We start from the raw sequence: 57,671 nt of genomic DNA, 5'->3' as shown, positions 1-57,671 counted from the left end.
CGAGGGTCAGCCGCGTCCCGGCCGCCGACACGACCGGGAGCGCCGGGGTCTCGGCGGGCATCGGCGCGTACGGGTGCCAGATGTGCTCGCGGTCGAAGGCGACCAGGTCGTCGGCCGCCTGCGGGCTCATCCGCCCGAGCTGAAGGTCGATCATCCCTCGTCCTTCGTGTCCGGGTCCTCGGCCGCACCGGCCGGGACGACGCCCTGTTCGGCGCCCCACGCGCGCAGCGCCTCGGCGGCCGTGTCCTTCCCGACCGGCCCCTGGTCGAGGCGCAGCTCGAGCAGGAACTTGTAGGCCTTCCCGACGATCGGGCCGGGCCGGATGCCGAGGATCTCCTGGATCTCGTTGCCGTCCAGCTCGGGCCGGATCGAGGCGAGCTCCTCCTCCTCGGCGAGCCGGGAGATCCGCACCTCGAGCTCGTCGTAGGTGCGGCGGAGCCGGTCGGCCTTGCGCTTGTTGCGGGTGGTGCAGTCGGCCCGGGTCAGCTTGTGCAGGCGCGACAGCAGCGGCCCGCCGTCCCGGACGTACCGGCGGACGGCCGAGTCGGTCCACTCGCCCGTCCCGTAGCCGTGGAACCGCAGGTGCAGCTCGACCAGCCGGGACACCTCGCCGATGACGTCCTTCGGGTAGCGCAGCTCGGTCAGCCGCTTGCGCGCCATCTTCGCGCCGACCACCTCGTGGTGGTGGAACGAGACGCGCCCGCCCGACTCGAACCGGCGGGTCTTCGGCTTGCCGATGTCGTGCAGCAGGGCGGCCAGGCGGAGCACGAGGTCCGGGCCGCCTTCCTCCTGCGCGATGGCCTGCTCCAGGACGATCAGCGAGTGCTCGTAGACGTCCTTGTGCCGGTGGTGCTCGTCGATCTCCAGCCGCAGCTTCGGCAGCTCGGGCAGGACGTGCGCGGCGAGGCCGGTGTCGACCAGCAGCGCCAGGCCCTCGCGCGGGTACGCGCCGCACAGCAGCTTCGACAGCTCGTCGCGGACGCGCTCGGCCGACACGATCTCGATCCGGGACGACATCCCGGTCATCGCGGCGACCACGTCCGGCGCGACCGTGAAGCCCAGCTGGGACGCGAACCGGGCGGCGCGCATCATCCGCAGCGGGTCGTCGCTGAAGGAGTCCTCGGGCAGGCCGGGCGTGCGGAGCAGGCCGCGGCCGAGGTCGGCGAGGCCGCCGAACGGGTCGACGAACTCGTACTCGGGCAGCTTCACCGCCATCGCGTTCACCGCGAAGTCGCGGCGGCGCAGGTCCTCCACCAGGGAGGTCCCGTAGGACACCTCGGGCTTGCGGGACCTCGGGTCGTAGGTCTCGGACCGGTAGGTGGTGATCTCCAGCTCGTGGCCGTCCTTGCGCAGGCCGACCGTGCCGAACTCGATGCCGATCGTCCAGACCGCGTCCGCCCAGCCGTCGATCAGCTCCAGGATGCGCTGCGGCGGGGCGTCGGTGGTGAGGTCGACATCCTTGGTGGGGCGGCGCAGCAGGGCGTCACGGACGGGCCCGCCGACGAGCGCCAGCTCGTGGCCGGCGGCGGCGAACCGTCCGGCGAGGTCCTCGGCGACCGGGGCGACCCGGGACAGCAGCTCGGTGATCGCGGCCCGGCCGGCGTCGGGGGCGTTCGGGATCGCGTTGGGATCAGGCACGGCCATCGAGCGTATGTCCTTGGTCGACTGCTGACAAAGCACTATTCACCGCCGCGAACCCCTCGTCGCCTCTATACACGGCGCGATAGCCGGGTTACGTTCTGATCACCTCGCGAGCGCCCGCGCGGCCGACGGTGAACCTCCGTGACAACGGTATCGGGGAACCTCGGGCGCGCGGTCCACCGCGGGTGCCGCACCGACCGTGGCGGATCCGGTGCGGGCGGACCCGGCCGGGCCAGGGACGCGCCGAGCGGAGTGGATCCCGCGGACGCGCGAGGCGGCCGGACGACGCCGGAGGGCCGCGGCGGAACGGGGTTTTGGGACGTCCGGGGCGCGACGGCGCGCATCGGGGCCGGACGCACGGGTATGTGGGGAGGCCCCTCACAGAGTGGCTCACGGGGATACGGATCACCCACCGGGATGCGGGGTGTGGGCCCCGCGGGACGGAGCCGGAGATGAAGGACGCCCTCACCATTCACCGCGCGTTGCTCGGCGGGGAGACACGGCACGAGATCGTGCGGCTGCCCTTCGGGATCGCGACCGCCGACGAGCTCCCCGAGGCGCTCGGACTCCCGGCGGAGCGGTGTCTGGTGACCCGCGTCTACGCCTGCGAGGCCGGCTACCACGGTGAACGCTTCCTGGCCGGGGCCCTGGTCTTCGCGGGCCGCCAGCCCCTCCAGGACGCCGTCCGCCGCGAGGTGGGCGCCCGCCAGGCCCGTCCGGCCCGCGCCGACACCGTCAACGCCGTCACCGAATACGCCGCCGGGCTGGTCTCCCCTCTCCTCCTGCCTCCCTCGATGCCCCTCCTGATCGACCGGCGCGTCCTGGAGGCCCGCTCCCCGGACGACGTCGTCTACACCCCGACCGGTGAACCGTCCACCGCCCTCGGCATCCGCCTCGCCGATCTCCGCCTCCTCACCTCCGCCAAGCCCTGCCTCCTCGTCCCACCGCCCCCGTCCCTGGTCATCGAGTCCCCCACCCGCCGTCCGGCGAGCAGACTCCCCCACCGCGCCCGCTGAGCCGGGCGCGAGTGCCGATCAGCACGCCGACGAATCGGGATGATCTGGTCGAGTTCGTTGATCTTTCGTGAAGGTCGTCCGGCCCGCCCCGCCCATCCCGCGGGCCGGGCCGGACGTCCGGCGCGCTGATCATCCGCATGCCGGTCGGCCTGCGCGTGTTGATCGGGCCGGGCCGGTGTCCGGAGCGCCGGAACAGGGCATGGGCCCCGGTGGATCGGGGGCCGCGAAGACATCGATCTTGGGACGAGTCTCGCGGGCCGGAGGCTCAGACGGTCGGACGGGAGCTTGGGCGCGGATACCATCGAGCGCGTGGTGCGGAGACTGGACGCCCGGCCGCTTCGAGGCGGTTCCCGGGCTGGCGCGGCGTGAGAGCGGCGGGACGCGTGGCGGCCCTGGCCGCACTGGTGCCCTGCCTTCTCGGGAGCGCCGCGCCGGGGGCGTTCGCCGTGCCGTCCGGCGGGACGGCCGCGACCGACGCGAAGATCATGACCGGCGCGCTCGCCGCCCAGCCCGCGCTCCCTGACGCGGCCGCCGACGCGGCCGCCGAGCCGGGCCGGGCGCAGCAGGGGAAGGTGTCGCTCGCCCTGACGACCGTCAGCCCCAAGGCCGCCGAGGCGTCGGGCAAGCGCGCCAAGGTCCAGATCACCGGCACCGTCGAGAACCACACCGGGCGCCAGCAGACCGGGCTGACCGTCCGGATGCGGTACAACGGCACCGCGCTGACCACCCGCTCCCAGCTGGAGCGGTACGCGGCCGGACAGCCGTCCGCGCTGCTCAGGGGGCTGGGCACCAAGATCGTCCAGCTCCCCAAGGCGGCCGTTCCGAACGGCGCCCAGGCCTTCTCCCTCAGCGCGAAGACCGGCGACATCGGGATGCGGACCTTCGGCGTGTACCCGGTCGGCGTCGAGGTCGTGAACGCCGCGCAGGAGGTCGTCGCCGGGGTCATCACGTTCGTGACGTTCGCCCCCAAGGCGGGCGACGTGAAGCCGGTCAAGGTCGGCTGGGTCTGGCCGCTGATCGACCGGCAGCACCGCACCGCCGCGGACGCGTTCACCGACGACGACCTGAACACCCAGATGGGCAAGGACGGCCGGCTGTCCGGCCTGGTCTCCGCCGCCGCGTCCACCAAGACCCCGGTGACCTGGGCCGTCGACCCCGCCCTGCTGGACGACGCGAACCAGATGGCGACCGGTTCGTACCAGGTCCAGGGCCTGCGCGAGGACACCTCGGTCAAGAAGCCGAAGAGCGCCAACGCGGCGGCCTGGCTGAAGCAGCTCAAGGCCGCGATGAAGACCGACCAGTACTTCGCGCTGCCGTACGCCGACCCGGACGTGGTCGCGCTCGTCCGCAACGAGCAGAACAACCAGGTCGCGCTGGCCTACAAGAACGCGCAGGTCGCCCAGAACCTGCTGGGCGCGCTGCCGAGCACCCCGATGGCGTGGCCGCCGGCCGGCGTCGCCGGCCCCAACACGCTGAAGCAGCTCGTCCAGCGTGGCCGGGTGGGCAACGGGCCGATCCTGATGAGCAGCGACAACGCGTTCACCCCGGCCCCGAGCGGCTACACGGCGAACGCGGTGACGCAGACGGAGATCAACAACCGGTCGCACACCGTCCTCACCTACGACGACAAGCTCTCCGACATCCTCGACCAGAACTCCCGGGCGCCCGGCGGGAAGGTGCTGACCGAGCAGCGGTTCCTGGCCGAGACCGCGATGATCACGGCTGAGCGCCCGCAGGCCGCGGGCCGGACGCTCGTCGTCGCGCCCGGACGGCACTGGAACCCGCCCGCCGACCTGGCCAGGCAGCTGCTCGCCGACACCGCGAACGTGCCGTGGCTGAGCGCCGACACGCTCGACAAGATCGCCCGGACGCATCCGGAGCAGCGCCAGTCGAAGGGCTACCCGGACGAGTACCGGGGCTACGAGCTCGGCCCCGGCTACCTCGACCAGGTGCACCGGATCCAGCAGGAGGCCAACTCCTTCGCCTCGATCGTGGTGAACTCGACCAGCCCCGTGTACGAGCGGGCCGTGCTGCGGCTCGAGTCGGTGTCCTGGCGGGGCAAGCCGACCACCGCGTACGCCGCGCGCCGCCGCGTCAGCTCCCAGCTGGGCGACGACACCGGCCGGGTCCGGGTGATCAGCAGACAGACCGGGCTGGCCGGGAACTCCGGCATGGTGCACATCACGGTCGCCAACGACCTGCCGGACCAGACCGTCCGCGTGATCGTGAACGTCTCGTCGGAGAACACCGCCAAGCTCCAGATCGGCAAGCTGGAGGGGCGCTCCCCGATCGACCTCAAACCGGGTGACAAGGTCACCCGGAACCTGCCGGTCACCGCCAACGGCAACGGGCGCTTCCGGCTGCTGGTGCAGCTGGGGTCCGCCGACGGCAACGACTACGGCGATCCGTACGTCATCACCGTCCGGACGACCGGCTATGGACGGACATCGCTCGTCATCACGGGCGGCGCACTTGCCGTACTCTTCGTGGGCGTCGGAGTGCGGGCCATGCGAGCGAGGCGCCGCCGGAAAGCGGAGGCAGCCGGTGACGGACGGACCGGAACGGAACCAGCGACCGGAGCGCCGGGGCCCTACTACCCCGGAGCGGAACCCCTGGTCGCAGGAGACCCCGGGCTACCCGAACCCGGAACAGGAGCACCCGCGGGCACCGGGAGCGCCGGGGCGGCCGCAGGCTCCCCAGCAGCACCCGGGGTATCCGCAGGGGCAGACGCCCCCGCCGGGCTACGGGCAGAACCCGCCGAATACCCAATGGGACCAGCAGAGGACCCCGCCCCCGCCGAATACGGGACAGCCGAACACCGGCCGTCCGGGACCGGGGCAGGCGCCGGGGCATCCGGGGCAGCAGTATCCGGCGCAGCCGCAGGACGGCACGCGTCCGGAAACGGCACCGGGCCGACACCACTACCAGGGAACGACTCCCGCGCCACCGTACGGGACGGCCGGGCCCCAGCCGGGGCGGAACCGTCAGCCGACGGTGCAGATGCCGGCGCCGGGACGCCGGACGCCGACAAGTGGGCCGGGACCGGAGGCTGGTTCGGGAGCGGGTCAGGGTCCAGGCCAGGGCCAGGGCCAGGGGCCGGGCATGCCGCCGGGAACGGGGCAGAGCCCGCACCCGGGTCAGCCCCACGGACCGGGGACGCCGGGGCAGGGTCGTCCGCCGATGGGGATGAGCGCGGCCGCTGAGACCGCGCTCGACCTGCCGATCCCGCCCGGGACCGAGGCCCCGACCGCGCCTCCCGCCGAGACCGGCGAGGGTGAGGGGGACGGCGGAGGCGGTTCGAGCCTGCTGAAGTCGGGCGCCATGATGGCGCTCGGCACGGTCGCGTCCCGCGTGACCGGCTTCCTCCGGACGGCGGCGATCGTCGCCGCGCTGGGCAACGGCGCCCTGCTCGGCATCTACAACACCGCCAACACCTTCCCGAACCAGATCTACGACCTGCTGCTCGGCGGCATCCTGACCAGCGTCATCGTGCCGCTGCTGGTCCGCGCCAAGGAACGTGACAAGGCCTACGGCGAGCAGTACGAGCAGCGCGTGTTCACCCTGTCGGTGCTGGGCCTGGGCGGGCTGTCGGTGCTGGCGATGCTCGCCGCGCCGCTGCTGATCACGATGGCCGCGCCGTCCTACCACGGGGACGCCCGGAAGGTCGCGATCCTCTTCGCGCTGTTCTTCCTGCCGCAGATCTTCTTCTACGGGATCGGCGCGTTCGCGGGCGCGATCCTGAACACCCGCGGCTCGTTCGGCGCGCCGATGTGGGCGCCGGTGCTCAACAACGTCGTCATGATCGCCGTCGGCGGCGCGTTCCTGTGGGTGTCCGGCGGCGCGTCCATCGGCGCGTCCACGATCAGCGACACCGAGTTCTACCTGCTCGCGGTCGGCACCACCGGCGGCATCGTGCTGCAGACGATCGCGCTGTGGCCGTCGCTGCGCCGGGTCGGGTTCCGGTGGCGGCCGAAGCTGAACTTCCAGAAGGGGGAGATCGGCGGCGTCGGGAAGCTCGCCGGCTGGACGCTCCTCTACGTGATGCTGACGCAGGCCGCGTTCACCGCGATCACGGCCCTGTGCAACACCGCGGGCGACAAGGCGCACAAGGCGGGCGTGGGCGACGTGTACGGCTACGGCTCGTACTCCACCGCGTACATGATCTTCCAGCTGCCGTACGCGATCGTCGCGGTGTCGGTGATCACCGCGCTGCTGCCGCGGATGTCCCGGCACGCCAGCGAGGGCGCGTCCCACCTGGTCCGGGAGGACTTCTCGTCCGGGCTGCGGCTGTCCTCGGTGATCATCCTGCCGGCGGCGGCGCTGATGGCGGTGCTCGGCCCAGAGATCGCGGTGGTGCTCTTCGCGCACGGCTCCACGTCGGTGTCGGACGCCGAGGTCATCGGACGCGTCATGCAGGCGTTCGCGGTCGGGCTCGTCCCGTTCTCCATCTACCAGCTGATGCTGCGGGTGTTCTACGCGCACAACGACACCCGCACCCCGGCGTTCATCGCGTTCGCCACGGTCGCCACGAACATCCTCTGCGCGGTCGGGGCCTTCTACCTACTGCCGCTCCGGTGGATCATCATCGGGATCGCGTGCGGGTTCGCGCTCGCCAACACCGTCGGCACCGTGGTGTGCTGGGTGGTGCTGCGCCGCAAGCTCGGCGGGATGGACGGCCGCCGCGTGGTCGGCACCCACCTGAAGCTGCTGGTCGCGCTCTGGCCGCTGATCGGGTTCGCCTACGCCGTGCACGCCGTGACCGCCGCCGCGCTCGGCCGCGGCCTGATCCCCGGCCTGGTGGCCCTGATCGTGGGCAGCGCGGGCGGCGGCGTCCTGTACCTCCTCTTCGCCCGCCTCATGCGCGTGGGCGAGGTCCAGGGCATGCTGTCGATGATCTCCTCGCGGCTCCCCGGACGCGGCTGACGCCCTCCGGCCAGAAAGCGTGCGGGACCGGATGCCCATCCGGTCCCGCACGCTTTTGGGGGCCCTGAGCCCGTCCGGCCGCACCTGGCCTTTCCCGGAGCCGGACGCATGGGAGACGAGACGCACACTCGGAGATGCACGGAGTGTGCGGGCGCATACACGCCGGGCGGGACGCGCGCAGACGAGACACAGATCACGCGGTCCGGGAGCGGACGTCGTGAACGCGCGAGTCCCGGATCAGGTGGCCTGGTGGCGGCCGCATCACGCGGTTTCGAGGCGGGGACCAGGCACTTCCGGACGAGCCCCGGGGGTGCCCCGGCACCAGGTAGCATCCCCCGGGTCGTGCATGACCGTCCGCTTCGCGGGTATCGTCCGCGGCTCGCGGGAAGGCGTGGCAAACTCCACGGCACCCGCGCGGATAAGGCGACCAGCGAGCGGGCTAGCCACTACCATGTTGGGGACTACGGCTTGCGGGGCGACACCCTGGGGACTGCAAAGAGGAGGGTCGAGGCGTAAGCTGCCACGCCACGAACATGGGATCTGACCACCTGCGCTGGACACTGCCGTGAGCACGTCCGTCATCGAGCCCGGCGCCCGCTTCGCGGGCCGTTACCGGCTGGAAGAACGCATCAAGGACTCGGGTGGCTCGTCCCTGTGGAAGGCCATCGACGAGATTCTCGCGCGCGCCGTCGCCGTCCGCACGTTCGAGCCCGGCTTCCCGCGTGTCCATGAGGTCGTCACCGCGGCGCGCGCCGCGTCCCGGCTGACCGACCCCCGCCTCACCCAGGTCTTCGACGCCGACGACTCGGGCGAGCGCGCCTACGTGGTCAGCGAGTGGGTCGTCGGCGAGACGCTGGAGCAGATGCTCGCCAAGGCCCCGCTGGAGCCGGGCCGCGCCACCACGCTGCTGTACGAGGCCGCCGAGGCGCTGGCCGCCGCGCACGCGGCCGGGCTGGCGCACCTGTGCCTCTCCCCGCGCGACCTGGTCTGGACGACCGGCGGCACGGTCAAGGTGCTCGGCGTCGCGACCGACGCCGTCCTGGCCGACCACTACTCCGACTCGCCCGCCGGTGTGGACACCCGCGGCCTCGGGTCCATGCTCTACGCGGCGCTGACGGCGCACTGGCCGGGCGAACCGTCCCGGTCGTCCCTCCCCGCCGCGCCCACGTCGGGATCGTCCGGCGCAGGCGGCGTCAGGGCCTCGGGCCCGCACGACCTCACCGTGACCACCCCGGACCGGGGCGGCGCGGCGAACGCCACCGTGCCCGACGAGCCCCCGCTCCTGGTGGCGCCGCGCCTGGTGCAGGCCGGCGTGCCGTCCGCCGTGGACGACATCGTCTGCCGCAGCCTCGGCCTGCCCGCGCCCGCGAGCGGCCCGGACGCCGAGGCGATCACGACCCCGGCCGACTTCGCCGCCGCGCTGCGCCGCGTGCCGCGCACCCCGCTGCCGCTGTTCGCCGGGCTCGGCACCGCGCCGACGCCCCGTCCGCCCGCGCCCACGCAGGCGACCACGGCCTACCGGCAGCCGCCCGCCGCGGCCCAGCCCGCGCGTTCGGCCGCTCCGCCGCGCCGGGCCTCCGAGCCGTCCAGCGCGCCGCCGGCCCAGCAGACCACCGCGATCGGACGGTCCAACCACCACGGCGCACCGCGCAAGCCCGTCAACCGCGGCCTGATCGGCATCGCCGCGGCCGCCCTGACCGTCGTCGTCGGGCTCAGCGCGTGGGCGCTGTCCAGCGGCGACGACTCGAACAAGGGCACCGGCCAGCAGAGCAAGGGGGCCGGCCAGGGGCAGAAGTCCTCACCGGCCGAGCCGGCCTCGGCCACGCTGAAGCCTGTGAACGCCTACTCGATCCAGGACGGCTCGAGCCGCGACAGCCAGTTCGAGAAGAACCTCGAGGTCCTGACGAACGGCACCGGCAGCCACAGCCGCTTCTGGCAGACCGCCAGGTACAACGGTGAGGACTACGGCAAGCTGCTCAAGGGCATCGGCGTCGTCTTCGACATGGGCCGCAAGGTCAAGGTCAGCAGCGTCCGCCTGAACACGCTGGGCGTCGCGGGCGCGCCGATCGAGATCCGCGTCGGCGACACCAGGGACCTCAGCGCCCTCCACATCGCGGGCAGGACGTCCAGCTCACAGGGGAGTCCGTTCTCGATCAAGGCCGACAAGCCCTTGTCCGGACAGTACGTGTGCGTCTGGTTCACCACGCCCGTTCCGGACGGATTCAAGGCGAAGCTGAGCGAGGTCACGATCCTCGGTTCTGCGCCGTAGTCGGGTTCGGGCGGCTCTGTACCGGTAACGATGGGGTGGCGATCGGGTCGTCGTGTTTCCGGATTGTGACGTCTGACGGAGTCTCTCGGTATCGTTCCTGGGAGCAGAATGTCCCCTCTCCCCAGGAATCCGTGGTGTCTTCCTCAGCAGGTGCGGCCGCTCCCGGACGTCCAATGACCAGCAAAGGCGTGCGGTCATGGCGTCGGTGAGCACTCCGCGGGTGGGCGAGGTCCCCGACAAGGAGCTCCTGGCCCGGCACGCGCAGGGGGATCCGCACGCCTTCGCCGAGCTCGTCCACCGCCACCGCGACCGCATGTGGGCCGTCGCCCTGCGCACCCTGGGCGACCCGGACGAGGCCGCCGACGCGCTCCAGGACGCCTGTCTTTCGGCGTTCCGCGCCGCGGGCCGTTTCCGTGGGGACGCGGCAGTCACGACCTGGCTGCACCGCATCGTCGTGAACGCCTGCCTGGACCGGATCCGCCGCCGCTCGGTGCGTCCGGCCACGCCCATGGGGGACGACGCGACCTTCGACGCCGTCGCGCCCAAGATGCCCGACCCCACCGACGCGCACGGGGTCTCCCTGGACGTCCGGGAGGCGCTCACGCAGCTGCCGTACGAGCAGCGCGCGGCGCTCGTCCTGGTCGACATGATGGGATATTCGGTGGACGACGCGGCGTCCGTCCTCGAGGTCCCACCTGGGACGATCAAGTCGCGGTGCGCCCGCGGGCGGGCGAGGCTCGCGCCACTTCTCCGCCAGCATCGGAACCGACGGGACCCGCGGAACGTCGGAGGGGTGGAAGGAGGTGGCGCACCCTGATGAAATCCCCGCACCTCGACTACGACACCTTGGCCGACCTCGCCGAGGGGTTGCTCGAAGACGACCTGGCCGCCTCCGCCAACGCGCACCTCGACACCTGCGCCGAATGCCGGGACCGATCCGCCGATCTTGCGGACGTCTCCCGGATCCTGGCGGAGGCGCCACTCCCGTCCATGCCCGCCGAGCTGGCCGAGCGGATCGACTCCGCCCTGGCCGCCGAGTCCCTGCACACCGCCACCGTGGTGAGCCTGGAGCAGCGGCGCAAGCAGCGGCACTGGCGGGTCCTGTCCGCCGCGGCGGCCGCGATGGTCGTGCTCGGCGGCGGAACGGCGGTCGGAACGACTCTCCTGCGCGGCGGCGGTTCGCATGACACCAACGCCAACGTCTCGTCCCCCGTGACCGATCCGTCGGGTCAGGGCCGTCCGCCCGCCGGCGCGCCCCGGGCGGTGGCCGACGCCTACGCGATCGTGACGACCGGCACCGACTATCACGCGGCGTCGCTCGGTTCCCAGGTCGCGCACGCGGTCGGCGAGCCCTCCCGGCAGATCGCCGTCCAGGGCGCGCCGGCGACCGCCGTCCAGCGGTGCGCGGCGGCCGTGGCCAAGAGCGTCAAGCCCCTGCTGATCGACCAGGCGCGGTACGACGGAGCGCCGGCGACGATCATCGCGCTGCCCGGCCCGTCGGCGGGACGGTACGACGTGTGGATCGTCCGGCCGAACTGCACGCCGCAGGACCTGCAACTGATCAGTCACATCCAGGTGTCCGGCTGACCCTGGCGCGAGAATCAGACGACGGCCGTCCGGCGATCGGACGGCCGTCGTTTTTCATTATCAGAGGGCGCTGCCTGGCAACTTTGGGCCTTCGTCAGGAGCGATCCTAAGCGCCGTCCCTCAGCGCCCACTCGGACCGTTCTCCTCCAGAACGCTCTGAGAACACCGCCCTTGGAAGCCTTCAGGGCCCGCTCTCAGAGCTTTCTTTCAGAAACCATTCAGAGAGTCTTGAGGAAATCCTCGGCGATCGCCCAGGCGCGCTCAGCGGACTGCTCGTCGTAGTCCGGCAGATCGGGATCGGTGAACAGGTGCCCCGCGCCCGGATAGCGGAAGACCTCGACGTCGGTGCCCGCCCGCCGCATGCGCAGGTACCACGCGTTCTGCCAGTCGACCGGCTCGTAGGTGTCGGGGTCGGCCACGTGCAGTTGCACAGGCAGGTCCGGAGCGGACGCGTCGTCGGCCATGTCGGACGTGCCGTGCATCAGCAGCAGGCCCCGCGCGTTCTCGTCCCCGAGGGCGAGGTTCTGCGCGAGCGCGCCGCCCAGGGAGAAGCCCGCGTAGACGACCCCGTCCGCCGACAGGGGCGCGGCGGCGGCGATGGCCCGCTTGAGGAGCTCGTCCATGCCGATCTCCTCCTTGATCTCGATCGCCTCGTCCGGGTCGTCCACGACACGCCCGTCGTACAGGTCCGGGACATGCACCTCGTGCCCGTGCCCGCGCAGCCGCTCGGCGGCCTGGTGGACGGCGGGCCGGAGCCCGTACATCGAGTGCAGGAGAAGAATCCGCGCCATGTGGGCAAGCTTATGTCCAGCCCACCCCCGTCCCGGGACGGGCGGGAATCTCCTGGCCCTAGGATCGGTTGACGCGACTGGCGGTCCGGTAACGGCTCCGGGGATCTCTGAGACGGCCCGGCGTCCACCGCCCCTCCGGTACCGAAAGCCATCGAGAAAGGCACTGAGACAGTGAGCGACGACGTCCGCAACGTCATCATCATCGGGTCCGGCCCCGCCGGCTACACGGCCGCCACGTACGCGGCCCGTGGCGACCTGAAGCCGCTGGTCTTCGAGGGCTCGGTCACCGCCGGCGGCGCGCTGATGAACACCACCGACGTGGAGAACTACCCCGGCTTCCCCGACGGGATCATGGGCCCCGACCTGATGGACGGCATGCGCAAGCAGGCCGAGCGGTTCGGCGCCGAGCTGATCACCGACGACGTCACCGAGGTCGACCTCACGTCCGACCCGAAGATCGTCAAGGTCGGCGACGACGTGTACCGCGCGCACGCGGTGATCATCGCGACCGGCTCGCAGCACCGGAAGCTGGGCCTGCCGCGTGAGGACGAACTCTCCGGACGCGGCGTCTCCTGGTGCGCCACCTGCGACGGCTTCTTCTTCCGCGACCAGGACATCGCGGTGGTCGGCGGCGGCGACACCGCGATGGAGGAGGCCATCTTCCTGACCAAGTTCGCCCGCACGGTCACCATCGTGCACCGCCGGGACGAGCTGCGCGCCAGCCGCATCATGCAGGACCGCGCGTTCAACAACGACAAGATCCGGTTCGCCTGGGACAGCGAGGTCTCCGAGCTGCAGGGCGAGAACAAGCTGAGCGGCGTCCGGCTGCGCAACCTCAAGACCGGCGCCGAGGAGGACCTCGCGGTCACCGGCCTGTTCATCGCGATCGGCCACGACCCGCGCAGCGACCTGTTCGCCGGTCAGCTCGACACCGACGATGAGGGCTACCTGGTCGTCGAGGCGCCGACGACCAAGACCAACCTGCCCGGCGTGTTCGCCTCCGGCGACGTCGTCGACCACACCTACCGGCAGGCGATCACCGCCGCCGGCACGGGCTGCTCCGCCGCGATCGACGCCGAGCACTGGCTGCAGGACCAGGGCGAGGCCGAAACCGTCCCCCAGACCGACCCGGCCGTCCTCGCCGGCGAGGGCTGACCGGCGCCCGCGACGCCCTCCGGTGCGGCGGCCCGGGCCGCCGCACCGTCCGCAGTAAGAGAACCAAGGGAGACTCCATGAAAGCCGTGACCGACAAGGACTTCGGCACCGCCGTCCTCCAGAACGACAAGCCCGTCCTGGTCGACTTCTGGGCCGAGTGGTGCGGCCCGTGCCGCATGGTCGCGCCGATCCTGGAGGAGATCGCCAAGGAGCACGGCGACAAGATCGAGATCGTCAAGATGAACATCGACGAGAACCCGACGATCCCCGCCCAGTACGGCGTCATGCAGATCCCGACCATGAACGTCTACAAGGGCGGCGAGGTCGTGAAGCAGATCATGGGCGCCAAGCCCAAGGCCGCCCTGCTGCGCGACCTCGCCGAGTTCATCTGACCGGCGCACTCCCCCCGTGAGGGCCCCGTCTCCACCGGAGGCGGGGCCCTCACGCATCTCACCCCGGCCCCCGGGCGTTTCCCCTGGGACCCTTGGGACGGACGCGTCTCTCAGAAGCCCTCAGACCGGACGGAGCATGCCCTCGGGGGCCATGGAGCCGAGGAGCCGCTCCAGCGCCACCTCGACGTCCTCACGCCACGACAGGGCTGACTTCAACTCGAGCCTGAGTCGCGGATACCGATGGTGCGGCCGGACGGTCTTGAACCCGACCGAGAGCAGGTAGTCGGCGGGCACCACGCAGCCCCCGTCCTCCCCCTTCAGGTCCCCGAACGCCTCGACCGCCTTCACGCCGCGCCGGGTGAGCTCCTTCGCGACCCCCTGGACGAGCATGCGGCCGAGCCCGCCGCCCGCGAAGTCCGGCACGATGTGCGCCGTCATCAGCAGCACGGCGTCCGCGCTCACCGGACTCGTCGGGAACGAGACCGCCCGCGGCACGTACAGCGGCGGCGCGAACAGAACGAACCCGGCGGGTGCGTCGTCCACGTAGGCGATCTTCCCGCAGGAGCCCCACTCGAGCAGGGTGGACGAGACCCAGGCCTCCTTCTCCAGCCCGGGATCGCCCGCCTTCACCGCCCGGCCGTGCGCCACCGGACCCAGCTCCCAGAACACGCACCCCCGGCACCGCCGCGGCAGGTCGTCCAGGTTGTCCAGCGTGATGTTGACGAGACGACGCGACACCGGCACCCCCGTCCAAAAGCCGCCACTCCCGGCGACCACCGAACTCCCGGCATCGTAACCGCCGCTCCCTTCCCACACCCCCTCTCCAACCACTTCCACCACTCCGGCCCCGCCCCCTCCCACACCCCCTCTCCAACAACTCTCACCACACCAGCCCCACCCACCTCAACGCTCACGGCGTGGCCGTGGGCGTGGGCGCAGGTGTCGGGGGGTGGGGGTTGAGTGGGCTGGCACGGCCCGGCCGGCATGACTCGGTTGGGGGGTGCGGGCTGATCCGGTGGTGGGAGATGCGGGGGGTTCTCCAGGCCGGTGCGGGATCGATGCCGTAGTTTGCTGGGACATCCGATCCCCTGGAGGTGCCTCGTGGAGCACTCGCGTTCAGATGCCTACACCGATCGTTATGCCGACCGCGCCGCCGGCATGGTGCCTTCGGAGATCCGGGCCCTGTTCGCGGTGGCCTCGCGTCCCGAGGTGGTCTCGCTGGCCGGGGGGATGCCGTACGTGTCGGCGCTGCCCCTGGACGAGTTCGGCGGGATGGTCGGGGAGCTGATCGCGCGCAACGGGGCCGAGGCGCTCCAGTACGCCTCCGCGCAGGGGGATCCGCGACTGCGGGAGCAGATCTGCGACGTGATGGCGTTGGAGGGCGTCCAGGCGTGCGCGGACGACGTGATCGTCACGGTCGGCGCGCAGCAGGCACTCGACCTCGTCACCCGGATCTTCGTGAACCCCGGCGACGTCATCCTCGCGGAGGGGCCGTCGTACGTGGGCGCGCTGGGCACCTTCGCCTCGTACCAGGCGGACGTCGTGCACGTCGCGATGGACGAGGGCGGGCTCGTCCCCGAGGCACTGGAGGAGACCCTCGTGCGCCTCCGGCGGGAGGGACGCACGGTCAAGTTCCTCTACACCGTCCCCACGTTCCAGAACCCGGCGGGCGTGACGCTGACCGCCGAGCGCCGCACGCGCCTCCTGGAGCTCGCGGCCGAACACGACATCCTCATCATCGAGGACAACCCCTACGGGCTTCTCGGCTTCGACGGCGAGCCCATGCGGGCCCTGCGCGCCGACGATTCCGAGCGCGTGATCTACCTCGGCACGTTCTCCAAGACGATCGCGTCCGGCCTGCGGGTCGGCTGGGCGCTCGCTCCGCACGCGGTGCGCGCCAAGCTCGTCCTGGCGGCCGAGTCGGCGGTGCTCTGCCACTCCAGCTTCTCCCAGCTGGCCGTCCGGGAGTACCTGTCGACCCAGCCGTGGCGCGAGCAGATCAAGGAGTTCTGCCAGCTCTATCGCGAGCGCCGCGACGCCATGCTGGACGCCCTGGACACGCTGATGCCCGAGGGATGCACGTGGACGCGTCCGGCCGGCGGCTTCTTCGTCTGGCTCACCCTCCCCGAAGGGCTGGACGCCAAGGCGATGGCCCCGCGCGCCATCGCCGAGCGCGTCGCCTACGTGCCCGGCACCGGCTTCTACGCCGACGGGAACGGCCGCCGCGACATGCGCATCTCGTACTGCTACCCCGAGCCGGATCGCATCCGCGAGGGCGTTCGCCGCCTGGCAGGTGTCATCGAGAACGAGCTGCGCACCCGCGACACCTTCGGCGGAGTCGGCCACCGTGGCTCTGCCGGTGTGGACACCCCTGGCCCCGAAGTTGTCTGATCTACCCCCCTCCCCGATCCCCCGATCCCCCGGCCGTGCCCTCCGCCCCCTCAGTGGGCGGAGGGCACGGCCTTTCTCGTATGCGCCTGCCTGCTCGGTGCTCCCGCTGTCGTCTCGAAAGCCGCATGCGTCCATGCTCACCGGACGCGACGGCTTGGCGAAAGCTGAAGTGCGTTCTGTGGATAACCCGCCGACACACGGGGCCCGTTTCACGTGAAACGGCGGCAGCCTTCATGATGGGTGCCGTCCAGCACGCACCTGATCCGCCTCGAAGGAACCGCAGTGGAATTCGCTCACGTCGTCGTACTCGCCGGAGGACTCTCCTACGAGCGCGAGGTCTCACTGCGCTCGGGCCGCCGCGTCGCCGACGCCCTGCGCGCCCTGGACATCCCCGTCGAACTCCGGGACGCCGACGCCGGCCTCCTGGACCGCCTCGCAGCGGACCCGCCGGACGTCGTCTTCCCCGTCCTGCACGGCGCCATGGGCGAGGACGGTGCGATCCGCGACATCCTCGAGCTCGTGGGGATCCCCTACATCGGCGCCCGCCCGGACGCCTGCCGGATCGCCTGGGACAAGCCGACCGCGAAGTCCGTAGTGGCCCACGCGGGCGTGCGGACGCCCGCGTCGGTCGCCCTCCCCAAGGAGCTCTTCCACGACCTCGGCGCCGCGGCCGTCCTGGACCTGATCGTGACCCGTCTGGGTCTGCCGCTCTTCGTGAAGCCCACCCGCGGCGGCTCGGCGCTCGGCGCGTCCGCCGTCCACCGGGCCGAGGACCTCACCGCCGCGCTCGTCTCCTGCTTCGCCTACGGCGACGCGGCTCTCGTCGAGAGCTACGTGGAAGGCACCGAGGTCGCCGTCAGCGTCATCGACGGCCCGGACGGCCCGCGCGCCCTCCCCGCCGTCGAGATCGTCACCCCGAACGGCCGCTACGACTACACCGCCCGCTACGACGCGGGCGACACCGAGTTCGTCACCCCCGCCCGCCTCTCCCCCGAGGCCGCCGAGCACGCCACCCACGCCGCCCTCACGGCCCACCGCGCGCTCGGCCTCCGCGACCTCTCCCGCACCGACCTGATCGTGGACGCCGCGGGCGACGTCCACTTCCTCGAAGTCAACGTCGCCCCCGGAATGACCGAGACCAGCCTCCTCCCCCGCGCCGTCACCGCCGCCGGCCTCTCCCTCGGCCCCCTTTGCGAGAAGCTCCTCCGCCGCCGTTTCACGTGAAACACCCCCGGCCAACCCCCACCAAGAGGACGTCCAAGACACCTGGGCGCCGCGTTTCACGTGAAACGACGCGGGAGGGCGAGGGCTGGAAAGCAGAACGCCCGCCTCGTTGGGGTGAGGCGGGCGTCGCAGGTGAGGGCGGTCAGTCGTCGTCTTCGACGCCCTTGTCACCCGGGGCCATGGACTTGATGATGCGGTCGAGGTCCTCCAGGGTGGCGAACTCGACGACGATCTTGCCCTTCTTGGCGCCCATGTCGACGCGGACCCGGGTCTCGTAGCGGTCGGAGAGACGGTCGGCCAGGTGCTGGAGGGCGGGGGCCGCGGGGCGCTTCCCGCGAGTGCGGGGCTCCTTCGGCTCGTCGTCCACCTCACGCATGGCGATGATCTCTTCGACGGCCCGGACGGAGAGTCCCTCGGCGACGATGCGCTGGGCCAGGCGGTCCTGAGCCTCGGGGCTGTCCAGGGACAGCAGGGCCCGGGCGTGACCGGCCGACAGGACGCCCGCGGCCACCCGGCGCTGGACGTTCGGCGGGAGGTTCAGCAGGCGCAGCGTGTTGGTGATGTGCGGACGGGACCGTCCGATACGCCCGGCGAGCTGCTCGTGGGTGGCGCCGAAGTCCTCCAGGAGCTGCTGGTAGGCGGCCGCCTCCTCCAGCGGGTTGAGCTGCTGGCGGTGCAGGTTCTCCAGGAGGGCGTCCCGGAGCATCGCGTCGTCGCCGGTGTCCCGGACGATCGCGGGGATCGCCTCCAGGCCGGCCATCTGGGCGGCGCGGTGACGCCGCTCGCCCATGATCAGCTCGTAGTCGTGCTCCGAGTCGTCCTGGACGCGCCGGACCACGATCGGCTGGAGCAGTCCGACGATGGAGATCGACTCCGACAGCTCCCGCAGGGCCTCGTCGTCGAAGTGCTCACGCGGCTGGCGAGGGTTCGGGCGGATCCGGCGCGGCGGGATCTCCGCGAAGTGCGCTCCCGCGACGGCCTGCGCCTCCGGGTACGCGCCCTCCGCCTGGACGTCGCGCCCGGCGGACGGGGACGCGGTCGGAACGGCCGCGGACGCGGGGTCGGCGGCGGGCGGTGGCGGCGGAGCGGTCGGGATCAGGGCGCCGAGCCCACGTCCCAGCCCGCGCGGCTGCTTGCTCACTGGGCGGCCTCCACCCAGTGGTGCGCCATCTCCGAGGCAGCCTCGCTGTAGGCGAGGGCGCCGCTGGAGCCGGGGTCGTAGGTGATCACGGACTGGCCGTAGCTGGGGGCCTCGGAGACCCGGACGCTGCGCGGGATCACCGTGCGCAGCACGACGTCCCCGAAGTGGGCACGGACGTCCTCGGCGACCTGCGCGGCGAGCCGGGTCCGCGCGTCGTACATCGTCAGGACGATCGTGGAGATGTTCACCTCCGGGTTCAGGTGCGCCTTGACCAGGTCCACGGTCCGGACGAGCTGCCCGAGGCCCTCCAGCGCGTAGTACTCGCACTGGATCGGGATCAGCAGCTCGTCCCCGCCGACGAGCGCGTTCACCGTGAGCAGGCCGAGCGACGGCGGGCAGTCGATGAGCACGTAGTCGAAGCCGTCGGTGTCGTAGGCGTCCAGGGCGCGGCGCAGCCGGGACTCGCGGGCCACCTTGGAGACCAGTTCGATCTCCGCGCCCGCCAGGTTCAGCGTGGCCGGGGCGCAGTACAGGTTCGGGATCTCCGGCGCCGGGACGACGATGTCGGCCAGCGGCGTGTCCTCGATCAGAACGTCGTAGATGGACGGGATGTCCGCGTGGTGGTCCACGCCGAGCGCGGTCGAGGCGTTGCCCTGCGGGTCCAGGTCGACCACCAGGACGCGGGCGCCGTGCAGCGCCAGCGACGCCGCGAGGTTCACCGACGTGGTGGTCTTGCCCACGCCGCCCTTCTGGTTGGCGACCGAGATGATCCGGCACTTGGACGGCCGGGGCCATTCGGCGTCCCGGCGGCCGCTGCCCGCCATCACCTTGAGCGCGGCGGCCGAGGTTTCACGTGAAACCTTGGCGTCCTTGAGCGCCTCGCGCACGAGTTCCGACTCCCCCTGAGTGTGTCCCTGCCGCGGGGCGGGCAGCGTGGCGCCGCCTCCCGTCGGGACGTATCCGACGGTCTCCGCCGTTCCGGACGTCGTGTTCCCCCACATCGCGTGCCCGGAGGGAGCGGGGCCGGCCTCCTGCGCGGGGCGCGGCGCCCCGGGCCGGTCCCCCGCGTCACCGGGGGCCGCGACGGGCCGTCCGGCCTGGTCTGCGTCTGCTCCGGGACCGGACGGACCGGCCAGGCGGCCCGTCGCATCGGCGTGTCCGGGAAGGCCCGCGCCGTGCGCGGCCTGCTCGTCAGCGGATTCGTCGGGGCTGCCAGAGCGGCCCGATACCGGTCCCGTGCTCATGAAGACCTCTTTTTCGACCCTTTGGCGGGACGTGGCGCGCGGTCGGCCACCACCCGGACAAGCGTTGTCGGCGGCTCGACCTTACCTTGTCCGACTTGGAGTAGTTCAGTGGTCCGCACACCGAAGCGCTTGAGCACCGGCGCGGCCTCCTCGATCTCCGCCGCCGCGCGCTCGCCCTTCATCGCGAGCAGCTCCCCGCCCGGCCGCAGCAGCGGCAACGCCCACCGGACCAGCCGCTCCAGCGGCGCGACGGCCCGGGCGGTCGCCACGTCCATGGAGAACTCCTTGACGACCTCCTCGGCACGGCCGCGGCGGACCTCGACGTTCTCGAGCTCGAGCAGCTCGACCGCCTCGTTCAGGAAGTTCGTCCGGCGGAGCAGCGGCTCCAGCAGCGTGATCGACAGATCGGGCCGGACGATCGCCAGCACGAGGCCCGGCAGTCCCGCCCCCGTGCCGATGTCCACGACCCTGGCGTTCTCCGGGATGGCCTCGGCGACCACCGCGCAGTTGATCAGATGTCGTTCCCACAACCGGTCGGCCTCGCGCGGACCGATCAATCCGCGCTCGACACCCGCGCCTGCGAGGAACTCCGCATAGCGTTCCGCGATCGGCAGCGCGTCACCGAATACCTCACGTGCATTGCCCACCAGACGAATCGTTCCACAAAAACCGGCGGCGGCGTACCCAGGCAGGCGGTGCCACGCCAGCTCACACGCCATCCGGACGTCCCCTTGGCCTGTTTCTGATCGATTTCATCCGTCCAGGACGGGTGCCACGACTCCTCCAGCGGAACCTGAACGCATATTCGGCGTGGGCCGGGTAGAGAGAGGGCGGCGCTGTTGCTCGCCACTACATGGGAGGGAGCACCAAGAGATGGGAATCGGCGTCAGCCTCGCCTTCATCGCCCTGGGCGCGATCCTCGCGTTCGCCCTGCGGGTCGACCTCAGGGGCCTCGACATCCACCTCGTCGGCTGGATCCTCATCCTGGTCGGCGTGATCAGCATGATCTTCACCTTCGCCTACACCCGGCCACGCCGCCGGGCGCAGCAGATGCCGGGCGCGGACCCCGCCTACGACGTCGAACCGGGGCGTCAACACGTCGAGAAGGTCGTGGTGGAGCGCCCCGAAGGGCCCAAGGTCGTCGAACGAATAGTCGAACGTCCCGTATCCAGCGAGAGCCCTGGCGACCGCCCGGCGCAGGCTCCTTCGTTCGCGCAGAATCCGGCGGAGGCCCAGGACCCGGCGCTCGCCCAGGACCCCGCCGTGGCACAGGATCCGGCCTCGGAGAACACCCCGACGCCGATCCGGCGCCCTCCGCGCAAGCGTTGATCACCAAGGGCGGGCGCGACGATCGAGCCGAGTTCGCCAAGGCCTGCCGGGAGGCATCGGTCCGCCGGACGTTCGTCGGCGCCACCTGCTGATCGAACCATCGGCCGTCACCCCGGAAACGACGAACCGCCTGCCCGGCCCGTTCTCACGGGTCGGACAGGCGGTCGGTCGTACGGCTCAGGAAGGGTGGACGACGACGAAGCGCTCGGGCTCTTCGCCCTCGGACTCGCTGCGCAGCCCGGCGGCGGCGACGGCGTCGTGCACGATCTTGCGCTCGAACGGGGTCATCGGCGCCAGCGGCTTGGCCTCGCCGGCCTGCTTGACCTCGGCCGAGATCTCCTGGCCCAGCTTGGTCAGCTCGGCGCGGCGACGCTCGCGGTAGCCGCCGACGTCCAGCATCAGCCGGCAGCGGTTGCCGGTCTGGCGGTGCACGGCGAGCCGGGTCAGCTCCTGGAGCGCCTCCAGGACCTCGCCGCGCTTGCCGACCAGCTCGTCCAGGGACGCCCCGACGACCGCGACGACCGCGCGCTCGCCCTCGACGTCCATGTCGATGTCGCCGTCGAAGTCACCGATGTCCAGCAGGCCCTCGATGTAGTCGGCGGCGATCTCGCCTTCCTGCTCGAGCGCCTGGACGTCGACCTCGGTGGTGTCGGTCTGGCTCACGGGATCTCCTTCTTCGGCACGGACCGGGGTCAAAACTAGCGCTTCTGGGAGCCGCTGCGCTTGCTGCGCGGCTTGCGCGTCGGCTGGTTGCGGACGACCTTGGACTGGGCGCCGGTCTCGGCGGTCTCCGTGTCGGCCTCGTCCGCGTCCTTCTTGGCCTTGGCACCGGCCTTGGCACCGGAGGCGGCGGAGGGCTTGCCCTCCTGCTTGGCCTTCTCGAGCGCCTCGGGCGACTGGTAGCGCTTGTAGATGTAGTGCGACTGCGCGAGCGTCCAGGAGTTGGACGTCACCCAGTACATGAGCACACCCAGCGGGAACCCGAGGCCGAAGAGGCCGAACGCGGGGGCCAGGAAGACCATCATCTTCTGGGCCTGCATCATCGGGTTGTTCTCGTCCGCCATCGGCGTCTGGCGCTTCATGCTGGCGCGGACGGTGAAGAACGTGGTGACGGAGGAGATGACGACCGCCGCACCGGTGATGATCAGCGCGTTCCAGCTCTTGGGGCTGTGGCTCCAGGCGTTCAGGAACGTGTCGGAGATGTGCGACCCGAAGATCGGCGCGTTCTGCGCGCTGTGCACCAGGTCCGGCGACATCTTGAAGACGCCGTGGCCCGGCTTGGCGTCCGAGATGCGCTTGAGCACCTGGAAGAGGCCGATGAACACCGGCATCTGCACCAGGAGCGGAAGGCAGCCCGACAGCGGGTTGGCGCCGTTCTCCTGGTAGAGCTTCATGACCTCCTGGTTGAGGCGCTGCTTGTCGTTCTTGTACTTCTTGCGAAGCGCCTGGACCTTCGGGTTGAGCTCCTGCATCTTCCGGGACGCGTGGATCTGCTTGACGAACAGCGGAACCAGCAGCAGCCGGAGCAGGACGGTCAGCAGGATGATCGAGCCGCCCCAGGCCCACCCGCTGTCCTTCGGGAAGACCACGCTCAGTGCGGAGTGAATCCACACGATGAGCTGGGAGACGATCGTGTACAACCAGTCAAGCACCGGGCAGCTCCTTGGGCTCTGCTGGGGCGGGGCCGCTCTGCTCGCGGCCGGAGGTCTTCGGGGGCTCCGCGGCCTTCACGCGCGGGCCGGTCTCGTCCGGACCGGCGTGGCCGGTACCCGCGGACGCGGCGTCGCCGTTCGAGGCGGGTTCGCCTGTACCGGGCGCTGGGCGCTCGGTGGCGCCGCCCACGGACGGCTCGTCGGAGTCGGCGACGGCGGCGGAGGCGCGGTCGCGGCGCGGCGGAACCGGGTCGTAACCGCCGGGGTTGAACGGATGGCACCGGGCGATCCGGCGCACCGTCAGCCAGGAGCCGCGCAGCGCGCCGTGCTCCTGAAGGGACTGCAGCCCGTAGGCGCTGCAGGTCGGCTGGAATCGGCACTGCTGCCCGAGCAGGGGGCTCAAGAAACGGCGGTAGCCGCGGACGAGGAGGATCAGGACAGCGGCGACCGGACCGGGGCGCCGCGGTACGGCGCCCGGTTCGCCCGGAGAGTCCGCGCGGCCGGGTTCGACCGGGGAGTCCTCGGGTCGCGCACCCGCGGGTCCGCTCGTCATGTCCGTCCCTTGGTGGTCTGCCGCAACACCCGTTCGAGGGCGGAGTCCAGATCAGCGGCCAGTTCGTCACCGCGCGCCGTTCCCGCAGCGGGGTTGGCGCGCACTACGAGCAGGCTACCCTCCGGAAGTCGCTCGAGGCGCGCACGCACGAGGTGACGCAGCCTGCGCCGCACCTGGTTCCGGACGACGGCGTTGCCGACCGTCTTGGCCACGATGAACCCGACGAGTGCGGGCTCCTCGCGTCCGGCTACTCCGGGATCCAGGGGGTTCTGGCGTCCTGTGCCGTTCCCTGGCTCTTTGTCCACACCCATCGAAACGACTGGGCGGGACGTGTCGTTAGCCTCGGCGGAACGGTTTTCCACAGGCTGTGGTTCGCCTGTGGCCGAACGGACGGCTACCCCTTGAACGGCGTCCCCAGGTGACGTCCCATGGACATCACGCGACGCGGCCCCGGGCTGATCGCCCGGTCCGGTGGGGTGGCCGTCCGCTCCGGAGGACCGGTGCTCCCCGTCGCGGGGCGCGACGGCGTTCGCGGGCCGCGAATCGGCACGCGCCTCGGCGGGGAGCGGCGCGGCGGGCGGGTCCCTGCGAAGCAGGTGTACGACGACAGTAGGCCGTCCGGCGCGTCGTCCGCGCCGGACGGCCAAGGTGAAGTCGTCCCGCCGCCGCATCCGGTGTCCGGACGGCAGCATTGCGTCAGAGGTCGGTCAGACCGCGATGCGGGCGCGGCCCTTGCCGCGCCGCGAAGACAGGATGGCGCGCCCAGCGCGGGTGCGCATGCGAAGCCGGAAGCCGTGCTTCTTGTGGCGACGGCGGTTGTTCGGCTGGAAAGTACGCTTGCTCACTTGAGGCTCCAGTGCTGCTGCGGTCGGCGTGTTCAGTCTCGAGGATTCGCACCGCGGGCCGCGTCCGGTCCCCCGCAGCGGGGGCCCACCCGGCTCTCCGTGAAAGGGCGAGACGGCGGGCACGCGTCATCTCCGTCGATGCGACTCGACCTCAGCACGTTACGGGCTACTCGCCCATCCGGTCAAACGGAGCGGCCCCGGCACCTGGCGATCTTCGACTCGCGGGCACTTCTCGTCCAGTACCTGGGGACAACCCCGCGCGCCCGCTTGCGGACGCCCCGCGCGCCGCGCGGGACGGCCCCGTCCACACGTCCGGAGACGTTTCCCACAGGGGCTCGTGCGCCCGCGCGGTGGGCGGTGTCAAGGACTCCTGACTGCGCTCGTGCGCCCGCGCGAAAGCTGTGGGTAACTGTGGATCTTGTGGGGACGAACACGGTGCGGACGGGGTTCCTGAGGCGTGTTGCGACCATCCGGAGTCAGGCTCTACAGTGACGGAACGAGTTTCCCGGTATGTGCGGTCCAGCCGACCGGTCCTCCCAGTTCCTGCAGGTCTCGCAGGTTGCACCGAGACCACCACTCCCCGGTTATCCACGGCCTCACAGGCCGTGCCATGGACTTTTACACAGGCGTCCCCATGGTCATGCACATGGTGTGGACAACTCTGTGGACAACTCGTGAGAGAGTAAGTCCCCCGCATGGTCGACGGGCCTTTGTGGCAGCCCGAACCGGTGGGGTGGACGGGTTGAGGGGCACTCCGCGCGACTACTGGCGACGGAGCTTTCGGGAGGGGCCATGCGCATGGACGGACAGAACCTCGGATCCGCCTGGGCCCGTGCGGTGGCGGCGCTGGCCGACCGTGACCTTTCTCCCAACCACAGGGCATGGCTCCCGCTCGTCCGGCCGCTGGCGCTTGTGGAGGACACCGCGCTCCTGGCCGCCCCCAACGAGTTCGCGAAGAGCGCCCTGGAGAACCGGCTGCGTGGCCTCATCACCCAGGCCCTGTCGGAAGAGCTGGGCCGGGAGATCCGTGTAGCGGTGACCGTCCAGCCCGAGGCGCCCGGATCCGTTCCTGCGCCCGCGCACGAGGGCGGCCAAGGACAGCCCGACTCTCAGCCCTATAGGGGTGACGAAGCCTCGTCCTACCGCGGAGACCGCGATCGGGATCGGGATCGGGACCGTCCGGCTTACGGCGACCAGGGGTACGAGGGTCGTTCCTATGGGGAGCGCCCTTATCCGGAGCAGCCGTATGCCGACCGTGGGTACGGGTCGTCGAACTACCCGTCCGGCCAGGACGATGACCGCGACCGTGGTTGGGCCGCGGCCCCCAAGCGTGACGAGGACGACCGCGGCTGGGCGGCCCAGCGTGAGGACGACGATCGCGGCTGGTCCCAGCGTGGCGGCGACTTTGGCGGCCGTCCCGCGGGCTATGGGCCCTCCGGCGGACGCTCGCCGTTCGAGGGGCAGGGCCGTAATCCACAGGGCGGTGGATATCCCGCCGGCCCGGACCAGGACCGCTTCTCCGGTGGCTCTGACCAGGACCGGTACTCCGCCGCGTCCGACCAGGACCGTTTCTCCAAGGGCGCCGACCAGGATCGGTACCTGGGTTCGGACCAGGATCGTTTCGGTGTGTCCGAGCCGAACGGCGGCGGCTACCCCGGCCAGGGCCCGGCCGCTGACCAGAGCGGCTACCCCGCGTCCGACCACGGCGGCTTCGGCGGCCCGCGTCCCAACGGACGCCCCGGGCTGGGCGGCGGTTCGGCGGCGGGCGCCTCGCACGCGCCCTCGCACCTGAACGACCGCACGCTCGGCACGGCACGTCCCGAACGAGCCGGAGCCGAGGGCCCCCGGGGTGGACGGCCGGACGGCGGTGCGGGTGGCGGATCGCCATTCCCGCCTTCGGACATCTTCCAGGGCGGCGGTTCCGATCGTCCTCCCTATAGGGGAGGCGGCGGCGACGAGCAGCCGTACCGTTCCGACGACTCGTCCTACAAGGACGACGCGGCCCCCGCGCCCGCGGGTGGCAAAGCGTCCGGACAGCAGGCGGCAGAGCCCGGACGGCTGAACCCGAAGTACACGTTCGAAACGTTCGTCATCGGCTCGTCCAACCGGTTCGCCCACGCGGCGGCCGTTGCAGTGGCCGAACAGCCCGCCAAGGCCTACAACCCGCTGTTCATCTACGGCGACTCCGGCCTGGGCAAGACGCACCTGCTGCACGCCATCGGCCACTACGCGCAGAGCCTGTTCAACGGCGCGCGCGTGCGTTACGTGAGCTCCGAGGAGTTCACCAACGACTTCATCAACTCCATCCGGGACGGCAAGGCGGACGGGTTCCGCCGCCGCTACCGGGACGTCGACATCCTCCTCGTGGACGACATCCAGTTCCTCGAGGGCAAGGAGCAGACGCAGGAGGAGTTCTTCCACACCTTCAACACGCTGCACAACGCGTCCAAGCAGATCGTGATCTCGTCGGACCGTCCGCCCAAGGAGCTCGTCACGCTCGAGGACCGGCTGCGCAACCGGTTCGAATGGGGTCTGACCACCGACGTCCAGCCGCCCGAGCTGGAGACGCGCATCGCGATCCTTCAGAAGAAGGCCCGCCAGGAGGGCCTGGCCGCCCCGCCGGACGTGCTGGAGTTCATCGCCTCCCAGATCGCGACGAACATCCGCGAACTGGAGGGGGCGCTGATCCGCGTCACCGCGTTCGCCAGCCTCAACCGCCAGTCGGTGGACATGAAGCTGGCCGAGATCGTGCTGAAGGACCTCATACCGAACGACACCGGGCCGGAGATCACCGCCCCGATGATCATGGCGCAGACTGTGGAGTACTTCGGGACGACGATCGAGGACCTCTGTGGACCGTCGCGTTCCCGGATGCTCGTCACCGCCCGGCAGATCGCGATGTACCTCTGCCGGGAGCTGACCGACCTGTCGCTGCCCAAGATCGGCCAGCAGTTCGGCGGCCGCGACCACACCACGGTCATGCACGCCGAGCGGAAAATCCGCAGCTTGATGGCCGAACGGCGGGCGATCTACAACCAGGTCACCGAGCTCACCGGCCGGATCAAGCACCAGGCGCGCAAGCGCTGAACCGGCCCGGCAAACGCCGGAACCGGCCGTTCGCGGGGGCCCTCGCACAAGATCGACTTTCACAGGCTGGGGGAAACTCCGCCCCACACTGTGGATAACCCGGGGGAAAACCTGAGGACAACCCCGCTGAATCTGAGGACGACTCGTGGACGGATTGTGGACCGGCTGGGGACGGCCACCCGGCATCATGGGGACGAGTCCGTGGATGACCTGGGGACGGCCTGTGCAAACAGGGGCCGCACGGCCCGCCGGACCGGCGTCGCGCCGCGTCCGCGCCGGGAGGGCGGGGAGAACCTGCGGACAACTCGTGGACAACCGGGGGATGACTTGAGGACGACGTGTGGGGATCTTTTCGCCGTCCCCAGGCCGCGCCGCGCCGTCCACGGCCTCTGCACAGGGTCGGTGGATGAAGATTCGCGCTCTCACCTGGGAAAACGCGGGTTGTCCACACTATCCACCGCCCCTATGACTAGTACTTCCTCTTATCTCTACTCAAGAAAAGATCCATCTCAACTCAGGGCCTGGGGAAATCCCGCGCGCCCGGCCCGGACCGAGATTCGTCCAGAGCACCGTTGCCCGAAACCTGCAGGAGGCGGGTCCCCTTGAAGTTCCGCATCGACAGAGACGCCCTGGCCGACGCCGTGGCCTGGACGGCGCGCACCCTCCCGGTGCGCCCCCCGGTGCCCGTCCTCGCCGGGATGCACATCGAGGCGAGCGACCGGCTGAAGCTGTCGGCGTTCGACTACGAGGTGTCCGCTCAGGTGTCCACCGACATCGACACCGAGGAGCCGGGGAGCGCGCTCGTCTCCGGCCGCCTGCTCGCCGAGATCTGCCGCAGTCTTCCTCCCCACCCTGTGGAGGTGACGACCGACGGCGCGAAGGTGATGCTCCGCTGCGGGTCGGCGAAGTTCACACTCCTCACCATGCCTGTGGAGGACTACCCGACGCTCCCGGCGATGCCGCCCGCCGCCGGCTCGGTCGGCTCGGACGAGTTCGCCGCCGCCGTGTCCCAGGTGGCGATCGCCGCCGGACGCGACGACACGATCCCGATGCTGACCGGCGTCCGGGTCGAGATCGAGGGCGAGACCGTGACCCTCGCGTCGACCGACCGGTACCGGCTGGCCGTCCGGGAGCTGCACTGGAAGCCGGAGCGCCCGGACTTCTCCGCCGTGGCCCTGGTGCCCGCCAAGACGCTCGCCGACACCGCCAAGTCGCTGACCGCGGGCGCCGAGGTCTCGATCGCCCTGGGCGGCGCCGAGGGCGGCGCGGGCGAGGGCATGATCGGGTTCGAGGGCGGCGGCCGCCGCACCACGTCCCGGCTGCTGGACGGCGACTTCGTGAAATACCGCTCGCTGCTGCCGAGCGAGTACGCGGGCCTCGCCGAGATCGCGACCGCGCCGTTCATCGAGGCGGTCAAGCGCGTGTCGCTGGTCGCCGAGCGGAACACGCCCGTCCGGCTGTCGTTCCGTCAGGGCGAGGTCGTCCTCGAGGCGGGCACCGGCGACGAGGCGCAGGCCGTGGAGGCCCTGGAGGCCACGCTGGAGGGCGAGGACATCGACATCGCCTTCAACCACGGCTTCCTGCTGGACGGCCTGTCCGCGATCGGCTCGGACGTCGCGCGGCTGTCGTTCACGACGCCGACCAAGCCGGCCGTCCTCACGGGCAAGCCGCCGGCGGAGGGGGAGAACCCCAACTACCGGTACCTGATCATGCCTGTGCGACTCTCTGGGTAAGCACCACGTCCGGGGGCAGAACAGGGGACCTCGGGACGATCCGGGGCCTTCTGGGACCGTCAGGAGCCATCCTGGGACCCGACAGGGGACAATCCCACCGCCGCGTGCCGCGCGCGGCGGTGCCACACAGGGGAGTGAAGCAATGGAGCTGGGAATCATCGGTCTCGGCAAGATGGGCGGCAACATGGCCGAACGTCTTCGCCGCGGCGGCCACACCGTGGTCGGCTACGACCGTGACCCGAAGGTCAGCGACGTCGCCTCGGCCGAGGAGCTGATCGAGCGGCTGCCCGCGCCGCGCGCGGTATGGGTGATGGTGCCCGCGGGCGGGCCGACCCACGAGACCATCCACAGGCTGGGGGAACTGCTGTCGCCCGGTGACATCGTCATCGACGGCGGCAACTCCCACTATGTGGACGACCAGAAGCACGGCGCGGAGCTGGCCGAGAAGGGCATCGGCTTCGTGGACTGCGGCGTGTCCGGCGGGGTCTGGGGGCTCCAGAACGGCTACGCGCTGATGGTCGGCGGGTCGGACGAGGACGTCAAGCGCCTGATGCCGATCTTCGAGACGCTCAAGCCGGAGGGCGAGTTCGGGTTCGTCCACTCGGGCAAGATCGGCGCGGGCCACTTCGTGAAGATGGTCCACAACGGCATCGAGTACGCGATGATGCAGGCCTTCGGCGAGGGCTACGAGCTGATCGAGGCCTCCGACGTCGTCACCGACGTCCCCGGCACCTTCCGTTCCTGGCAGGAGGGCACCGTCATCCGGTCCTGGCTGCTGGACCTGATGAACCGCTCGCTCGCGGACGACCCGGAGCTGACCGAGCTCCGCGGCTACGCCAACGACTCCGGCGAGGGCCGCTGGACCGTCCAGGCCGCCGTCGACCACGCCGTCCCGCTGCCGGCGATCACCGCGTCCCTGTTCGCGCGGTTCGCCTCCCGGCAGGAGGACTCCCCCGCGATGAAGGTCGTCGCCGCCCTCCGCAACCAGTTCGGCGGCCACGCCGTCGAGACCGCCAAGGGCGCCGACTCGCCCGGCGCGGACGTCGTCCCGCCCAAGCTCTGACCGCCGCTCTCGGCCGCCCGAGCCCCGGCATCCCCACCCTGGGGACGCCGGGGCTCGGCCGTTCGGGGGAGCCGCCCCGTCCAGGAGTTATCCACAGCCTGTGTGGACGGGAATCCAGAGGGGGATCCGGGCGGGAAGGCGCCGCCGGGGACGGTGACCGGGTGGGAACCCGGACACACGTGTTGGGCCGGAGGCGTGCCAGGCTCCTGGTGCGAGGGCCTACCCTCGTGTCTCGTGCATGTCGCCCATCTCTCGCTCCAGGACTTCCGCTCGTACGCGACGGCCGAAGTGCCGCTGACGCGCGGCGTCACGGCGTTCGTGGGGCCGAACGGGCAGGGCAAGACGAACCTGGTCGAGGCGATCGGGTACGTCGCGACGCACGGCAGCCATCGCGCCGCCACGGACGCGCCGCTCGTCCGGCAGGGCGCTCCGCGTTCCATCGTGCGCGCGGGCGTGGTGAAGGACGACCGCAAGGCCCTGATCGAGCTGGAGATCAACCCGGGCAAGGCCAACCGCGCCCGGTTGAACCGCTCCCCCGTCCCCAGGCCGCGCGAGATCCTGGGGATGCTCCGGACCGTCCTGTTCGCGCCCGAGGACCTGGCGCTGGTGAAGGGCGACCCGGGCGAGCGCCGCCGCTACATGGACGAGCTGCTGACGGCGCGCGCGCCGCGTTTCGCGGCTGTCCGCTCCGACTACGAGCGCGTCCTCAAGCAGCGCAACGCCCTGCTGAAGTCGGCGGCCGCGCACCGCCGCTCCCCCGGCCCCGAGGTCCTGGCCACGCTGGACGTCTGGGACACGCATCTCGCGCGCACGGGGTCGGAGCTTCTCGCGGCCCGCATCGAACTCGTCGCGGCGCTGCGCCCGCTCGTCGCGCGCGCGTATGCCGAACTCGCTCCGCACAGCGGCGCGGCCGATCTGACGTACCGCAGCTCGCTGGGCGAGGGCGTCGAGTTGTCCACAGACCGTGCACAAGTCGCCGAGCAGCTGCTGGGTGGAGTGGCGGAGGCGCGTAAGCAGGAGCTGGAGCGCGGCGTCAGCCTGGTGGGCCCGCACCGCGACGAGCTCGTCCTGCGCCTGGGAGACCTTCCCGCGCGCGGCTACGCGTCCCATGGCGAGTCGTGGTCGTTCGCACTCGCGCTGCGCCTCGCCGCCTTCGACCTCCTGCGCGCGGACGGCGACGACCCCGTCCTCATCCTGGACGACGTCTTCGCCGAGCTGGACGCGGGCCGCCGCAGCCGCCTGGCCGAGATGGTCGCGCCCGCCGAGCAGGTCCTGATCACCGCCGCCGTCCCCGCGGACGTGCCGGCCGAACTCAGTGGGACCACCTTCAACGTCGCGGACGGCGCTGTTGAAAGCGGCTCGCCTGAAGGCCGCTCGCCTGAAAGCGGCTCGCCGTCGCCCAACGGGACGGGTGGGACTGCCACGGCCGATGAGGAAGTGACGGCGGGATGATCCCCGCATGGCGCTCCGGGTTCCAGAAGGGGGAGGAACGGTGAACAAAGATCCACGGCATGTGGACAACCCCTCTGGATCGGTGGATTCCGGGGTTTCCGCGGCTGCCTCCGAGGCTCCGGCCAAGTCCGGGATCGAGCTCGCGCGCGAGGCGCTGGCCCAGGCTCGTGCGGACGCGATGAAGCGCGGCACCCTTCCGGGCCAGGGACGTAGGCGGAAGGCCCCGACCGGCACCGGACGCGTCCGTGAGCCGGGACGCGGCGGCGACCCCAAGCCGTTCGGCGGCGCGATCCGCGACCTGCTCGCCACGCGGGGCTGGGAGCAGCGCGCCGCGGTCGGCGGCGTCTTCGGCAACTGGGCAGGCCTCGTGGGACCCGAACTCGCCGAACACACCCGTCCCGAGAAGTTCGACGAGGGCGAGCTCACCGTCGTCGCGGACTCCACCACCTGGGCGACCCAGCTCCGCCTCCTGTCGTCCACGCTCGTCCGCCGCCTGAACGAGCAGCTCGGCCACGGCACGGTCAAGCGCGTCAAGGTCGTCGGCCCCTCGTCCGGTCCCCGCCGAACCGGCGCCTGGCGCGTCCGCTAACCCCACCCCATCCCAGCCGCTTCCCGCAGACGTCTCGCTCGCCGGTGCGGGATGCGTGTGCGTCCCGCACGCGCGGCCCAGAGCGGCCATCGGACAGGTCTTCGGGGGTTGCGCGAACGTGTGTGTTCTGGGCGACACAAGGGTTGGCGGAGAGTTATCCACAGTTTGGGGCCCGGGTGTGAAAGGCGGGTTCTGGGCGGCAGGCTGGTCGGACGGCGTCTCCCGGCTCGGGATGGGTGCGGGAGCGCAGGTCAGAAGCCTGGAAGGGAGTGTCGGAGGTGCATGGGAACATGCGTTCGGAGCGATCCGGTGCGGCGCGACGCGAGCGTGCCGTAGGACGGAGAACACCCCCGGATCCATGGGGGGATGCATCTCCGGGCCCGTTCGAGCGGCACGAGCGCACACAGCGGCCTTCAGTGCCACTTTCCGGGTTCTGAGCGGGTAGGATGGATAAGGTTCAGGATGTTGCGCCGCCGTGGGTCGCCCAGGCTCTGTCCGACACCGACGAGGAGTAGTGGGCGTCCCTTACGTGTGTTACGGGGCACACCGCGTCAATCGCGGGACGGCGAGCGTCCCCGGCAGGAGGATCTCCTTTGGCGTACGACGCTAGTTCGATCACTGTCCTTGAGGGTCTTGAGGCGGTGCGCAAGCGCCCTGGCATGTACATCGGCTCGACCGGGGAACGCGGCCTGCACCACCTGGTCTACGAGATCGTCGACAACTCGGTCGACGAGGCGCTCGCCGGGTACGCCGACACGATCATGGTCACGCTGCTGGCCGACAACGGCGTCCGCGTCACCGACAACGGCCGCGGCATCCCGGTCGGGCTGCATCCGGTGGAGAAGAAGCCCGCGGTCGAGCTGGTGCTGACCACGTTGCACGCGGGCGGCAAGTTCGACGGCAAGTCCTACGCGGTCTCCGGCGGCCTGCACGGCGTCGGCTCGGCGGTCGTGAACGCTCTGTCGTCCCGCCTGGACGCCGAGATCCGCACCGACGGCCACTACTGGCGGCAGTCCTACAACTGGAAGGGCCCGCTCGGCCCGCTGGAGAAGGGCGACCCGACCGACGAGACCGGCACGACGATCACCTTCTGGGCCGACGAGGACGTCTTCGAGACCACCGAGTGGTCGTTCGAGACGCTGTCCCGCCGTATGCAGGAGATGGCGTTCCTGAACCGGGGCCTGTCGATCAGCCTGCGGGACGAGCGTCCGGACCACATCGACGAGGAGGGCGGCGCCCGCGAGGTCACCTTCCACTACGAGGGCGGCATCGAGGACTTCGTTCGCTACATCAACGCGAAGAAGGAACAGGCCCACGACTCGGTCATCTACTTCAGCGACGACACCGAGGGCATGTCGGTGGAGATCGCGATGCAGTGGAACGCGTCCTACGCCGAGTCCGTGCACACCTTCGCGAACACGATCAACACGGCCGAGGGCGGCACCCACGAAGAGGGCTTCCGTGCCGCGCTGACCACGATCGTCAACCGGTACGCGCGCGACAAGGGCCTGCTCCGCGACAAGGACGACAACCTCACCGGTGAGGACGTCCGCGAGGGTCTCACCGCGATCATCTCGATCAAGCTGGCCGACCCGCAGTTCGAGGGCCAGACCAAGACCAAGCTCGGCAACACCGAGGCCAAGTCGTTCGTCCAGAAGGCGTGCAACGAGCACCTGCGCGACTGGTTCGAGGAGAACCCGGGCGAGGCCAAGGAGATCATCAACAAGGCCACGCAGGCGGCGCGCGCCCGCGTGGCGGCCCGCCAGGCGCGCGACCTGACCCGGCGCAAGAGCCTGCTGGAGTCGACCTCGCTGCCCGGCAAGCTGTCGGACTGCCAGTCCACCGACCCGGCGATGTCCGAGGTCTACATCGTCGAGGGTGACAGCGCCGGCGGTTCGGCCAAGGGTGGCCGCAACCCGATGTACCAGGCCATCCTGCCGATCCGCGGCAAGATCCTGAACGTCGAGAAGGCGCGCATCGACAAGATCCTCAAGAACAACGAGGTCCAGGCGATCATCACCGCCCTCGGCACCGGGGTGCACGACGAGTTCGACATCACCAAGCTGCGGTATCACAAGATCATCCTGATGTCGGACGCCGACGTGGACGGCCACCACATCAACACGCTGCTGCTGACCCTGCTCTTCCGGTTCATGCGGCCGCTGATCGAGGCCGGCCACGTCTACCTGGCCAAGCCGCCGCTGTACAAGATCAAGTGGAACGCGTCCGGCAGCGACGCCGACTACGTCTACTCCGACGCCGAGCGCGACCAGGTCATCGAGCAGGGCATCGCGGCCGGCAAGCGCGACCCGCGCCCGCGCGACCAGGTCCAGCGGTTCAAGGGCCTCGGTGAGATGAACGCCGACGAGCTCTGGGACACCACGATGGACCCGGACCGCCGCGTGCTGATGCAGATCCAGCTGGACGACGCCGCGCAGGCGGACGAGCTGTTCAGCGTCCTGATGGGCGAGGAGGTCGAGCCGCGCCGCGAGTTCATCCAGCGCAACGCCAAGGACGTCCGCTTCCTGGACATCTGAGTCCGCCGGAAACCACTAGAGCAGAGGTTTGACGCAAGTGACTGAAACGACCACCGATGGCGGGGGCACCGGCGGGAGCGGCGGCGGGCGGATCGAGCCGGTCGACATCCAGCAGCGGATGCAGACCAGCTACCTCGACTACGCGATGTCGGTCATTGTCGCGCGCGCGCTTCCCGAGGTCCGCGACGGCCTGAAGCCCGTGCACCGCCGCGTCCTGTACGCGATGTACGACGGCGGCTACCGCCCCGACCGCGGGTACTTCAAGTGCGCGCGCGTCGTCGGCGACGTCATGGGCAACTACCACCCGCACGGCGACTCGGCGATCTACGACGCGCTCGTCCGCCTGGCCCAGCCGTGGGCGATGCGCTACCCGCTGGTCGACGGCAACGGCAACTTCGGCTCGCGCGGCAACGACCCGGCCGCGGCCATGCGGTACACCGAGTGCCGCATGGCCCCGCTGGCGATGGAGCTGCTGCGCGACATCGACAAGGAGACCGTCGACTTCACGCCGAACTACGACGGCCGTTCGGCGGAGCCGACCGTCATGCCGTCGCGGTACCCGAACCTGCTGGTCAACGGGTCGGCGGGCATCGCGGTCGGGATGGCGACCAACATCCCGCCGCACAACCTGCGCGAGGTCGCCGAGGGCGTCCAGTGGTACCTGGAGAACTACGGCGCCGCGGACGACGAGCTGCTCGAGGCCCTGATCGAGCGGGTCAAGGGCCCCGACTTCCCGACCGCCGGCCTGATCGTCGGCCGCAAGGGCATCGAGGAGGCGTACCGGACCGGCCGCGGCTCGATCACCATGCGCGCGGTGGTCGAGGTCGAGGAGATCCAGAACCGCACCTGCCTGGTGGTCACCGAGCTGCCGTACCAGGTCAACCCGGACAATCTCGCCCTCAAGATCGCCGAGCTGGTGAAGGACGGCAAGCTCGAGGGCATCGCCGACGTGCGGGACGAGACGTCCGGCCGCACCGGCCAGCGCCTGGTGATCGTCCTGAAGCGGGACGCGGTCGCCAAGGTCGTCCTGAACAACCTGTACAAGCACACGCAGCTGCAGGAGACGTTCGGCGCGAACATGCTCGCGCTGGTGGACGGCGTGCCGCGCACGCTGCGCATCGACCAGTTCATCCGGCACTGGGTCGAGCACCAGATCGAAGTGATCGTCCGCCGCACCCGGTACCTGCTGCGCAAGGCCGAGGAGCGCGCCCACATCCTGCGCGCGCTGCTGAAGGCGCTCGACCGGATCGAAGAGGTCATCGCGCTGATCCGCCGGTCGCCGTCCGCGCAGGAGGCGCAGCGGGGCCTGATGGCGCTGCTGGAGATCGACGAGGTCCAGGCGCAGGCCATCCTGGACATGCAGCTGCGCAAGCTGGCCGCCCTGGAGCGCCAGGCCATCATCGACGAGTACGACAAGCTGATGGCCGAGATCGCCGACTACAACGAGATCCTGGCCTCGCCCGAGCGGCAGCGCACGATGGTCGGCGAGGAGCTCGCGCCGATCGTGGAGAAGTACGGCGACGAGCGCCGCACCGAGATCATCCCCTTCGACGGCGACGTGTCCTACGAGGACCTCATCGCCGAGGAGGACGTGGTCGTCACGATCACCCGCGGCGGCTACGCCAAGCGCACCCGGACCGACCACTACCGGGCGCAGCGGCGCGGCGGCAAGGGCGTGCGCGGCGCGCAGCTCAAGCAGGACGACATCGTCGACCAGTTCTTCGTCACCACCACGCACCACTGGATCCTGTTCTTCACCAACAAGGGCCGGGTGTACCGGGCGAAGGCCTACGAGCTGCCGGACTCCGGCCGCGACTCGCGCGGCCAGCACGTCGCGAACCTGCTCGCCTTCCAGCCGGACGAGCACATCGCCCAGGTCATGGACCTGCGCGACTACGACGTCGCTCCGTACCTGGTGCTCGCCACCGGCAAGGGCAAGGTGAAGAAGACCGCGCTGAGCGACTTCGACTCGCCGCGCACGGGCGGCATCATCGCGATCAACCTGGCTGACGACGACGAGGTGATCGCGGCCCGGCTGGTGTGCCCGGACGACGACCTGCTGATGGTGTCCACCAACGCGCAGTCGATCCGGTTCTCGGCCGACGACGACTCGCTGCGCCCGATGGGCCGGGCGACCTCCGGCGTGATCGGCATGCGGTTCGAGGACGACCATCACCTGCTGAACATGCTGGTTGCGTCCGATCCGTCCCAGGATGTCCTGGTGGCGACCGAAGGTGGCTATGCGAAGCGCACCCCGATTGACCAATATCCCCGTCAGGGACGTGGGGGTAAGGGAGTCCTCACCGCTAAGATCGTGGAATCTCGCGGCAGGTTGGTAGGGGCGTTGATGGTCGGCCCGGACGACGAGGTCTTCGCGATGACCGCCTCCGGGGGTGTCATCCGGACGACCGCGGCGGAGATCAAGCAGTCCGGTCGGCAGACCATGGGGGTCCGGCTGATGAACCTCGCGTCCGGCGGCGGCGTCGTGGCGATCGCGAGGAACGTAGAGTCCATGGAGGACACCGGCGAGGACGACACGGCCGAGGGAGGCGAGGGCGAGTGACCCTCCCGCCCGCCGCCGCGTCCGCGCCGCCAGGCCAGGAGGTCACGTGAGCAGCGAGCCCGGTTCGGACAATCCCGTGGGGGACGACGGGTCGGCGTCCGGGAGGTCGTCGGACAGCGGGAAGGCCGTTCCCGCCGCGTCCAAGCCCGGCCGCGACGAGACGAAGGTGGACATCACCCCGTCCGTCGACGAGACCAAGCACGACCTGCCCAAGGTCGAGGGGTCGTCCTCGGCGAAGTCGAGGACCGTGACGTCCGCCGCGGCCAAGACCGGCTCCGCCGCCAAGGCCTCCGGCCGTCCGGTGGCGGGCGCCTCGTCCAAGCCCGCCTGGGACGAGCCGGCCGAGCCCGCCGACTCGGTCTCGGCCGACCGCACCGACAAGCGCTTCACCCGCGCCGAGTCCCCGTCGGCGGCGGCCGCGGCCGCCCCGGCGCCGGGCGGCGGAGGCTTCGCCGGCACCGTCCTGAAGGACCGTCCGGCCACGCCCCCGCCGGCCCGCCCCGCGCCGTCGTCCGGCTCGTCCGGCCCGGCGGCCCGTCCGGCGGCGTCCGCCAAGACGGCCCGCAAGGCCCAGCTCCAGCTCGCCAGGCTGGAGCCCTGGTCGGTGATGAAGTTCAGCTTCGTGATGTCGCTGGTCTGCTTCGTCGTCCTGCTGGTCGCCGTCATCGTCCTGTGGATGATCCTGTCCGGCCTCGGCGTCTTCGACGCCATCGCCAACACCGTCCAGGACCTCACCTCCAAGCAGGGCGAGGACAGCGGCGGCATCGACGCCGGCAGCTGGTTCTCCTTCCCCCGCGTCCTCGGCTACACCGTCCTGGTCGGAGCCCTGAACGTCATGCTGATCACGGCCCTCTCCACGGTCGGCTCGGTGATCTACAACCTCGCCGCCGACCTGGTCGGCGGCGTCGAGGTCACCCTCAAGGAGGCCGAGTGAAAATCGATTACCGCATACCCTCCGGCATGCGGTAATCTCACATGCGTCGCCGCAAGACGGTGGCGCAGTTGAGGGCGTATAGCTCAGTCGGTTAGAGCGCATCCCTGATAAGGATGAGGCCCCAGGTTCAAGTCCTGGTACGCCCACCTCAACCTCACCTCAGAGCCCGGTTCATCCTGAACCGGGCTCTTGGTCGTTTAGAGGCTTTCCGGCCTCCCTATCCGGCAGGGAGAGTCGCCTCTCACGCGCCGGCCCTACTCGTCGTCGTACCGGACGCCTCGCTCCCAGTGGAGGAGCCCGTCGGTGACATGGGGACGCTCTCCATCGAGCGGGCGGCCGGTCTCCAGCGATTCGGCGACGTCCAGGAGCATCGCGGTGATGCCGTCCCAGCGGACGTCGCCATCGGCGGAGGCCTTGTCGAACTCGCGGACGCAGCCATGCCGTGGCCCAGGTCGCAGATCCACGAACAGGTCGGTTCCGCCGCCGCTGCCCGCTATGGGCAGCCAACTCGGCAACCACATCCCCGCATGCGCGCCCGCTGGACGAGCCCCGACCCGGGCGTAGTCCTCGGAGCTGTATTGCCCGAGAGCGATCGCGTCGTCCCGCCAGACCTGCAGCCAGACTCCACGTCCCCGCAGTGCCTCCTCAGCGGTGTAGAGGGAGTAACCCGGGAGAAGTTGGAAGGGGTGACCAGAGGGCTTCAGAGCGGCACCGTTGCTCCGTTCCCACCAGGCCACGAGGTCTGCCGGCAGAACGACGCTCAGAGCCTCCTGCACGGACTTGATGTCCGATGGGTCGGCAGGTATGCCGAGGTACTCGATGGTGGCCGGGGCGTGGCCGTCCAGCCAGCCCAGGATCCGTTCCCATGCCATGTCAGCGCTCATCAGTTCGTGCTCCGATCGGGGAGGGGGGCTTGGCCGTCCGGGGTAGTACCGCATCGGGTTCGGCGGCATGCCATCGCTTTCGGTGGGACGCGCATGTGCTGCGACACATCTTGCCGATCGTGTCTGCCGGAGAAGGAGTCGATGGTACGGGAATCGGCCTGTGCTTCTTCTGCTCATCGCAATCACGATCCAGTCCAGGCGTCCCTCAATGAGGGCGTCACATCTCTGACGTGCGTCAGCCCTCAGTCGGTGCTCGAAGGAGCGCATGTCGGCCAGCCAATATCGGCGATCGAGTTCGAGCAGCATGCGGGCCGGACATTTGCGCATCATCCAAGCGGCGGACGGGGGGCGAGCGGTGTCGTGGTGGGGATGGAACGTCGGGAGCCGTGCGCTGTGGTGGCGGCGGGATGCCGTGGGCTTGGGATGGCCGGGGGACGCGTTGACGGTGGCGTCGGCTGGGTGCCTTGGGGGCTCCGCGGCGACATGGCCTGCTCCGGGAGCGAAGTGGTTGGTGGCGCATGAGCGTGGGCTTGTTGTGCAGTTGATGCGACATGCCCGAAGAAATGTGCGCTGACCAGCGGAATTGTTCACATGGTGGCGTGTGGGTGCCATTCGCTAGGGCAGGCGGCCGGGGTGTTGTGGCCGACTGGGAGCGCTTCTTTGGGTCAGGTTTCTGGTCGCGGGTGGATTGTCGGTGGGGGTGTCTAATGTGCTGGGGGTGGAAATTGAGGCGGTTGAGCGGAGGCTGCGGGAGGATCCCGGTGACTTGGCCTCGTGGGACTTGTACGGGGAGTGGTTGCGGGAGCGGGGGGACGCTCGGGGGGAGGTGATCCGGCTCGAGCGGCGGCGGGCCCGGGTCGCGCCTCGGCGGCGGGGGCCGTTGGATCGCGAGCTCGCGGCGCTGGAGAAGCGGCACCGGGGTGGCTGGGACGCCGGGCTGCCCGAGAAGGCGGTGGTCCTCGAGCGGCGGTTCGGGTTCGCGGCGCGGGTGGCGGTCGAGTGGTCCGATGACGCGCCCGTGGCGATCGAGCAGGTGTTGCGGTCGCCGTTCGTGACGGCGTTGCGGATCACGTCGCCCGAGGGCGGGGAGGACTACTGGGACGAGGACGAGGGGGTCGATGACGACGGTGATCCCGTTCCGGCCTCGTTCGTCGAGACGGGCGGGCTGGCGACGCTGAGCGTCGGGCGGCTGGCCGAGCTCGACCTGTCGTACCTGCGCATCGGTGCCCTCGGCGCTCGGACCCTTGCCGTGTCGAGCCTGCTCCGGAGTGACGTCCCGGACGCGGAGGGGCGGCTCGGGGTTCTCGACCTGCGGTACTGCGAGGTCGGGAACTCGGGGCTGAGGGCGCTCGCCGATTCCCCGATGTTCAGTGGCGTCCACCGGCTGCATCTTCAGCGGAACTCCATCACGGCGGACGGTGTCGCCGCGCTCCATCGCTTCGAGAAGCTCACCGAGCTCGACCTTCGTTACAACGAGATCGGCGCGGAGGGGGTGCGGACGCTGCTGGAGGCGCCGTTCGCCGGCTCGCTCCGGCGGTTGCTGCTGCACCGCGCCGACGTCGGATCCGACGGCGCGAAGCTGCTCGCGCACGCCCCCCAGCTCCCACCCGCGCTACGCGTCATCTGGAGGTGCTCGTGAGCATCGAGCTGCGTGATCGGTTCTTCGCCCTGTCGGCCGGGACGGCCTCGGAGGAGGAGGCCGTCCGGTACCGGGCGGAGGTCGACGCGACCACCGGCGAGGCCGCGGCCACGGTCGACGGGCTCGCGGTGTCCTGGCACCCGACGGCCCGGTTCAAGGCGGTGCGGTTCGTCGACGCCGAACTGATCGGGGAGGAGACGCGCGAGCTCTTCGCGCGTCCGATCGAGGACGCGCAGTATCTCGCGGCGGTCTTCGTGGATCCGCACGAGCTGTCGTACCGGACGTTCGAGAACATCCTTCCGCTCGACCGGCTGTTCATGGACGTCCCCCTGGAGTTCGAGCTGGACGGTCCGGAGGAGTTCGCCGAGGGAGCGTTCTCGTTCTCGATGCGCCTTCCGGACGCCACCCGCGCCTGTCTGGAGGGGCTCGACTCGCTGGGGCTGTACAGCCGGCCGCTGAACTCGGCGTCACGGGGCGGCGAGCGGTTCATCTTCCACTCGGCGCTGCTCGCCGAGGCCCTCGCGCCCGCGGTGGCGAAGGCGATGCCCGAGACGGCGATGGCCGGGTTCTCGCACGTGAACCCGGTGTTCCGGTGCAATCGCTTCGAGCCCGGTGACGCCAACTTCCATCGTCATCGCGACACGCCGTACCGGGACGCCTCGCGCGAGCACGTGTCGCGGTACACGGTCCTGCTGTACCTCAGCGGGGGTTCGGGGGCGGGTGAGCCCGTCCTCGATCTCGGCGAAGGGGGTTCGCTCACCGAGATCCCGGCGCTGACCTGCGTCGTCTTCGACCAGCGGTACGAGCACGAGGGTGCGCCCTACCGGGACGGACGCAAGATCTTCCTGCGCACCGAGCTGGTCTTCACCGAGGCCGGGCTCGGGAACGACCCGGAGATCGGCGCGCTGTTCAGCAAGGCGACCTACCTGACCGGCGAGAGCGTCTTCGCCCCCGAGCTCGCGCGGCACGCCGACGCCTACTACAACCAGGTCGCCGCCGCGCACTGGAACGGTCTCGCCCCGAGCGACGCGGACGGCGAGCCGTTCCTGCACAAGCGGTTCCGCGGCGTGGAGTTCGTCGCGAACGGCTACGACTTCTGGTTCGCCAAGGGCGACGACCTCACGGCCGCCGAGTGCGCGGCGATCACGCTGCTCGACTACTTCAACTGCAAGGTCGGCGACACCGCGTTCCGCGACCTGTGCGAGTCGGAGGCGATCGAGGCCGAGGACGCCGGGTGGGTTCCGGGGTTCCTGGCGGACCGGCGCAGCGAGTCGGCCGTCCTGCCGTTCGACAAGTCGCTGCTCTTCCCCGAGCCGGAGGAGGGGAGCGACCAGATCGAGCCCTGCTGTTCGTTCCACATGGGCGGCGCGACGAACTACGACACGACGCGCATGGACAGCGCCGTCAGCCACTACGCCCGGCTTCAGGACAAGGCGAAGGCGAAGGTCATGCCCGCGCCGATCCTGATGCTCGGCGAGGAGGTCGTCCTCGACCCGGGCCGGTTCGTCGTCGAGGGCAACCTCATCCACGTCCTCAGCGAGAGGGCGATGACGCCGGTGAACTTCGCGTCCTGCGACGGTCCCGGATTCACCGCGATCGGGTTCGTCACGACCGAGACCGTCGTCGGGGCGCTCGACCTCCTCGTCCCCCCGATCCTGTTCACCGAGGCCGCCGACCACTTCCACCTGCGGTTCGACTTCTTCCGCAACTCCTGGACGGTCGAGCACGAGCAGTCCGCGGTGGACATCCCCGCGATCTCGGAGCTCGAGGAACAGGACCTCTACTACGACGAGGACTGGTGGGAGGACGAGGAGGACGAGGACGAAGGCGAAGAGGAGGACGAGGATGAGGACCGGAAGGACGAGAAGCCCCAGGTGACCCCCGTGCTCTAGCCCCGGTCGGCGGTGGCGAGCTCGGCCATCCGGCCCAGGGCCGTCACCCAGAATCGCTGCCGCTCCGGCGCCTGCCCGACGAGGTAGGTGGCCCGCAGCTTCGGAGGGAGGTGCCGGAGCAGGCGGGCCACCGCGTCGAGGTTCCGTTCCAGCTGGGACACCTCGGCGTTGGAGAACACCTGGTGCACCAGGTCGGTGTCGTCGGTGCCCTCGGCGGAGGCCTCGGCCGCGGCGGACAGCCGGGCCTCCCAGCCGGGCAGGTCGCCCGCGATCTCGGCGAGACCGGTCTTGCGCATCCCGGCGAGGCGGGCCTCCAGCGCGGTCAGCGGCACCGGCGCGAACTCGCCCTCACCCAGGTAGATCAGGCCGGACTGGAGCGGCAGGTCCACGCGGTGCAGCTTGATCAGCCGCTCGAGGGTGCGCTTGGTGACCCAGTCGCGGCCCTCGTCGTCGATGTCGTTCTTCCACCACTCCAGGACGGTCTCGGCCGTCTCGCCGTACGTCGAGATCAGCCACTCGTTGGCCGGAATGTCGTCCGGGTGCACCTCGTAGCTGATCGTGAACCGCGTCGCCTGCGCGACATTGTTGCTGGCCACCTGCATTTTGCGGCCCAGATGGTACGGCGGGTTCTGCAGCGCGACCTGGGCGCGCAGGTTGGGGATGGGACGCCCGGCGAGCGTCCACTCCTGCGTGACCTCCATCAGCTTGGCGAACGTCGCCTTGTCCTTCGGGCGGTTGTACTCGTCCCAGACCAGGACCTTGGGGGCCGGGTCGAGCAGCGAGCGGGTGAGGATCGCGTCGAGCGAGCCCTCCGGGGTCGGCACGGGGACGCACAGGTCCTCGACGTTGGTGACCGGCAGGGAGAAGTAGACCGGCTGACGGCCCGTCTCCTCCCGGGCGATCTGCTTGGTGATCTCCGTCTTGCCGCATCCGGGCGGGCCCTGCAGCAGGACGGCCCAGCGGTTCTGCATCGCGGCGCGCAGGATGCGGCGGACCGGGTCGGACACCCTCGCCGGGTTGCTCGCGCCGACCGCCTTCGCGATGCCGTCGAGCAGTTCGGACGTGCGGTCGCGGCCGGGCTCGCCGTCCTTCCTGCGGTCGACCAGCGCCAGCCGGCTGCCGTTCAGCAGCGGCAGCCCCCAGGCCAGCGGGAATCCGGCGCGGGCGCAGTCGAGGACGTGCTGCAGCGTGCGCGGGGAGAACAGGTGGCGCAGGTGCGGGCTGAGGGCGGCCCACTGGCGGAACACCTCGTGCAGGTCCCAGTCGGGGTAGCGCTCGGCCAGGGCGCGTCGCCAGGCGGTGTCGTTCGCGGTGAGCCGGAGCGTGACCATCCGGTCGAGGATCGCCAGGTCGGAGCGGCGCGCGCTGGTCTCGGACGTCGACTCGTTGTCGGTGAGGAAGACGCCGATGCAGCCCAGTTCACGCAGGTCGTACTCGCCGAGGCTCCAGTCGCAGGCGATCTGCATGAGCTGCGACTGGACGGTGCTGCCCGCCTGCAGCGAGTCGTCGATGAGCAGGACGAACGGCCGTCCCGGGACGAGTTGCCGCATGACGAGCTGGCGCAGCGCGAGCTCCCCGCTGCGCTCGTCGCGGACCGGCGCGTTGACCAGCAGGTCGTCCGGCGTGAGGTTGGCCGCGGGGATGACGACGAGCTCGGCGCCGGGATACCGGGCCGGGACGTAGGAGACGAACGTGGAGGTCTTCCCGATGCCGTGCTCGCCGAAGATCTGGCCGGTCTGCCCGGTCTCGATCATCGCGTCGATGAACTTCTCGAGCTTGGCGGTGGGGCCGCTGTCCGGCGGATCCGGGTAGGTGGCGGTGGGACGCCACTGCCGCTCGCCCTGGTCGGCTCGGTCGGGTCGCGGGGGACGGCGCTGCGTCGGCGCGGTGGGCACGGCTGTGTTCTCCTCGGTCAACGTCCGGACGTGACCCGGTGGCAGGCCATGGGCTTGTGGTGGCGTTCGGGCCAGTCGTCGCCGCCGTCGGTGATCAGCCAGATCCACCGGTCGGGCTCCTCGGGGGTGACGTGCCGCGCGTAGCCGTCGGTCACCATGATGATCGCGTCGGGCTCGGTGTCGAGGAGCCTGCCGCCGACCTCGAGCCGTCCCTCCGCGTAGTCGACGACGTTCTGGAAGTCGGTGCCGCCCCCGCCGTACACCCGCTCACCGGCGACGAAGGGCATGACGACGCCGTCGAAGCTGAGCCAGTGGGCCTCGACCCCGTCGGTCTGCCCGACGAGCGTGGTCAGCCACTCGACGACCGCGTCGGGCATCGACCCGGACGTGTCGAACGCGACGAGCACGACCTTCGTCCGCTCGGGCCCGCGCCGGGTCAGCATCGGGTCGTGGCCGAGGGCCAGCATGATCGCACCGTGCTTCTTCGGGTAGATCAGGCGCTCGCCCTCCTCGAGCTTCGAGGTGAGGACGTCGACCAGCCAGCGCTGCCACCAGTCGACGCGGCGGGTGGCCGGGGTGGCGCCGCGTAGTTTGTCCAGGCCGAGGCTGCCCCACATCCGCTCGATCCGGTCGCCGGCGTCGGAGGAGCGGTCGGCGATGTCGAGGATTTCGCCGCGCGCGGCCTGGTCGCCGCGCAGCGCGGCCTGGACGACCTCGCGCAGCACCGCCTCGCCGATCTGCCCGACGGTCTCGTCGTCGAGCGGGATCCTCTGCCCGTCCTCGGTCTCCTCCTCGCCGTCGCCGTGGACGCAGAAGACGAGCCTGGGCGGTTCGAGCGACGTCATGCGGAGCAGCTCGCCGTACACCGTGAGGTCGGTGTAGCAGAAGTCGTCGTAGGACACGGGTGTGAGGCCTTGCGCGCGCAGGTCTTCCCTGTACTGGTCGTAGACCTCGCGGGAGTCGACGCCGACCGGGACGGCCGGCCCGCCGTCCTCGCCTTGGATGGTGGGCAGCGAGGACCGGCGGAGCCGGAGCAGCGCGACGTGGTTGATCGCGACCTCGGCGGCCAGCGTGAACCTCGGGTCGCCGCGCAGCACCTCGTCCACGTAGAGGTGCCGGTGCATGAGGTGCCGCGCCTCGTGGAACAGGACGAACTTGACGCCCTCGTGGTCGAGCTCGAGGAAGAAGTACGGGTTGTAGAGCAGGGCGCAGGTGCCGTCGCCGGTGGCGATCACCGCCGCCGTGGGGATCGCGGTGGTCGGTATGTGGTGGTGGCACTTGGAGTACAGCCACGACGCGACGGTGCTCTGCCCGATGCCGAAGTCGAGCAGCGCGGTCTCCTTGAGCCGCCGCGCCTTCTCCACGACGTCCGGATCGGCCGGCTCCTCCGCCATGAGGCGGCGCAGGTCCGACAGCCGGCCGTCCGCGCGCCCCTTGATCGGGGCGAGTTTCCTGGTCGACTCGCCGTCCGCCATGCGGTGCCCCAACGTGACTCGTCCTGTACCGACGGGATGTCACGTTAGCGGCCCGATCCGACAAAACCCGCTGGGATCGGAGCGTTCTCGACCTCCGGTTGTGCATGGGTGCCAGGGACCGTTCGTCGCCTGAGGGATGCCGTTCGGCGCAGGCGGCCGGGAAGGGGCAACCTGTCGATGGGGGCATCGCTAGCCTCGGACGGGTCCGCCGGGCGGCTCCGTCACCAGCGATCCCAACCTGGGGGGTGAGGGACGCAGGGTGTTGTCGAGCATGTGGCGGATGTCGGGGGAATCCACGCGGCCGAGCGGATCTCGCTACGGCCGCGTGGAGCCCCCTTCTTTTCGTTTCCGGGCAGAGTGCGGGTGGTCAGTGGTCAGTGGTCGCGCGGGCCTGCCTGGGGAGGAGGAAGGCGGCGGCGAAGGCGGCGGCGAGGAGGGCGATGACGGCCGCCAGAGTGGCGTCCATCGCGTGCTGGAAGGTGGGGCCGTCCGCGGTGAGGTGGGCGCCGAGGCGGTCGAAGAAGACGGTGCCGAGGACGGCGACCCCGAGGGCGCTGCCGAGCTGCTGGACGGCGGTGAGCGTGCCGCCCGCGGCGCCGGTCTCGTGCGGCTCGACCCCGGCGAGGACGGTGTCGAAGAAGGGGGCCATGATCAGGCCCATGCCGATCCCGGTGACGATCAGGGCGGGGGCGAGCTGCCAGGGGCTGACGCCGAAACCGGCGAGGTGCAGGCTGAGAATGACGCCGCCCACGCCGGCCGCCATGACGACCGTCCCGGCGTGGATGACGCGGCGGCCGAAGCGGACCACGGCCTGGGCGGCGCCGAACCCGGCGATGATGCCGAGCGACCACGGGATCTGCGCGAGGCCGGCCTTGAGGGGCGAGTAGCCGAGGGCGAGCTGGGTGTAGAGGCCGAACACCAGGGCGAACCCGGTCATCCCGGAGAAGAACACCAGGCCGACGATGAGGCCGCCGCTGAAGCCGCGCTTGCGGAACAGGCTCGGCGTGACGAGCGGGTCGCCACCGGCGCGCCGCACGCGGAGCTCGTACCAGGCGAACAGGGCGAACACCGCGGCGGAGGCGGCCATCATCGCGAACGTCCAGGCGGGCCAGCCGTGCTCGCGGCCCTGCACCAGCGGGTAGACGATCAGGCCGGCGCCGAGGGCGGCGAGCAGCGCGCCGACCAGGTCGAGGCGGCCGGCGTGCGAGGCGCGGGCCTCGGGCAGGAAGCGCAGTCCGGCGGCGACGGCGGCGACGCCGAGCGGGAGGTTGATCAGGAAGATCATGCGCCAGCCCGTCCCGAACGGGTCGGCGTCGATGAGCCAGCCCGCGAGCACCGGGCCGCCGACCGAGGACAGGCCCATGATCGGGCCGAACAGGCCGAACGCGGCGCCCATCTCCTTGGGCGGGAACATCTCCTTGATCAGGCCGAGGCCCTGCGGCAGCATCAGCGCGCCGAACAGGCCCTGCAGCACCCGCGACCCGACGAGCATCCCCGGTGAGACCGCGAGGCCGCACAGCAGCGAGCCGATCGTGAATCCGGCCGCGCCGACGAGGAACATCCGCTTGCGCCCGTAGAGGTCGCCGAGCCGTCCGCCGGTGATCAGGCCGATGCCGAGGGCGAGGGTGTATCCGGCGGAGAGCCACTGCAGGGTGCCCGTCGAGCCGCCGAGGTCGGCGCGGATGGTGGGGGCGGCGATCGTGGTGATCAGCGCGTCCAGCATGTCCAGGATCTCGCCCGCGAGGATCACCATCAGGGCGACCCAGCGCCAGCGGTAGAGCGTCTCGGGGACGGTGGCGGCGACGCCCTGCCCGCTCCCGGGCTCTGTGGTCGTGGTGCTCATGGCGGCCTCTCCCTAGGGGGTGCGAACGCCGTTCGTTCGCTGACGAACACCGTTCTATGCTCCGATCAGCGTTCGTGTCAAGTACGGCATTCGTCGTCCAGTACGATGTTCGTGGACGGTCGGCGGCGGCCGTCCGGGACGAGGGAGGGCGCGGATGGCGACTCAGGAGGACTCCGGACGCAGGCCCCGGGCGCGGGCGGCGGCGATCGCGAGCGGGGACGCCCCGGACGGGTCCCTCCCGGTTCCCGCGTGGCGCAAGCAGCGCAAGGGCTCGGCGGCCGGTCCGGCGAAGCAGCCGCTCAGCCAGGACCTCATCGTCGAGACCGCGATCCGGATCCTGGACGCCGAGGGGCTGGACGGGCTCAGCATGCGCCGCGTCGCGCAGGAGCTCGAAACGGGGCCGGCCTCCCTCTACGCGCACGTCTCCAACAAGGACGAGCTGCTCGACATCATGTTCGACCGGATCTGCGGGGAGATCGCGCTCCCCGAGCCGGACCCGGCGCGCTGGCGCGAGCAGGTCAAGCAGGTCTCGTACGAGATCCACCGGGTGATGTCCGCGCACGCCGACATCGCGCGCGTGGCGCTCGGCGACATCCCGACCGGGCTGAACTCGCTGCGCGTCAACGAGTGGCTGCTGACCGCCGTGCTGGGCGCGGGGATCCCGCCGCACGCCGCGGTCTGGGGCGTCGAGCGCCTGTACCTCTACATCAACGCCGACGCGTACGAGGGTTCGCTGCATCTGACCCGGCGGCGGGCGAGCGGGCTGACCGAGCAGGAGTACATGGACCGGTTCGTCGGCCAGGTTCGGGAGTTCTTCCAGTCCCTGCCGACGGAGCGGTTCCCGTCCACGGTCAAGCTGCTCGGCCCGATGATGTCCACCGAGAGCATCGACGGCGAGGACCGGTTCGAGTTCGGCCTTGAGATGATCCTGCGGGGGCTGGAGTCCTACCAGGAGCGCTGACCAGCGGGTTTCGGCCGTTCGCGGGCGCTCGCACGGTGCCGGTGGAAGTTCTTCGGAAAAACTTCGCGGACGTGTCGATCCGGCGTTCCACCCGTTCGACCTATGGGTGAAGGGGCCGGACGCAGGCCCCGGAGAACGCATGAGGGAGACGCAGCCGTGAAGTACATGATGATCTTTCGCGCCACCGACGAGGCCTACGCCTCGATGGCCGACACCGACTTCGGCGAGATGCTGGAGACCGTCGGCCGGTTCAACGAGGAGCTGATCCGGGCAGGCGTGCTGGTCGCCGCCGAGGGCCTGGCCGACGCCGCCGAGAGCGTCGTCGTGGACCACGGGTCCGAGCCGCCGATCGTGACCGACGGCCCGTACGGCGAGACCAAGGAGCTGTTCGGCGGCTTCTACATCCTCAACGTGGCGTCCAAGGAAGAGGTCGTCGAGTGGGCGCGGCGGCTGCCGGTGACGGGCCCGGGCTTCAAGACCGAGATCCGGCGCGTCACCGGCATCGACGAGATGCCGCAGGACAACGAGTGGGTCCGCAAGGAGCGCGCGTGGCGCGAGTCCACGGGGCAGCTCTGAGATGACCGGGCGGGAGGCGGTGGCGGCGGTCTGGCGGATCGAGTCCGCGCAGATCGTCGGCGCGCTCGCCCGCCACACCGGGGACTTCGCGCTCGCCGAGGACCTCGCGCAGGAGGCGCTGGCCGAGGCGCTGGTCGGCTGGCCGCGCGACGGTGTGCCGCGCAACCCCGCGGGATGGCTGCTGACGGTGGGACGGCGGCGCGCGATCGACGCGTTCCGCCGCCGTTCCGCGCTGGACGACCGGTACGCCTCCCTGGCCCACGAGCTGGGCGAGGGAGGCGCCGCGTCGGGGGCCGCGCCCGCGGGCCCCGTCCGGGACTCCGGCGAGGTGCTGTGGGATCCGGACCAGATCGACGACGACGTGCTGTCGCTGATGTTCGTCGCGTGCCACCCCGTCCTGTCGCGGGAGGCGCGGGTGGCGCTGACGCTGCGCGTCGTCGGTGGCCTGACCAGCGACGAGATCGCGCGGGCGGTGCTCGCGCCGACCGCGACCGTCCAGGCGCGGATCACCCGCGCGAAGAAGACCCTCGCGGCGGCCGGGGTGCCGTTCGCGCAGCCCGCGGCGGACGAGCGGCCCGCGCGGCTCGGCTCGGTGCTCAGCGTCGTCTACGTGATCTTCACCGAGGGGTCGTCGGCGAGTTCGGGCGACGCGGTGATCCGGCTCGACCTGGCGGCGGAGGCGCTGCGGCTGGCGCGGGTGCTGAGCCGCCTGGTCCCGGACGAGCCGGAAGTGCACGGTCTGCTGGCCCTGCTCGAGCTGACCGCCGCCCGGTTCCCCGCCCGCACCGGCCCTGACGGTGGTCCGGTGCTGCTCGAACACCAGGACCGAGGTCTCTGGGACCAGGCCGCGATCGGCCGCGGACGCGCCGCGCTGACGCTCGCGGAGCGGCTCGGCCGCGGTTTCGGCGCGTACGGACTGCAGGCGGCGATCGCCGAGTGCCACGCGGTCGCGCCCTCCGTCGAGGAGACGGACTGGGAGCGGATCGTCCAGATCTACGAAGCGCTCGGACGGCTCGCGCCGTCCCCGGTCGTCGAGCTGAACCGGGCCGTCGCGGTCTCGATGGCGCGCGGCCCGGCCGATGCCCTCCCGATCGTGGACGACCTGGTCACGGCGGGGAGTCTGGAGCACTCGCACCTGCTGCCGAGCGTCCGGGGCGAGCTGCTCACCCGCCTCGGACGTGTCGACGAGGCCCGTTCCGAACTCGAGTTCGCCGTGAAACTCTGCGCGAACGACCGTGACCGCGCGCTTCTGGAGAGCAAGGTCGATGCCCTCGGTTGACCGGGGTTCCGGCTGAGCAAGCTCCGCGCCCGCGGCCGGCCGGGTTCCGGCTGAGCAAGGTCGACGCTTTCGGCTGACCGGGGTTTCGGTCAGGCCTCTTCCGAGGGGAGCCGGACGATGGCGGTTCCGGCGTCGAGGTTGACGCGGGTGCGGGGTGGGGCGCCGTCGGTCTCGTCGTCCCGCATCATGAGCGACGAGGCCCGCTGGTCCCGCTGGTGGCGGTGCGTGCCGTGGAAGAACGCGCCGAGTTCGCCGACCGAGTTCGCCGAGACGGGGCGTCCGGTGTCGTCCCTTCGCCAGGGCAGATGGAACCGGCGGTTCGCCCACCAGCCGAGGTGGTCGAGGACGGCGAACGTGATCAGCGCGAGCACGAACCCGGGGACCGACATGAACGCAACGAGTGCCACGCCCGATCAACGAGCGCGGCGCCCGATCGGTTTCGTTCTCGTTCGTTCTCGCTAGTTTTCGACGGCGGGCTTCAGGACGTCCTCGCACCACTGGCGGAAGGACGTGGGGCTCCCGGCCTCGGGGGTGCGCGGCCGGGCGTGGTAGATGCCGTCCCGGTCGATGGCGGTCATCATGTCGTTCAGGCCCTGGGCGAAGTCCTCACTCGCTCCGTAGCCGGTCAGAGTGGCTTTCTGCTCCTCAGGCGACACCTGCTGGAAGCGGATCGGGCGGCCCAGGACGTCCGACATGACGCGGGCCATGTCGTCGGCCGAGAGGTCCTCGGGGCCGAGGACCGGGACGCCTTCCTGGCCGTCCCAGGTCGGGTCGAGCAGGAGGCGCGCGGCGACGTCGGCGATGTCGCGGGTGGCGACGGCGGGCTGCTTCCGGTCCGGCGTGACGGGTGCGGCGAACATGCCCGCGGCCTTGAGGGACGGGACGTTCCGCAGCATGTTCTCCATGAAGCCCGGCAGTTCGAGAGCGCGGAAGCGGACGCCGGTCGCCTCGATCATCTCGTCCGTCGCGAGGTTCGCCGAGATCTGGCCCGCGTTCCGGGCGACGCCGCGTCCGAGCGTGGAGACGCCGACGACGCGCAGGTCTTCGTCGCCGGTTTCGGTGATGACTTCGCAGAACGGGCGGACGAAGTCGAGGAAGCGGTCCTCGAAGCTCGGTGCGGTGGGGTCCGGCGGGACGAGCCAGAAGACGCTGTCGGCACCGGTGAGCGCCTTGGTGAGGACGTCCCTGTCGCTGTGCGAACCCTGGACGACTTCGGCGTCCTCACGCACGCGCGCGGGGAGGCGGGCCGGGGCGCGGGCGATGACGCGGACGGGCGCGCCCGCGTCCATGAGGATGCCGAGGACCTGGCGGCCGATCTGGCCGGTGGGAGCCGTGACGACGATCATTGGTGAACCTCCGGAAGGGGATGTACCGGTCAGCCAACCCGGGCCCGCGGTGAAGCTGAAGGACCACTTCGATCGCGATTGATACCCTCCGGATATGAGTGATCTGGAGGTGCGGCAACTCCGCTACTTCGTCGCGGTCGCGGAGGAGCTTCACTTCGGCCGCGCCGCCGCGCGCCTGGGAATGGCCCAGCCGCCGCTGTCCCGGGCCATCCGCGAACTCGAACGTCAGCTCGGGGTCAAACTGCTGGAACGCACCACGCGGAGCGTCTCGCTGACGCCTGCCGGTGAGGTTCTCTTGCGGGACGCCCGGACCGTCCTTGAATCAGTAGGCGCAGCCGGACGGCGGGTCCGCCACGCGGGTCAGCCAACGCCTCGATTGCGGCTCGCACTGAAGGCCGACGCCGACGGCGGCATGCTGTCGGCGATCCTGGCCGCCTACCAGCAGGAGGACGCCGCGCTGCCGGTGGAACTGGTGTGGGGCGGGCGCGGCGAGCAGCCGCAGGCGCTCCGTGACGGGCTCGCCGACGTCGCCCTGCTGCTCAGCCCGTTCGACGACCGTGGCCTGGATTTCGAGCCACTGCGTTCCGAGCCCCGGATGGCCGCCCTGGCGGCGGACGATCCGCTGGCCGCGCGCACGAGCCTGATGCTCGCCGATCTGTCGGGACGCCTGCTGCCGGACGGGTCGCCGGCCGTCCCCGGCGAGACGCCTCCCCCGTTCACCGACCGGCAGGTCAGGGCGGAGGAGCGGGGGCTCGTCGCCGAACCCCGTCCGCCCGTGTCCGACCTGACACAGGTCTTCCGGCTCGTGGAACTCGGCTGCGTCGTCTGCCTGCTGCCCGCGTGGGTGACGCGCGCCTATCCGCGTGCCGAACTCGCCTACATCCCGGTCGTGGACATCGAGCCGGCGGTCCTGTCGGTCGGCTGGCCGCGCGACGCGCGTTCTCCGGCGACGGCGGCGTTCGTCCGTGCCGCTCAGGCGGTCTTCGAGTCCGTCGCCGCCCCGCCGTCCGTCGAGGCGGCGCCCCCGGTCGGGCGGACCTCGGCGGACGGGGTGCGCATCGTCGACGGGTCTTGAGCGGCGGACACTGTCGTGTGTCAGTTGGCCGCGGCCCTGCGCGGGGCGCGGAGCAGGAAGAAGGCGATCAGGGCGATGACCAGGACGGTCAGCGCGACGTCCACGCCGATGGCCAGGCGCATGCCGGAGAGCAGGTCGGACGCGGCGGTCGAGGAGCCCGTGCGGGCCGCGGCGACGGCGCTGATCAGCGGGATGCCGAGGGTGAACGCGATCTGCTGGGACATCGTGGTGAGGCCGGTCGCGAGGCCCTGCTCGTCGTCCGGGAGGCCGGACGTGGCGGTGACGGTGAACGCGACGATCCCGTAGACGTGTCCGAAGAAGCCGATCGCGCTGGTCACCAGCACGAGCGTCAGGCCGGCGCCGCGGTCGGTGCCGAGCGCGAGCAGCGCCAGATTGGACAGCGCCTGGACGGCCAGGCCGAGCACCAGGCTCGCGTGCGCGCCGATGCGTCCGATCAGGCGCGGCCCGACGACGCCCGCGATCGCCGCGGTCACCCCGGGGACGCCGAAGACCAGGCCGGTGACCAGCGCCGAGTAGCCGAGGACGTTCTGCAGGTAGAGGGTCATCAGGAAGACGATCGCGGTCTCCATCGCGAAGACGGTGAAGCCGCCGAGGTTGCCCCAGCCGACCGTCCGCTTGGTGAGGACGCGCACCGACGCCAGCGGCTCGGCGGCGCGGGTTTCGATCAGGCCGAAAAGCGCGAGCAGGACGACTCCGGCGGCGACCGCGACGAGCGCGACCGGGTCCGTCCAGCCCACGTGTCCCGCCTGGGTCACGCCGTAGACCAGGCTGAGCAGGCCGCCCGTCACGGTGACCGCGCCGGGGACGTCCAGGCGCACCAAGGATCGGCCGCGGTCGGCGGCGAGCAGGACGGGCGCGGCGACCAGCATGACGGCCGCGACCGGCGCGTTCACGAGGAACGTCCAGCGCCAGCTCAGCCCCTGGGTGAGGACGCCGCCGAACAGCGCCCCCGCGGCGAATCCGGCGGCCATGAGCGCGCCGTTCAGGCCGAGCGCGCGGCGCCGTAGCGGTCCCTCCGGAAAGGCGGTGGTGAGCAGCGACAGCGCGGCCGGGGTGGCGATGGCCGTCGCGAGTCCCTGCAGGACGCGGCCGGTCAGCAGCATGGTCTGGCCGTTCGACAGGCCGCCGACCAGAGAGCCGGCCGTGAGTAGGAGCAGTCCGGCCATGAACATGCGACGGCGGCCGAAAAGGTCGGCGACCCGTCCGAAAAGCAGGGTGAACCCGGCGGCGGGGAGCGCGAACGCGGTCGCGATCCACTGCAGCCCGCCGAGGGACAGGCCGAGCGCGCGACCGATGTCGGGGAGCGCGACGTTGAGGATGGAGAAGTCGACCGCCAGCATGAACTGCGCGCCGAGCAGCAGCGCCAGCACGAGTCTCTGCCGGCCGGACATCCGGTCGGTCACCGCGGCCGCGGCGCTGGGGGGTTCGGTCAGGACGGACATGGCGGGTCCTCGTCTGGCTGCGCCGGGGGACGGTCCCGCCGGTCGCCGACGAATCTGCCCGGCCCTTTCCGGGCTGCCCAGAACCCACCGATTGGTACTACTCGCAGGGACAGGATCCCTCCCGTCACTCCGGACATACTGGACATCATGGAGCTGGACACCGATCTCGGCACGTTCCTGAAGTCGCGGCGCGCGAGGCTGACCCCGGAGGACGTCGGCCTGATCAGCTACGGGACGCGGCGGCGCGTCCCCGGGCTGCGGCGCGAGGAGCTGGCCCAGCTCGCGGGCGTCAGCGTCCAGTACTACACGCGGCTCGAGCAGGGGCAGAGCCGCAACGCGTCCGACGGGGTGCTGGCGGCGCTCGCGGACGCGCTGCGCCTGGACGAGGCCGAGCGGATCCACCTGCGGTCACTGAACACGGCGGGCGCGCGTCCGGCGGCGCGGCGGCGCGCCCCGCGTGAGCGGCTGGACCCGGTCGTCACGCAGCTCCTGGAGGCCGCGCCGGACGTGCCGATCATGGTCATGGGGCGCTTCACGGACATCCTGGCCTGGAACCGCCTCGGGCACGCGGTCTTCGGCGGGCACCTGGACTTCGACGCTCCGGCGCGGCCGGCGGAACGTCCGAACATCTCCCGGATGGTGTTCCTCGACCCGCACATGCGCGAGCTGTTCGTCGACTGGGACGGCAAGACCGAGGAGGTCGTCGCGCACCTGCGGATGGCCGCCGGGCGTCATTCGGACGACCCGCGGATCGCGGCGCTGGTGGGCGAGCTGACGATGAAGAGCCCCCGGTTCGCCTCGATCTGGTCGTCCCACGCGGTGAGGGACTGCGGCCCGAGCGTGAAGGAACTCCACCATCCGCTGGTCGGCCCGCTGACGCTCGCGCAGCTGCCGCTTCAGCTTCCGGAGGAGCCCGATCAGCGGATCGTCACGTGGACGGCCGCGCCGGGCTCCCCCAGCGAGGCCGCGCTGCGGCTGCTGGGCAGGCCGGCCGAGACCGTCCGCGAGCTCGAACGGCGGCGGTGATTGACCCCCGGGTCACTCCGTGGAAAACCTGGGGACGACCGTGTTGAGACAGTGGTGATACAGCGCTCTCTCGCAAGCTCAGCGGTTGTGCACAAAAGTTATCCACAGGTTGTGGATGGCGATGCCTTCGCGGGCGCTCCGGCGTAGCGTCGACGGTGTCGGGCGTTCGGCCGTCCGGTCGTTCGGCCGTTCGGCGTTCAGGACGGGAGGTGATCTGTGGATGGTGACGTCGTCGCGGCGAGCAGGATCCGCGCGGCGCGCTTGGCGTCCTCGGCGGGGGCGGGGGAGTCCGAGATGGCCGCGGTGGTGATGGCGCCTTCGGCGAGGAGCGCGATGTGCGTGGCGGTCGCCGGTGGGGCTCCGGCGGCTTCCGTGAGTCGCCCGATATAGGCGCGGAAGGCGTCCTTGTGATGGCGGGCGGCTTCCGCCACCTCGGGGGACGTCGCGCCCAGCTCGCCGTACGAGTTGATGAAGGCGCAGCCGCGGAAGCCGTCCTCGGTGAACCATCGGGCCAGCCAGTCGAACACGGCCAGCACACGCTCCTGTGGAGTTCCCTCGCTCGCCGCGACGTATTGGGCGAGCGCTTCGCGCCAGCGTTCGTCCCGGCGGGCCAGATAGGCCTCGACCAGCGCCGACTTGGACGGGAACAGCTGGTAGAGCCGCCGCAGGGTCACTCCGGAGGCCGTGCGGACGGCGTCCATGCCCACGGCCTGGACGCCCTGGCCGTAGAAGAGCCGCTCGGCCGCGTCCAGCACCCGGCCCCGAACCTCGTCCTCGGCCGCAGCGCGCCCCTCGGTCCTGGCGCGGCCCGGCGTCCGGCCACGGGCCTCGCCACCACCGGCCGTCTCGCCAGCGGCCGTCTCGCCAGCGGGCGTCTGGGGGTGGGGTGCGCTGTCGGCCACCGGCGCGCGACCGCTGCTCTCGTCGGCGCTCGGCCTCCGAGCGTTGGACGCCTCGCTGCCCGGTGAACGGGTGTCGGGCGCGTTGACGCGGGGCGCGGGATTGTCCGCAGCGCCCCACGCCAAGGCCAGGCGTCCCGCGGACATGGGACTGGCGTGGGGCGCGGGAGCGTCCGGCGCGCCGGCGGCGGGCTCATGGGGGGCCCGAGCTTGGGTAGGGGGCTTGTCGGTGTCCGTCACGCCGCTCCCTCTGGTGCGAGAACCATCGTTCTCGTATTGTAGCCCGATGAGGTGAGAACGACCGTTCTCGCCGAGATGGAAGGAGACGTCATGACCGAGCGACGTATGCCCGTGCCGCCGTTCACCGCGGAGACCGCGGCGCAGAAGGTGCGGTCCGCGGAGAACGCCTGGAACACCCGCGAACCCGAACAGATCTCGCTCGCCTACTCGCCCGAGAGCCGGTGGCGCAACCGCGCCGAGTTCGTCAACGGCCGTGAGGAGATCGTCGACTTCCTCACCCGCAAGTGGAACCGCGAGCTGGAGTACCGCCTCATCAAGGAGCTGTGGGCCTACAACGAGGTCCGGATCGCCGTCCGCTTCGTCTACGAGTGGCACGACGAGACCGGCCAGTGGTTCCGCTCCTACGGCAACGAGAACTGGGAGTTCGACGACGACGGCCTGATGACGGAGCGGCACGCCAGCATCAACGACGTCCCCATCGCAGAGTCGGAGCGGCTCTTCCACTGGCCCCAGGGCCCCCGGCCCGAAGACCACCCCGGCCTGTCCGCCCTCGGCCTCTGACCTCGCCCAACCTGCCGGACGCTCCTGCTCAGGCCGTCCGAGGCCGCGCAGAAGAGGAGACGGGGGCGGACCTGAGCCCGCCCACTGGTCAGAAGGCCCATGGCGTTGCGACTCTGGCCTGCTGCCTCGGTTCACCCAGCGTGGACGTTGCGCCGGTCGTACTCACGAGGCCGCCAGGGTGTTCTTGCCTTCCGTCCGTGCGAAGGGGGTGATGACGACGGCGAGGGTGAAGAGCGCGACGACGGAGAGGACGAGGCCGGTGGACGAGAGCGTCGCGAGCGTCCCGAAGACGGCGACGCCCAGGGCGGTTCCGGTCTGGCGGGCGGCGTTGAGCGCGCCCTGGCCGGTCGCGGCGAGCGAGAGGGGGACGGCGGCGGACATGTCGGCCATGCAGGACGGGATGGCCAGCGGGCTTCCCACCCCGACGAGGACCTGCGCGGCGAAGACCGTCCACAGGGAGTCGCCGCCCGCCGCGAGCAGGATCCCGCCGGCGAGGTCGAGCGCCA

At 70.9% G+C, this 57,671-nt stretch carries 47 protein-coding genes, 1 tRNA gene and 1 pseudogene (2 of these 49 running past the window's edge); 28 read left to right on the top strand and 21 right to left on the bottom strand.

Annotation, left to right across the window (positions count from 1 at the left end; translation table 11 throughout):
* Window positions 1–154 carry the 5' end (the start) of an adenosylmethionine--8-amino-7-oxononanoate transaminase gene (locus tag AB0L06_RS26715; protein ID WP_500233829.1) on the bottom strand. The gene continues 1,166 nt to the left of window position 1, outside the view, so the window shows 154 of its 1,320 coding nt (coding positions 1–154); it begins with the start codon at window positions 152–154; the stop codon falls past the left edge of the window.
* A complete protein-coding gene (locus tag AB0L06_RS26710; RefSeq protein ID WP_500233828.1) occupies window positions 151–1,644 on the bottom strand; it encodes a CCA tRNA nucleotidyltransferase in 1,494 nt (497 codons plus the stop codon). The genes AB0L06_RS26715 and AB0L06_RS26710 overlap by 4 nt, the downstream gene beginning before the upstream one ends.
* 449 nt (window positions 1,645–2,093) lie before the next feature.
* Between AB0L06_RS26710 and AB0L06_RS26705 the strand changes: the two genes are divergently transcribed.
* From AB0L06_RS26705 to AB0L06_RS26680, 6 genes are all read left to right on the top strand, one after another.
* A complete protein-coding gene (locus AB0L06_RS26705) occupies window positions 2,094–2,657 on the top strand; it encodes a YbaK/EbsC family protein (protein ID WP_500233827.1) in 564 nt (187 codons plus the stop codon).
* Between the two features lie 365 nt (window positions 2,658–3,022).
* The gene (locus tag AB0L06_RS26700; protein WP_500233826.1) at window positions 3,023–5,860 is read left to right on the top strand and encodes a DUF6049 family protein; all 2,838 of its coding nucleotides are present in this window, start codon (window positions 3,023–3,025) and stop codon (window positions 5,858–5,860) included.
* Window positions 5,838–7,580, top strand: a complete 1,743-nt coding sequence (murJ, locus tag AB0L06_RS26695) for a murein biosynthesis integral membrane protein MurJ (RefSeq protein WP_500233825.1) — start codon at window positions 5,838–5,840, stop codon at window positions 7,578–7,580. Before AB0L06_RS26700 ends, murJ begins: the two co-directional genes overlap by 23 nt.
* A gap of 565 nt (window positions 7,581–8,145) precedes the next feature.
* The gene (locus AB0L06_RS26690) at window positions 8,146–9,849 is read left to right on the top strand and encodes a protein kinase family protein (RefSeq protein WP_500233824.1); all 1,704 of its coding nucleotides are present in this window, start codon (window positions 8,146–8,148) and stop codon (window positions 9,847–9,849) included.
* Between the two features lie 196 nt (window positions 9,850–10,045).
* On the top strand, window positions 10,046–10,666 hold the full coding sequence (gene sigM, locus AB0L06_RS26685; RefSeq protein WP_500233823.1) for an RNA polymerase sigma factor SigM: 621 nt from the start codon (window positions 10,046–10,048) through the stop codon (window positions 10,664–10,666).
* On the top strand, window positions 10,666–11,436 hold the full coding sequence (locus AB0L06_RS26680; RefSeq protein WP_500233822.1) for an anti-sigma factor family protein: 771 nt from the start codon (window positions 10,666–10,668) through the stop codon (window positions 11,434–11,436). Before sigM ends, AB0L06_RS26680 begins: the two co-directional genes overlap by 1 nt.
* Before the next feature lie 218 nt (window positions 11,437–11,654).
* On the opposite strand, the gene AB0L06_RS26675 is transcribed toward AB0L06_RS26680, so the two are convergent.
* Window positions 11,655–12,227: a dienelactone hydrolase family protein gene (locus AB0L06_RS26675; protein ID WP_500233821.1), complete on the bottom strand. Its 573-nt coding sequence runs from the start codon at window positions 12,225–12,227 to the stop codon at window positions 11,655–11,657.
* A 171-nt stretch (window positions 12,228–12,398) separates the two neighbouring features.
* Between AB0L06_RS26675 and trxB the strand changes: the two genes are divergently transcribed.
* Both trxB and trxA read left to right on the top strand, forming a co-directional pair.
* Entirely contained in the window at window positions 12,399–13,382 is a 984-nt protein-coding gene (gene trxB / locus AB0L06_RS26670; RefSeq protein WP_500233820.1) for a thioredoxin-disulfide reductase, read from the top strand.
* A gap of 77 nt (window positions 13,383–13,459) precedes the next feature.
* Window positions 13,460–13,774, top strand: coding sequence for a thioredoxin (gene trxA / locus AB0L06_RS26665; RefSeq protein ID WP_500233819.1), 315 nt, complete (start codon window positions 13,460–13,462; stop codon window positions 13,772–13,774).
* A 120-nt stretch (window positions 13,775–13,894) separates the two neighbouring features.
* On the opposite strand, the gene AB0L06_RS26660 is transcribed toward trxA, so the two are convergent.
* Window positions 13,895–14,512, bottom strand: a complete 618-nt coding sequence (locus AB0L06_RS26660) for a GNAT family N-acetyltransferase (protein WP_500233818.1) — start codon at window positions 14,510–14,512, stop codon at window positions 13,895–13,897.
* A gap of 420 nt (window positions 14,513–14,932) precedes the next feature.
* Here AB0L06_RS26660 and AB0L06_RS26655 point away from each other — a divergent pair, with 420 nt between their 5' ends.
* Both AB0L06_RS26655 and AB0L06_RS26650 read left to right on the top strand, forming a co-directional pair.
* A complete protein-coding gene (locus AB0L06_RS26655) occupies window positions 14,933–16,165 on the top strand; it encodes an aminotransferase-like domain-containing protein (RefSeq protein ID WP_500233846.1) in 1,233 nt (410 codons plus the stop codon).
* 282 nt (window positions 16,166–16,447) lie between these two features.
* On the top strand, window positions 16,448–17,389 hold the full coding sequence (locus AB0L06_RS26650; protein WP_500233817.1) for a D-alanine--D-alanine ligase family protein: 942 nt from the start codon (window positions 16,448–16,450) through the stop codon (window positions 17,387–17,389).
* Window positions 17,390–17,531: 142 nt separating this feature from the next.
* Here the strand turns inward: AB0L06_RS26650 and AB0L06_RS26645 are convergent, their stop codons facing one another.
* The 3 genes from AB0L06_RS26645 to rsmG all read right to left on the bottom strand — a co-directional run bounded on the left by AB0L06_RS26645 (window position 17,532) and on the right by rsmG (window position 20,421).
* Window positions 17,532–18,530 (bottom strand): ParB/RepB/Spo0J family partition protein, encoded by a 999-nt coding sequence (locus AB0L06_RS26645; protein ID WP_500233816.1) that lies wholly within the window; start codon window positions 18,528–18,530, stop codon window positions 17,532–17,534.
* Window positions 18,527–19,354 (bottom strand): ParA family protein, encoded by an 828-nt coding sequence (locus tag AB0L06_RS26640; protein ID WP_500233845.1) that lies wholly within the window; start codon window positions 19,352–19,354, stop codon window positions 18,527–18,529. The genes AB0L06_RS26645 and AB0L06_RS26640 overlap by 4 nt, the downstream gene beginning before the upstream one ends.
* A gap of 416 nt (window positions 19,355–19,770) precedes the next feature.
* Window positions 19,771–20,421, bottom strand: a complete 651-nt coding sequence (rsmG, locus tag AB0L06_RS26635; RefSeq protein WP_500233844.1) for a 16S rRNA (guanine(527)-N(7))-methyltransferase RsmG — start codon at window positions 20,419–20,421, stop codon at window positions 19,771–19,773.
* A gap of 226 nt (window positions 20,422–20,647) precedes the next feature.
* Between rsmG and AB0L06_RS26630 the strand changes: the two genes are divergently transcribed.
* A complete protein-coding gene (locus AB0L06_RS26630; RefSeq protein ID WP_500233815.1) occupies window positions 20,648–21,103 on the top strand; it encodes a DUF6458 family protein in 456 nt (151 codons plus the stop codon).
* Between the two features lie 177 nt (window positions 21,104–21,280).
* Here the strand turns inward: AB0L06_RS26630 and AB0L06_RS26625 are convergent, their stop codons facing one another.
* From AB0L06_RS26625 to rpmH, 5 genes and pseudogenes are all read right to left on the bottom strand, one after another.
* Window positions 21,281–21,766 (bottom strand): Jag family protein, encoded by a 486-nt coding sequence (locus AB0L06_RS26625; protein ID WP_500233814.1) that lies wholly within the window; start codon window positions 21,764–21,766, stop codon window positions 21,281–21,283.
* Between the two features lie 35 nt (window positions 21,767–21,801).
* A complete protein-coding gene (gene yidC / locus AB0L06_RS26620; protein ID WP_500233813.1) occupies window positions 21,802–22,755 on the bottom strand; it encodes a membrane protein insertase YidC in 954 nt (317 codons plus the stop codon).
* A gap of 157 nt (window positions 22,756–22,912) precedes the next feature.
* Window positions 22,913–23,191, bottom strand: a pseudogene (gene yidD, locus AB0L06_RS26615) (membrane protein insertion efficiency factor YidD); the annotation flags it as partial.
* Window positions 23,192–23,304: 113 nt separating this feature from the next.
* A complete protein-coding gene (gene rnpA, locus AB0L06_RS26610; protein WP_500233812.1) occupies window positions 23,305–23,619 on the bottom strand; it encodes a ribonuclease P protein component in 315 nt (104 codons plus the stop codon).
* Between the two features lie 396 nt (window positions 23,620–24,015).
* A complete protein-coding gene (gene rpmH / locus AB0L06_RS26605; protein WP_021592695.1) occupies window positions 24,016–24,153 on the bottom strand; it encodes a 50S ribosomal protein L34 in 138 nt (45 codons plus the stop codon).
* A 798-nt stretch (window positions 24,154–24,951) separates the two neighbouring features.
* On the opposite strand from rpmH, the gene dnaA reads away from it, so the two are divergent.
* From dnaA to AB0L06_RS26560, 9 genes are all read left to right on the top strand, one after another.
* Window positions 24,952–27,240 carry a chromosomal replication initiator protein DnaA gene (dnaA, locus tag AB0L06_RS26600; RefSeq protein ID WP_500233811.1) on the top strand — a complete coding sequence of 763 codons (2,289 nt, stop codon included), beginning with the start codon at window positions 24,952–24,954 and terminating at the stop codon, window positions 27,238–27,240.
* Between the two features lie 602 nt (window positions 27,241–27,842).
* On the top strand, window positions 27,843–28,973 hold the full coding sequence (gene dnaN, locus AB0L06_RS26595; protein ID WP_500233810.1) for a DNA polymerase III subunit beta: 1,131 nt from the start codon (window positions 27,843–27,845) through the stop codon (window positions 28,971–28,973).
* A 91-nt stretch (window positions 28,974–29,064) separates the two neighbouring features.
* On the top strand, window positions 29,065–30,036 hold the full coding sequence (gnd, locus tag AB0L06_RS26590) for a phosphogluconate dehydrogenase (NAD(+)-dependent, decarboxylating) (RefSeq protein WP_500233843.1): 972 nt from the start codon (window positions 29,065–29,067) through the stop codon (window positions 30,034–30,036).
* Between the two features lie 234 nt (window positions 30,037–30,270).
* A complete protein-coding gene (recF, locus tag AB0L06_RS26585) occupies window positions 30,271–31,488 on the top strand; it encodes a DNA replication/repair protein RecF (RefSeq protein ID WP_500233809.1) in 1,218 nt (405 codons plus the stop codon).
* Window positions 31,489–31,528: 40 nt separating this feature from the next.
* Window positions 31,529–32,077: a DciA family protein gene (locus AB0L06_RS26580; protein ID WP_500233808.1), complete on the top strand. Its 549-nt coding sequence runs from the start codon at window positions 31,529–31,531 to the stop codon at window positions 32,075–32,077.
* Between the two features lie 593 nt (window positions 32,078–32,670).
* Window positions 32,671–34,614, top strand: a complete 1,944-nt coding sequence (gyrB, locus tag AB0L06_RS26575; RefSeq protein ID WP_500233807.1) for a DNA topoisomerase (ATP-hydrolyzing) subunit B — start codon at window positions 32,671–32,673, stop codon at window positions 34,612–34,614.
* A gap of 37 nt (window positions 34,615–34,651) precedes the next feature.
* Window positions 34,652–37,177: a DNA gyrase subunit A gene (gyrA, locus tag AB0L06_RS26570; RefSeq protein ID WP_500233806.1), complete on the top strand. Its 2,526-nt coding sequence runs from the start codon at window positions 34,652–34,654 to the stop codon at window positions 37,175–37,177.
* 46 nt (window positions 37,178–37,223) lie between these two features.
* Entirely contained in the window at window positions 37,224–38,111 is an 888-nt protein-coding gene (locus tag AB0L06_RS26565) for a DUF3566 domain-containing protein (protein WP_500233805.1), read from the top strand.
* 72 nt (window positions 38,112–38,183) lie between these two features.
* Window positions 38,184–38,257, top strand: a tRNA-Ile gene (locus AB0L06_RS26560).
* Between the two features lie 108 nt (window positions 38,258–38,365).
* On the opposite strand, the gene AB0L06_RS26555 is transcribed toward AB0L06_RS26560, so the two are convergent.
* Window positions 38,366–38,995, bottom strand: a complete 630-nt coding sequence (locus AB0L06_RS26555; RefSeq protein WP_500233804.1) for an SMI1/KNR4 family protein — start codon at window positions 38,993–38,995, stop codon at window positions 38,366–38,368.
* 826 nt (window positions 38,996–39,821) lie between these two features.
* On the opposite strand from AB0L06_RS26555, the gene AB0L06_RS26550 reads away from it, so the two are divergent.
* On the top strand, window positions 39,822–40,634 hold the full coding sequence (locus AB0L06_RS26550) for a hypothetical protein (RefSeq protein ID WP_500233803.1): 813 nt from the start codon (window positions 39,822–39,824) through the stop codon (window positions 40,632–40,634).
* Window positions 40,631–42,526, top strand: a complete 1,896-nt coding sequence (locus AB0L06_RS26545) for a hypothetical protein (RefSeq protein ID WP_500233802.1) — start codon at window positions 40,631–40,633, stop codon at window positions 42,524–42,526. Before AB0L06_RS26550 ends, AB0L06_RS26545 begins: the two co-directional genes overlap by 4 nt.
* Here the strand turns inward: AB0L06_RS26545 and AB0L06_RS26540 are convergent.
* The 3 genes from AB0L06_RS26540 to AB0L06_RS26530 form a co-directional block, all read right to left on the bottom strand.
* Window positions 42,523–44,421, bottom strand: coding sequence for an ATP-binding protein (locus AB0L06_RS26540; protein ID WP_500233801.1), 1,899 nt, complete (start codon window positions 44,419–44,421; stop codon window positions 42,523–42,525). The genes AB0L06_RS26545 and AB0L06_RS26540 overlap by 4 nt on opposite strands.
* A 17-nt stretch (window positions 44,422–44,438) precedes the next feature.
* Window positions 44,439–45,896, bottom strand: coding sequence for a DUF2201 family putative metallopeptidase (locus AB0L06_RS26535; protein WP_500233800.1), 1,458 nt, complete (start codon window positions 45,894–45,896; stop codon window positions 44,439–44,441).
* A gap of 367 nt (window positions 45,897–46,263) precedes the next feature.
* Window positions 46,264–47,739 carry an MFS transporter gene (locus tag AB0L06_RS26530; RefSeq protein ID WP_500233799.1) on the bottom strand — a complete coding sequence of 492 codons (1,476 nt, stop codon included), beginning with the start codon at window positions 47,737–47,739 and terminating at the stop codon, window positions 46,264–46,266.
* Window positions 47,740–47,893: 154 nt separating this feature from the next.
* Here AB0L06_RS26530 and AB0L06_RS26525 point away from each other — a divergent pair, with 154 nt between their 5' ends.
* The 3 genes from AB0L06_RS26525 (at window position 47,894) to AB0L06_RS26515 (ending at window position 50,555) form a co-directional block, all read left to right on the top strand.
* Complete coding sequence (locus AB0L06_RS26525; protein ID WP_500233798.1) at window positions 47,894–48,700, top strand: TetR/AcrR family transcriptional regulator; 807 nt, start codon at window positions 47,894–47,896, stop codon at window positions 48,698–48,700.
* Window positions 48,701–48,856: 156 nt separating this feature from the next.
* Window positions 48,857–49,276 carry a YciI family protein gene (locus AB0L06_RS26520; protein WP_500233797.1) on the top strand — a complete coding sequence of 140 codons (420 nt, stop codon included), beginning with the start codon at window positions 48,857–48,859 and terminating at the stop codon, window positions 49,274–49,276.
* Between the two features lies 1 nt (window position 49,277).
* On the top strand, window positions 49,278–50,555 hold the full coding sequence (locus tag AB0L06_RS26515; RefSeq protein WP_500233796.1) for an RNA polymerase sigma factor: 1,278 nt from the start codon (window positions 49,278–49,280) through the stop codon (window positions 50,553–50,555).
* Window positions 50,556–50,644: 89 nt separating this feature from the next.
* Here AB0L06_RS26515 and AB0L06_RS26510 read toward each other — a convergent pair whose 3' ends face one another.
* Both AB0L06_RS26510 and AB0L06_RS26505 read right to left on the bottom strand, forming a co-directional pair.
* Complete coding sequence (locus tag AB0L06_RS26510) at window positions 50,645–50,962, bottom strand: DUF6191 domain-containing protein (RefSeq protein WP_500233795.1); 318 nt, start codon at window positions 50,960–50,962, stop codon at window positions 50,645–50,647.
* Window positions 50,963–51,013: 51 nt separating this feature from the next.
* Window positions 51,014–51,901 (bottom strand): NmrA family NAD(P)-binding protein, encoded by an 888-nt coding sequence (locus tag AB0L06_RS26505; protein WP_500233794.1) that lies wholly within the window; start codon window positions 51,899–51,901, stop codon window positions 51,014–51,016.
* Window positions 51,902–51,995: 94 nt separating this feature from the next.
* Between AB0L06_RS26505 and AB0L06_RS26500 the strand changes: the two genes are divergently transcribed.
* Window positions 51,996–52,976, top strand: coding sequence for a LysR family transcriptional regulator (locus AB0L06_RS26500; protein WP_500233793.1), 981 nt, complete (start codon window positions 51,996–51,998; stop codon window positions 52,974–52,976).
* A 20-nt stretch (window positions 52,977–52,996) separates the two neighbouring features.
* On the opposite strand, the gene AB0L06_RS26495 is transcribed toward AB0L06_RS26500, so the two are convergent.
* On the bottom strand, window positions 52,997–54,439 hold the full coding sequence (locus AB0L06_RS26495; protein WP_500233792.1) for an MFS transporter: 1,443 nt from the start codon (window positions 54,437–54,439) through the stop codon (window positions 52,997–52,999).
* A 147-nt stretch (window positions 54,440–54,586) separates the two neighbouring features.
* Here AB0L06_RS26495 and AB0L06_RS26490 point away from each other — a divergent pair, with 147 nt between their 5' ends.
* Window positions 54,587–55,465, top strand: a complete 879-nt coding sequence (locus AB0L06_RS26490) for a helix-turn-helix domain-containing protein (RefSeq protein WP_500233791.1) — start codon at window positions 54,587–54,589, stop codon at window positions 55,463–55,465.
* Window positions 55,466–55,662: 197 nt separating this feature from the next.
* Here AB0L06_RS26490 and AB0L06_RS26485 read toward each other — a convergent pair whose 3' ends face one another.
* Window positions 55,663–56,511, bottom strand: a complete 849-nt coding sequence (locus AB0L06_RS26485; protein ID WP_500233790.1) for a TetR/AcrR family transcriptional regulator — start codon at window positions 56,509–56,511, stop codon at window positions 55,663–55,665.
* Between the two features lie 183 nt (window positions 56,512–56,694).
* Here AB0L06_RS26485 and AB0L06_RS26480 point away from each other — a divergent pair, with 183 nt between their 5' ends.
* On the top strand, window positions 56,695–57,165 hold the full coding sequence (locus AB0L06_RS26480; protein WP_500233789.1) for a nuclear transport factor 2 family protein: 471 nt from the start codon (window positions 56,695–56,697) through the stop codon (window positions 57,163–57,165).
* A gap of 162 nt (window positions 57,166–57,327) precedes the next feature.
* On the opposite strand, the gene AB0L06_RS26475 is transcribed toward AB0L06_RS26480, so the two are convergent.
* Window positions 57,328–57,671: the end of an MFS transporter gene (locus AB0L06_RS26475; RefSeq protein ID WP_500233788.1), read on the bottom strand. It continues 976 nt past the right edge of the window; the window shows 344 of its 1,320 coding nt (coding positions 977–1,320); its start codon lies beyond the right edge, outside the window; its stop codon occupies window positions 57,328–57,330.

Source organism: Spirillospora sp. NPDC052269, assembly GCF_040679435.1.
Lineage (GTDB): Bacteria > Actinomycetota > Actinomycetes > Streptosporangiales > Streptosporangiaceae > Spirillospora.
Note: the sequence above shows the minus strand (reverse complement) of the source record. Positions and strands in the feature narration are given on the sequence as shown.

What these genes read in the sequence shown, in the direction of transcription:
- AB0L06_RS26535 (WP_500233800.1), bottom strand. Translation starts at nt 45,896, where the DNA reads ATGGCGGACGGCGAGTCGACCAGGAAACTCGCCCCGATCAAGGGGCGC.
- AB0L06_RS26630 (WP_500233815.1), top strand. Translation starts at nt 20,648, where the DNA reads ATGGGAATCGGCGTCAGCCTCGCCTTCATCGCCCTGGGCGCGATCCTC.
- AB0L06_RS26710 (WP_500233828.1), bottom strand. Translation starts at nt 1,644, where the DNA reads ATGGCCGTGCCTGATCCCAACGCGATCCCGAACGCCCCCGACGCCGGC.
- murJ (WP_500233825.1), top strand. Translation starts at nt 5,838, where the DNA reads ATGGGGATGAGCGCGGCCGCTGAGACCGCGCTCGACCTGCCGATCCCG.
- AB0L06_RS26495 (WP_500233792.1), bottom strand. Translation starts at nt 54,439, where the DNA reads ATGTCCGTCCTGACCGAACCCCCCAGCGCCGCGGCCGCGGTGACCGAC.
- AB0L06_RS26705 (WP_500233827.1), top strand. Translation starts at nt 2,094, where the DNA reads ATGAAGGACGCCCTCACCATTCACCGCGCGTTGCTCGGCGGGGAGACA.
- AB0L06_RS26675 (WP_500233821.1), bottom strand. Translation starts at nt 12,227, where the DNA reads ATGGCGCGGATTCTTCTCCTGCACTCGATGTACGGGCTCCGGCCCGCC.
- AB0L06_RS26480 (WP_500233789.1), top strand. Translation starts at nt 56,695, where the DNA reads ATGACCGAGCGACGTATGCCCGTGCCGCCGTTCACCGCGGAGACCGCG.
- AB0L06_RS26640 (WP_500233845.1), bottom strand. Translation starts at nt 19,354, where the DNA reads ATGGCGGGCAGCGGCCGCCGGGACGCCGAATGGCCCCGGCCGTCCAAG.
- AB0L06_RS26485 (WP_500233790.1), bottom strand. Translation starts at nt 56,511, where the DNA reads ATGTCCGCGGGACGCCTGGCCTTGGCGTGGGGCGCTGCGGACAATCCC.
- AB0L06_RS26525 (WP_500233798.1), top strand. Translation starts at nt 47,894, where the DNA reads ATGGCGACTCAGGAGGACTCCGGACGCAGGCCCCGGGCGCGGGCGGCG.
- AB0L06_RS26490 (WP_500233791.1), top strand. Translation starts at nt 54,587, where the DNA reads ATGGAGCTGGACACCGATCTCGGCACGTTCCTGAAGTCGCGGCGCGCG.
- AB0L06_RS26500 (WP_500233793.1), top strand. Translation starts at nt 51,996, where the DNA reads ATGAGTGATCTGGAGGTGCGGCAACTCCGCTACTTCGTCGCGGTCGCG.
- rnpA (WP_500233812.1), bottom strand. Translation starts at nt 23,619, where the DNA reads ATGGGTGTGGACAAAGAGCCAGGGAACGGCACAGGACGCCAGAACCCC.
- AB0L06_RS26505 (WP_500233794.1), bottom strand. Translation starts at nt 51,901, where the DNA reads ATGATCGTCGTCACGGCTCCCACCGGCCAGATCGGCCGCCAGGTCCTC.
- AB0L06_RS26530 (WP_500233799.1), bottom strand. Translation starts at nt 47,739, where the DNA reads ATGAGCACCACGACCACAGAGCCCGGGAGCGGGCAGGGCGTCGCCGCC.
- AB0L06_RS26555 (WP_500233804.1), bottom strand. Translation starts at nt 38,995, where the DNA reads ATGAGCGCTGACATGGCATGGGAACGGATCCTGGGCTGGCTGGACGGC.
- AB0L06_RS26515 (WP_500233796.1), top strand. Translation starts at nt 49,278, where the DNA reads ATGACCGGGCGGGAGGCGGTGGCGGCGGTCTGGCGGATCGAGTCCGCG.
- dnaA (WP_500233811.1), top strand. Translation starts at nt 24,952, where the DNA reads ATGGACGGACAGAACCTCGGATCCGCCTGGGCCCGTGCGGTGGCGGCG.
- trxA (WP_500233819.1), top strand. Translation starts at nt 13,460, where the DNA reads ATGAAAGCCGTGACCGACAAGGACTTCGGCACCGCCGTCCTCCAGAAC.
- AB0L06_RS26680 (WP_500233822.1), top strand. Translation starts at nt 10,666, where the DNA reads ATGAAATCCCCGCACCTCGACTACGACACCTTGGCCGACCTCGCCGAG.
- AB0L06_RS26655 (WP_500233846.1), top strand. Translation starts at nt 14,933, where the DNA reads ATGGTGCCTTCGGAGATCCGGGCCCTGTTCGCGGTGGCCTCGCGTCCC.
- sigM (WP_500233823.1), top strand. Translation starts at nt 10,046, where the DNA reads ATGGCGTCGGTGAGCACTCCGCGGGTGGGCGAGGTCCCCGACAAGGAG.